This is a genomic window from Streptomyces sp. NPDC006134 (genome assembly GCF_040628835.1).
In the GTDB taxonomy this organism is placed as follows: Bacteria; Actinomycetota; Actinomycetes; order Streptomycetales; family Streptomycetaceae; genus Streptomyces.
Genome location: NZ_JBEXTV010000065.1, coordinates 1 through 43,303, shown reverse-complemented (window position 1 = coordinate 43,303; position 43,303 = coordinate 1). Strand labels below are relative to the sequence as shown.

Below are 43,303 nucleotides of genomic sequence, written 5' to 3'. Positions count from 1 at the left end.
GGTGTGCACCGGCCGCCGCTGCCTGGGGGTCCCGGCCCGGGACTCCGTTACCCCGGCCCGGCGGTTTGGTGAGCGCCGGGCCGGGGGTTCGGTCCCGGGGCCGGACGGGGGGACACGGACCCGGGGCCCCTCAGGGAGGTTCCGGACGGGGGACCGAAGCGTTCCGGCCCCCGGGGGAGAGAGCGGCGGCTCACGGCCGCGGCGGCCGGATCAGCGCACGGGGTGGGCCGCCGGGGTCCGCTTCGGCCCGGCGCCGACGGCCGGGTCCTGCCCGGGGACCGGCCGCGTGCGGGGGCGCGAGGGCCACCACAGGACGGGGGCGAGCAGCTTCAGCGCGGCCGGCAGGATCAGGACGCGGACGATCACGACGTCCAGGATCACCGCGACGCACAGGCCGAACCCGAGCTGCTTCATCTCCAGGAGGTTGGTGAACATGAAGCTGACGAAGACCGAGACCATCACCACCGCGCCGCCGGTGACCACGCTCGCGGACCGGCCGATGCCCTCCAGCAGCGCCTCGGTCGTCGAACGGCCCCGCTCCACCGCCTCCTTGACCCGGCTGATCATGAACACGTTGTAGTCGGTGGAGAGGCCGAAGAGGATCACGAAGAGGAACAGCGGGACGCGGGAGACGATGAACCCGTCGGTGTCGTAGTCGAGCTGGCGCTGCACCCAGTCGGACTGGAAGACCAGGACGAGCAGTCCGAGCGCGCCGCCGGCGGACGCCACGTTCAGGACCGTGGAGACGACGGCGACAGGGACGGAGCGGAAGGCCGCCACCATGACGATCAGGCTGAGCAGGAGCACGGCTCCGACCACCCAGGGCAGCGCGGACATCTGGTGGTCCAGGACGTCGGCGTTGCGGGCCACGTCACCGGAGACCGCGGCCTTTGTGCCGGGCAGCTTCCCGACCGTGTCCGGCACCAGTTCGCCGCGCAGCACCCGCAGCGCGTCCTGGGCCTCGCCGGAGTCGATCCGGTGCGGGGCGTGCAGCAGGACGGTGCCCGTCAGCCCGTCCGGGGACAGGGTGATCCGGGCGGCGTCGAGGCCGTGGCCGTCGGGGACGCGCAGCAGCGGCTGCCGCTCGGCGGACCGCACCAGGTCCCGCATGGCCTGCGGCAGCCGGTCCCGGTGGGCGTCGTCGGTGCGGACGGCCACCAGGTACGCGGACCGCTCGGAGGGGAAGTGCTCGACCATCCGGTCGCGGGCCTGCACCGCGGTCACCTTGGGCAGGGTGCTGACCTCGGTGGAGGACAGCTCGATGCCCATGGCCGGCACGGCGAGGACCCCGATCAGGGCGAGACCGGCCACGAGCGCCGCGACCGGCCGGCGCAGCACCGGGCCGAGCAGGCGCTGCCAGGTGCGGCCGGGGGAGCCGTCGCCGTGGGAGCGGTCGGCGAGCCGGCCGAGCAGCGGGAGCCGGGGGCGGTCCAGGGCACGGCCCAGCTTGACCAGCAGGGCGGGCAGCACGGTCAGGGAGGCGCCGACGACGAGGGCGACGACGCTGATCGAGCTGATCGCCAGGGAGGAGAAGACCACGTCGCCGACGACGAACAGGGCGGCGAGGGACACCATCACCGCGAGGCCGGAGACGACGACGGTGCGCCCGGCCGTGGCGGCGGCGATCCGCACGGCGGCCTCCTGGTCCAGGCGGCCCCCGGACCGGGCCCGTTCCTCGCGCACCCGCTTGGTGAACAGCAGCGAGTAGTCGACACCGACGGCCATGCCCATCAGCAGGATCAGGCTGTTGTTGGCGCCCACGCTCGGGAAGACGTGCGAGAAGAGCTGGGACAGGCCCATCGAGGCGGCGACCGCGGACAGCGCGAGCAGCACCGGGACACCGGCGGCGACGATGGCGCCGAAGACCACCATGAGGATCAGCAGGGTGAGCGGCAGGGTGATGCGTTCGGCGGTCGCGAGGTCCTCACCCATGGATGCGGAGACGCCCTGGCCCATCGAGAAGTGGCCGGTCTGGGCCACCACCACGCCGGGATGCGCCTCCTGGACGGCGGCGGTCCGCTCCAGCAGCGCGGGGATGTCGTCGGAGATGACGGCTTCCTCGCCCTTGGTCTCCAGCGGGACCAGGACGGCCTGCCCGTCGGGTGCCCACACCGGGTCGCCGACCTTCGCGACGGAGGGGGCGCCGGTCATCCGCTGCACCGCGTCGCGTGCCGCGGCGCCGGCCGCGGCGCGGTCCAGCTTCTCGCCCTCCCGGGCGGTGATCAGGACCTTCTCCTCCAACGGGTCGAGGATGCCGCCCCGTTCCGCGATCTCCTCGGCGCGGCCGGCCTCGCCGACCCGGTAGTCGACGCTGTCGGCGGACCGGGTGCCGGCCTGGGCGCCCAGGGCCAGACAGGCGATGACGAGCATCAGCCAGCAGGCCAGCGCGCGCCATGGGTGGCGGGCGCTCCACATGGCCGTCCGGACCGTTAACCGCTGTTCCATCGCAGACTCCCCATTTCCGGGTTCGGGGTTCGGGTGGGTGCTTCCGGTTCGACGCCTCTTCGCGGGGCCGGCTCCTCGGAGCCTCAGATCACCTGCACCGGCGACCATGACAGGCCGCGCTTTAACGTGTAAGTCAAATCTGACAGGTGTTGTGTCGGGCCGTCAACTGTAGGAAGCGAACCGGCCGAAGCTGTCCGGAAGTATGCGCTCCGGCGAGCGGGCGAAGAGAAGGGCCGGGGTGCGTCCACGCACCCCGGCCCTCGTGCCCGAACCGGTGCCTACCAGCATCTCCATCCGCTCGCCCCGGCCCGTACGGCCGGCTCCTCCGGCTTCGGCGCCATCGCGTACGCCTCGGCCAACAGTTCGGAGACGTAGGCGACTTGACCGGGACCGTCCGCCAGATACCCGCCGGCGCCCAGCAACTGGACCTGGGCCCGGTCGGCGTCCGTCAGCCGCCGCTGCAGGTCCTCCAGCACCGGCGGCGGCAGCCGTCCCTCCGCGGCCCCGGTCAGCACCGCACGGACCTCCAGGTGCTCGACCAGCACGTCCGCCACCGCCGCCTTCACCATCTGCTGTTGCAGCAGCGGCACGTCACCGGCCGTACGGCCCCGCAGATGCGCCACCACGCCCTCGCGCAGCGACTCCGACAGCCCCAGGCGCAGCCAGACCAGTCCGAGCGACCAGCCGGCCCGCCGGTCGGGCGGCCCGTACCCCGCGGCTCCGGCCACGTCCTGGCGGACCATCACCACGGCGCCGCCCGGCAGCTCCACCGACCACAGCTCCTCGGGACCGCCCGGCTGCAGCTCGGCCGGCCGCCCCGCGCACCAGGCCCGTTCGGCCTTCAGCAACGTCCGCGGCGTCACCACCGCGTGCCCGTGCGGTCCGCACGGCAGCAGTCCCGGCAGCACCTCCCCGGACAGCGCCTCCAGCGCGGGCGCGAGACCCTCGTCGCGGGCGAGCCGGTGACACCGCTCCCAGAACGTCCCGCCCGCGGCGCCGGCCGCCCCGCTCACCGTGCCGCCCCCACGGGCGCGGCCGGCACGCCCTGAGGCACCACCGCGCACAGGCCCAGGTCGCCGCCGGCCGGGTCGTACTCGGCCAGCACCAGGGGCTGTTCCGGCGTGCCGTCGGCCGGCAGGTGCGCCCACAGCGCCGAGCAGGGGAAACCCTCGGCGGCCCGGCGCACCCGTGCCGGCCCCGCGGGCAGATCGCGCTCCGGCACGATGCCCGCGCCCGCCACCACCGTGACGTCCTCCCCGAAGGGGGCCAGCTCCCGCGCCAGCAGGGACCGGACCTCGCCGGGCGCCACACCGGAGAGCTGCCGCACCCGCGGCCGCGGCCCCGGCGCGCCGTCCGCCGACAGCAGCAGCGCGACTCCCGCGTCGCCGCTAAGCACGGCACCCCGCGTGTCGTACGGCAGCGTCGCCTGGTCCAGCACCAGCACCAGCGCCTGCCGCAGCGCGTGGCGCCGCACGTACCCGGCCGCCACCCGCAGAGCCGTGAACGGCGTGACGCCGCCCTGCTCCGACACGCCGAAGGCGAGCGGTCCGTGCGGCCACGCCTCCGACAGGTACGTGGTGGCGGCGTACCGGCAGTCCAGGTCCGGGGTGGCGTGCGCGACGACCGCCACGTCCACCTCCGCCGCGTCCCGGCCCAGCGACTCCACCAGCGTCCGTGCCATGGCCGCGAAGGTGTTGCCCGCGCCCGAGGGCGCGAGCTCCGGCCGGTAGGGACGGCCGTACTCGCCGGCGATGTCCGCGAAGTGCCGGGCGGAGAAGTCGTCGTCGATCCGGCTCGCACCGGCCGGGAAGACCTGGTGCACGACCCGTTGCAGGCGCAGCGCGGGCACGGGGCCGGACCCGTGCGCCGCGGGCGCCCCCGAGGTGCGGTACACGCTCAGCCGCCCATCTCGGAGAGCAGGAAGTCGGCCAGCGTGCGCGCCGACTCGAAGTGGCTCATCTCCAGGTGGTCGGTGTCCAGCTCGATGCCGAGCGCGTCCTCCAGGCCCATCAGCAGCTCGAACACGCCGCTGGAGTCCAGGCCGACCTGGTCGAACAGGCGGGAGTCCTCGGTCAGTTCCGGCAGGTCGTGGCCGAGGACCTCGGCCAGCGACGCGGATATGGCCCCCACGACCCGCGTGCGGGCGTCGGTGTCCTGCGCGAGGGAGACGGTGTCAGACATGGCGACAGCGGTCCTTTCGGAAGAGGAGAGGGGAAGACGTACGCCGGTCCCGGGGCGGGCCCCGGTCACCCGGTCGCGCCGGTCCGGGCGAGCAGCTCCGGCCCGGGCAGCCGCTGGTTGCGCAGCAGGTCGTCGGGCCGGTCCCGCTCGCGCACCAGGTGCGCCTGCCCGTCCAGGACGAGCACCTCGGCCGGGTGGCCGTGGCTGAGGAAGAGCACGGGCGACGCGCTCGGCCCGTACGCGCCGGAGCAGTCCACGCCGATCAGGTCGCCGGGCCGGACCGCGGGCAGCGGCACCTTCTTGCCCAGCGTGTCGTTCGGGGTGCACAGCGGGCCGGTGACGTTCCACTCGCCGGTCGCCGGCTCGTCCAGCCGGTTGAGCACCCGCATCGGGAAGTTGCGCTTGACGAAGGAGCCGATGCCCACGGCCGCCATGTGGTGGTTGGTGCCCCCGTCCGCCACCGCGAAGTTCTCGCCCATCGACTGCTTCACATAGCGCACGCGGGTGGTGTACGTGCCGAAGGGCGCCGTCAGGTAACGGCCGAGCTCCATCACCATCCGCGTCGTGGGGTGACGGCGCACGAACGCGTCCAGCGCGGGGTTGACCAGCTCCGCGAGGAGGCCGAAGTCCAGGTCCTTCTCGTTCTCGAAGTACGCCACGCCCAGGCCGCCGCCGACGTCCACCAGGTCCAGGGGGAAACCGAGGTGCGCCGACAGGCTCTCCGCCAGGTCCAGGATGCGCCGGGTGTTCTCGGCGACGGCTTCCTCGCTCAGGATGCGCGTGCCCATGTAGACCTGCACGCCGCAGACCCGCACATGGGTCAGGCCGGCCAGCACCCGCCGCGCCGCGGGATCGCGCAGCTGGGCCTCGTCGATGCCGAACTGCCGGGGCTTGCCGCCCATGGTCAGCCCCGAGCCCTTCACCGCGAACTCCGGGTTGACCCGCAGCGCCACCCGGGCCGTCACCGCGCGCTCGCGCGCCAGCCGGTCGACGAGCTCCAGTTCGCCGAAGGACTCGCAGATGACGAAGGCGACGTCCTCGTCCAGACAGGCGGCCAGCTCGGCACGGCTCTTGCCCGGGCCGAGGAAGACGATGTCGTGCGGGGCCACCCCGGCGCGGCGCGCCGTGGCCAGCTCCGTGAGCGACGAGATCTCGGCGCGCGCGCCGTGCGCGTGCAGCAGCGCGCACACGGCGACGTTCGGGTTGGACTTGAGGGAGAAGAACACCTCCAGACGCGGGTGCAGCCGCTCCCGGACGGTGGTGATCCGCTCACGCAGTCCGTCGCCGTCGTAGACGTACAGCGGTGTGCCGAACCGTTCGGCCAGTTCGGTGATCCCGATGCCCTGCACGGTGTGTTCAACGGGCATGGCCCACTCCTCCTGCCAGCAGCCGGGCGGTGACGCCCTCGTCGAGTGCGGTCAGCTCGTCCGCCGACGAGGCCACCGCGATTCCGTAGAGACGCCCGTCGAAGGAGTCGCCGGGGGCCACGGCCTGGCCGCCCGCGTTGACGGTCGCGTAGTTGTTGACCAGCAGCCCCGAGCCGCCGGACTCGGTCAGCAGCAGGTCGCCGAGCAGGTCCCGCAGGGCGCCGAAGCCCAGCGGCCGGGTCAGCCGCACCGGGTAGTGCCGGGCCAGGGCGAGCCTGCCGGGCCCCACGAAGCGCTCCTGCAGGCGCACCTGGTATGTGGACATGTTGTTGCGGGCGTTGATCTCGATCACCGGCCACACCGCGTCGTCCCCGTCCAGCAGGGCGTCCACGCCGACCACGCCCGCGTAGCCGTCGGCGGCCAGCCGCTTGCCCAGCAGCTGCGCGGTCTCGCGCAGCACCGCGTCCTGGGCGGGGGAGAGCCGGGCCGGGAAGCGGTGGCCCTTGTGGACACCGCCCTCGGTGACCGCCCGCTTGACGAAGTCGACGTGCACGGAGCCGTCCCGGCCCACCGTGAACTGGTAGTTCAGGTCGCCCTGGTGGGGAACCCACTCCTCGACCAGGAAGGCGATCCGCGGCTGTCCCGAGCGTTCCACGCGCTGGCGCACCATGCGCAGCACCCGGTCCATCCAGCGTTCGTTCTCCAGCACCACGATGCCCTTGCCGGAGACCCCGAACGCCTCCTTGACGACCGTGCGGCGGCCCTGAGCCAGCAACTCGCGGGCCCGGTCCAGGGCCTCGGCCAGCTCCTCGACGCTCTCGCAGGTCCAGCCGACCGGCTGGCGCACGCCCAGTTCGCCGGCGACCCGGCGGCTGTAGATCTTGCTGTTGACCGCCTTGCACAGCCCGGCCCCGGGGGCGGCGAGCGCCATGCCGGTACGGGCGGACAGCTCCTCCTCCAGCACCGAGACCCCGTGCGGCGCGAGCCGGGCGCCGTCGGCGGCGAGCCCGCGCAGCGTGTCCAGCAGCGCGGGGTCGGCGAGGACGTCCTCGGTGACCTTGCGCTGCGCGTCCTGGCCGGCCACGACGTGGACGGTCGGCAGGCCGAGCCCGAGCCGCTCCAGGTGGGCCAGGTAGGCCGGGTCGGGCGCGGTCTTGAGGACCACGTGGTCGTCCTCGCCCGCGAGCAGCAGCGCGAACTCGTCCATGCGGTTGACCACCGCGCTGCCCGAGTCGGCGGAGAACCGCGGCAGCGTGTGCTCGCCGCGGGCCCACACCTCCTCGACCTCGAAGTTGCCGAGGAACACCAGGGGCGTGTCGTCGGCGCCGGTCACGGCGCGCTTGAGCCGGCGTCCGAAGCCGGCCACCTGTTCGTCCATGTCGTCGTCCTCGCTAGTGCTGGAATACGGCCGCGGCGAAGGACTGGCCCAGCCCCGCCGAGGTCATCAGGTAGTGGTCACCCGGCTTGAGCAGGCCGAGGTCGCGCACGGAGCGGTAGTTGATGAAGGGGTCGGCGCAGAAGCAGTGGGCGGCGGCCGCGATGTTGTCCAGGTACATGGCACCCGCCGGGATGCCCAGGTTCTTGGCGGCCACCGTCCAGGAGACCCGGTTGACGTTGTGCGGCAGGACGAGCGCCAGGTCACCGACACCGATGCCGGCTTCGTCCAGCGCCGCCGTGACGACCTCCTCCAGGGCGTCCTGGTAGAGGCGCACGGCCTCCTTGGCCAGGTCGCCCGCCAGATCGATGAGGCCGTCCTCGCGACCGTGGATGCGGGCCGCGTAACCGGCCAGCCGGTCCCGCCCTCCGCCCGGGCCGACCAGTACGGCCGCCGTCGCCTCGCTCATGATCGACACGTCGGCGACCCACTGCGAGAAGGGCGTGAGCGTCTTGTCGCCGGCGAGGATCAGCGCCAGCGCGTCGGGGTCGCCGTCCGCCTCCAGGAGCGTGCCGGCCACGTCGAGGGCGAGCAGGCCCGTGGCGCAGCCGTGGTCGGCCACCGCGAACGTCCGCGCGTGGCGCAGCCCCAGCGCGTCCCGCACCTCCCGCAGCGGATTGACGGGGTACGGGGCGGTGGTGCGCAGGCCCTTCGCCCGGATCACGTAGCGGACCCGGTCCTCCTGGCCGGCCAGCCCCTCCAGCTTCCCGGCCGCGGCGAGCAGCAGCTCGCTCTCGGGCCGCTCGGGCGCCTTGCAGATCCGCTCCAGCCCGTAGAGCCGGGTGAACCGGCGCACCTGCTGGTCGCCGAGGCCCAGGGATTCCTTCAGCGCATCCACCGGCACGGTCTCCGGCAGATGACTCGACACCGCCACCAATGAGGTCATGCGCCGCACGCTAGGGAGCCGGGCTGACGCACCGCTGACACCGGACTGACCGGCCGTGCCCGCCGGCGCGGGCCCCTCGGCACGGGTCAGCTGGGTGTCAGCGGGCGGTCAGTGCCGCTGCCCAGCATGTGCGGTGTCCGTATCGCCGTGTCAGGGAGCGTGGAGCAAGATGCCGGTGACGCACTCGGGGGCGGGGCCGGTGGCCCGGCCGACGTTCGCCGTAGTTCCAGGAGCTCAGGTCAACGCCGTCCTCACCGGAAGGGAGAAGCAGGTCGTCGGCCTGGTCGAAGCGGCCTACCGGCTGCACGGGGCCGGCGGGACGGTCAACCCGGACTCGTACTTCCTGCGCTTCCCCGACCGTCCGGACGCGCGGATCATCGCGCTGCCCGCCTCGCTGGGCGGCGACGGAGCCGTCGACGGCATCAAGTGGATCTCCAGCTTCCCGGCGAACGTCGCCTCCGGCCTGCCCCGCGCCTCCGCGGTGCTGATCCTCAACGACCCCGTCACCGGCTACCCGTACGCCTGCCTGGAGTCCTCCGTCATCAGCGCCTCCCGCACCGCCGCCTCGGCGGCACTGGCCGCGGACGCGCTGAGCCGGGCCCGCGGCGGTGCGCGGCCACGCCGTGTCGGGTTCATCGGCGCCGGGCTGATCGGGCGCTTCATCCACACCTATCTCGCCGCCACCGGCTGGGAGTTCGACGAGATCGGCGTGCACGACCTGAAGACAGAGCACGCCGAGGCGTTCCGCGGCTACCTCGGGCGCGGCCCGCACGGCGGCACGCCCGTCGTGGTGCACGACAGCGCCGAGAGCCTGGTCCGCTCCTGCGACCTGGTCGTCCTCGCGACCGTCGCCGGCACCCCGTACCTGAGCGACCCCGCCTGGTTCGCGCACGCCCCGCTGGTCCTCAACGTCTCACTGCGCGACCTCGCCCCCGAGGTCGTCCTCGACGCCGTCAACGTGGTGGACGACGTCGAACACTGCCTGAAGGCCGGCACGTCCGTGCACCTGGCCGAAGAGCGCACCGGCAACCGCGACTTCCTCGACGGGACCCTGTGCGACGTCCTGACCGGCGCGGTGCGCCCCGAGGGCGGCCGGCCGCTGGTGTTCTCGCCGTTCGGGCTCGGCGTGCTGGACCTCGCCGTCGGCAGGTTCGTCTACGACGAGGTCGCCCGCAGCGGCGAACTCGCGGTCACGGCCGGGTTCTTCGACGAACTCGACCGCTATGGGAAGAGCTGAGCTGCGGCCTGGTGGCCGCGGGTGGGAGTCGTCCTGTGCCAGTCATATCCGCCCCCGAGGACTTCAACGTCGACGATCTCTACGTCGACCTCCAGTGGATCTCCGGTCGTCCGCTCCACCTCAAGTGCGAGGGATTCAACTTCGCCGGATCGATCAAACTCAAGGCAGCGGCCGAGATGATCGCCAGGGCCGAGCGCAGCGGCGAACTGCGCCCCGGTGACGGGCTCGTGGAGAGCTCGTCGGGCAACATGGGCGTCGCCATCAGCCTGCTCGCCGGCAGCAAGGGCTACCGCTTCACCTGCGTGACGGACAGCCGCTGCACCCTCGGAGCCCGCCGCCTGATGGAAGCCCTGGGCACCGAGGTACACGTCATCACCGAACCGCACCCCGAGGACGGGCTGCTCGGCGCCCGCATCCGGCACGTCAAGCGCCTGGTCGCCGAGCGTCCCGGCCACGTCTGGCTCAACCAGTACCTCAACCCCGGCAACTGGCTCGCCCACTTCCAGACCACCGGACCCGAGGTGCTCAAGAGCTTCCCCGAACTCGACGTGGTCTTCGTGGGCGCCGGCACGACCGGCACCCTCATGGGCACGGCCCGCTACCTGCGCCACACCAAGCCGTCCGTGCGGATCGTGGCGGTCGACTCGGTCGGCTCGGTCACCTTCGGCACGCCTCCGGGCCCGCGCTCCATCCCGGGCCTGGGCACCGGCGTCCGCCCGCAGATCCTCGACGAGTCCTACGTCGACGACGTCGTGCACGTCGCCGAGCCGGACACGCTGCGGACCTGCCGCGCCCTCGCCGACCGGGGCTTCCTGTTCGGCGGCTCCACGGGGACCGTCGTCAGCGGAGCCGTCAGCTGGCTGGAACGCCACGGCCGTACCGACGGCATGACCGCCGTGGCCATCGCCCCCGACCTCGGGGACCGCTACCTGGACACGATCTACAACGACCAGTGGGTCGAGGAGATCTACGGCGCCGGCGTCCTGGACCACACAGCACGGGACACCGGCGTCCCGAGCCTACCGAGCAGGGGAACCCCATGACCGACACTCCCGTCCGCACCGAGGTCCCGCAGGAGCTGCCGCTGACCGCCGGGCAGGCGGACATCTGGTTCGACGAGCAGCTCTCCGGCGCGGGTCTCGCGTACAACACGGCCGGCTACCTCGACATCCGCGGCCCGCTGGACGCCGCCCTGTTCCGCAGGGCCGCCGCCCGGCTCGCCGACGAGGCACACTGCATGCGCTCCCGGTTCGTCGGCGACGGGCGGCCCGCGCAGCGGATCGAACCGCTGCGGCGGCTGCCGTACGAGGAGCTGGACCTCGGCGCCGAGGACGACCCCGTCGCCGCCGCACGCGCGTGGATGGCGCGCGACCTCGACGAGCCGTTCACGCTCGGCGACTTCCCCCTGTTCCGGCTCGCCCTGATCCACGTCGGCGACGAGCGCGCGCTGTTCTACATGTGCATCCACCACTTCCTGTGCGACGGCTACAGCCAGGTCGTCTTCTGGCGGCGCCTGGCGGAGATCTACCAGGCGCTGCTCGCCGGCGAGGACCCCGCGCCCGGCGCGCTGCCCCCGCTGAGTGCCCTGGTGGAGGCCGAGCGGGCCTACGACGGCTCCGCGCCGGCCGCGCGCGACGCCGCCTACTGGGACGCCCGCTTCCCCGTCGCACCCGAACCGCTGACCCTCTCGGACGGGACCCGCGAACCGCTGCCCGGCTTCGTACGGGACGGCTTCACCCTGCCGCCGGACATCACGGGCGCCCTGCGCGGCCTGGCCCGGCGGTCCTCCGTGACCTGGCCGACCGTCGTCATGGCCGCCGTCGCCGCCTACGCCCAGCGCCGCACCGGGCGGCGCGACGTCCTGCTCACCGTGCCCGTCACCACGCGCGTCGGCGCCCTCATGCGTGCCGTGCCGGGCATGGTCGCCAACACCCTGCCGCTCGCCGTGCGCGTGGACCCGTGGACCACCCGCGACGGCCTGCTGGCCCGGACGTCCCGCGAGTTCACCCGGGTGCTGAAGCACCAGCGGCACCGGGTCAGCCGCATCCGGCGCGCCATGGGGCTGCACAGCGACGACCGGCGGCCCTTCGGCCCGCTCGTCAACATCCTGCCCCAGCAGACCACGATGGCGCTCGGCCCGTGTGAGGTCACGGTCGACAACCTGTCCACCGGCCTCATCGACGACCTCGAACTCACCGTCGTGGACTCCGCCGACGGCGGCTGCACCGTCCACCTGAGCGGCAACCGCGGTCTGTACACGGCCGACGAGATCGGCGAGCACGCCCGCGAACTGCGCCGGTTCACCGAGGCGTTCGTCACCGCCGACGCGGACACACCGCTCGGACGCATCGGCACCCTGCGCGCCGACGAGCTGTGCGCCCTGCTCGCCGCCGGCGCCGGCCCCGTCGACACCACCCCCTTCGAAGGCGTCGTGGCCCGCGTCCGCCGCACCGCGGACATGTACCCCGACGGCGTCGCGGTGCTCGACGACGAGGGACCGCTCACCTACCGGGCCCTCATCGGCCGGGCCGGCGCCCTCGGCCGCCGCCTGGACAGCGGGGCCACCGCCGTCCTGGCCGCCCCCGGCGCCGGTTTCGTCACCGCGGTCCTCGCGGCGCTCGGCGCGGGCGGCTCCTACGTGCCGCTGGACGTCCAGGCCCCCGAGGCGCGGCTCGCGGACCTGCTGCACGACTGCGCGGCCACCACCCTCGTGACCGACGGCACCCACCGCGAGCTGGCCGCCCGCGTGGCCCACAGCGCCGGCACCGGGGCGCGGATCGTCGTCCTGGACGGCGCCGAGGAGGCCCGCGACACCCTTCCCGAGCCCCTGGGCCACGACCTCGACCTCGCCTACACGATCTTCACCTCGGGCTCCACGGGCCGGCCCAAAGGCGCCATGGTGCACCGCGCCGGCATGGCCAACCACCTCCTCGCCAAGATCGAGGACCTGGACCTGACCGAGGCCGACACCCTCGTCCAGAACGCGCCCGTCTCCTTCGACATCTCCGTCTGGCAGATGCTCGCCCCGCTCCTGGTCGGCGGCCGGGTCCGCGTCGTCGGCCGGGCCACCGCCGCCGACCCCGAGCCGCTGTTCGCGCTCGCCGAGGAGGAGGGCGTCACCGTCCTCGAAGTCGTGCCGTCCCTGCTGCGGGCCGCCCTCGACGCGTGGGACGAGACCGGCACCACGCCACGGCTCGGCGCGCTGCGCCGCCTGATGGTCACCGGCGAGGCGCTCCCCGCCGACCTGTGCGCCCGCTGGGCCGCCCGGTTCCCGCACATCCCGCTGATCAACGCCTATGGGCCCACCGAGTGCTCCGACGACGTCACCCACGCCGTCCTCGGCCCCGGCGACGTACCCGCCGGCCGCGCCGGCGCCCCCATCGGCCGTACCGTGCGCAACACCCGCCTCGTCGTCCTCGACGACGAACTGCGCCCCGTCCCCCAGGGCACCCCCGGCGAGCTGTACGTCGCCGGGGCGGGCGTCGGCCGCGGCTACCTCGGCGACCCGGTCCGCACCGCCACCGTCTTCGTCGCCGACCCGTTCGGCCCGCCCGGCACCCGTATGTACCGCACCGGAGACCGGGTCGTCCTGCACCCCGACGGCCGGTTCGAGTTCCTCGAACGCCTCGACCACCAGGTCAAGGTGCGCGGCCACCGCATCGAACTCGGCGAGATCGAGGCCGCCCTGCGCGCCCTGCCCCCGGTGCAGGACACCGCGGTCGCCGTCCACACCGATCCCCACGGCCGCAAGAGCCTCACGGCGTACGTCGTCGCCCGCGGCGCCGGCGCCGATCCGGCAAGGCTGCGCGAGGACCTGTCGCAGCGGTTGCCCGCGTACATGGTGCCCGCCCGGTTCCTGCACCTGCCGGCGCTGCCGCTCACCCCGCACGGCAAGGTCGACCGCAAGGCGCTGCCCGCACCGGACTTCCAGGCCCCGGCGGCGGTCGCCACCCCGCGCGGTCACGCCGAGGAGATCCTCGTCGCCGCCATGGCCGAGGTGCTGGGCGTGCCCGCGGTCGGCCCCGACGACAACTTCTTCTCCGCCGGCGGCGACAGCATCAGCGCCATCCAGGTCGTGGCCCGCGCCCGGCGCGCGGGACTCACCCTCACCGCCCGCCACGTCTTCGAGCACCGTACGGCGGCGGCCATCGCCGCGGCCGTGCCCCCGCCGGACGCCGCCCGCCCGGCCGCACCCGAGGACGACGGCACCGGCGAGACGGAACTGCTGCCCGTCGCCCACCAGCTGCGCGAGGACCTCGCGGCCGGCGACGCGGCCGAGGACACCACCGGCCTCACCGCCCCGGCCCGCGAGTACAGCCAGTACGTCGCCGTCCGGGTGCCCGCCGGCGCCACCACCGGCCGGCTCACCGCCGCCCTCCAGGCCGTGCTCGACCGGCACGACGCCCTGCGCCTGCGCCTGACCGTGCCCGTACCCGGCCTGTGGACCCTGGAGGTCCGCCCGGCCGGTGAGGTGCGCGCCGACGCCCTGCTCACGCACGCGACCGCGGACGGCACGCCGCTCGCCGAGCAGTGCGCCGCCCGGGCGGCCGAGGCCAGGGCCCTCCTCGCCCCCCAGGACGGCACCGTCCTGCGCGCCGTCCACCTCGACCGCGGGCCCGGACTGCCCGGCCGGCTCCTCCTGGTCGTCCACCACCTCGCCGTGGACGGGGTGTCCTGGCGCATCCTCCTTCCCGACCTCGAGGCGGCCTTCGACGCCCTGGCCGCCGGACGCGAACCCGGCCTGGACCCCGTGCCGACCTCGCTGCGCCGCTGGTCCCGGGAACTGTCCGGACACGCCCGCAGCACCCGCCGGGTCGGTGAACTGCCGCTGTGGCGCTCGCAGCTGTCCGGACCCGACCCGGCGCTGGGCGGCCGGCCGCTCGACCCGGCCCGCGACCGGCACGCCACCGCACGCCGGCTGCGCGCCGAGCTGCCCGCCGGCCCGACCGCCGCGGTGCTCACCGGCGCCCCCGCCGCACTGCACGCCGACGCCAACGACGTCCTGCTCACCGGCCTGGCCCTGGCCTTCGCCGAGTGGCGCGGCCGTCGCGGGGCCGACGCCCCGGGGCTGGTCGTCGAGATCGAAGGGCACGGCCGGGAGGAGTTCGCCGAGGGACAGGACCTGTCGCGCACCGTCGGCTGGTTCACCAGCAGCTTCCCCGTCCGCCTGGAACCCGTCGCCGGCACCGGCACCGGCCTGCCGGACGTCGGCGCCACCCTGAAGCGGGTCAAGGAGCGGCTGCGGGAGCTGCCCGACCACGGCCTCGGCTTCGGACTGCTGCGCCACCTCAACCCGCAGACCCAGGGCGTCCTCGCCCGCTTCCCCGTGCCGCAGGTCGGCTTCAACTACCTCGGCCGCTTCGGTGCCCCGGACGCGGAGGGAGGCGGCGACTGGACGCTCGACGGAGCGGACGCCGTCGTCGGCCTCGGCGCCCACCCCGACACGCCGCTGCGGCACGTGGTGGAACTCTCCTGCCTCGTCGAGGAACGCCCCCTCGGCCCGGTCCTCGTCGCCGAGTGGACCTACGCCGGCGAACTGCTCGGCGAGGACGACGCCGACGCGCTGGCCCGCGGCTGGTTCCGCGCCCTGGAGGCCATCGCCGCCCACGCGGACACCGGCGCCGCGCACGGGCGCACCCCGTCCGACTTCCCGCTGGTCGCCCTCGGCCAGCAGGAGATCGAGGAGTTCGAGCGCGCCCTCGGCCCGATCACCGACGTCCTGCCCGCCTCCCCGCTCCAGCAGGGCCTGCTGTTCTCCGCCGAGTACGACACCGACGACGTCGACCCCTACACCCTGCAGATCGGCGTGGACACCGAGGGCCCGCTCGACCCCGCCGCCCTGCGCCGGGCCGCCGACGCGCTGCTGCGCCGCCACCCCAACCTGCGCGCCTGCTTCCCCGACCGCCCCGGCGGCGGGGACCGCGTGCAGGTCGTGCCCGAGGAGGCCACCGTCGGCTGGCGGGAAATGGACCTGAGCGGTCTGCCCGCCGACCGACTCGCCGCGGAACTGGACCGCGTCACCGACGCCGAACTCACCCGGCGCTTCGACGTCCGCAGCGCCCCGCTCGTCCGCTTCACGGTCGTGCGCACCGGAAAGACCGGCCACCGGCTGCTGTGGTCCGTGCACCACGCCCTGGTCGACGGCTGGTCCATGGCGGTCTTCGCGCAGGAGCTGTTCACCCTGTACGCGCGCTACGCCGAGGGCGCGGACGACGCGTCCGCCGCCGCCGCGCTGCCCGAGGCCGCCCCGTACCGCACGTACGCGGCATGGCTGGCCGAACGCGACGAGGGCGAGGCGCGGGCGGCGTGGAAGACCGTGCTCGACGGGGTCGAGGACGCCACCCGGCTCGTCCAGTCCGCCGCGCCGGCCCGCGCGCGCGGCCACGCCGTGCCCGGCGAACTGCGCACCGGGGCGGACGCGGAACTCACCGCCCGCCTCACCACCTGGGCCCGTGGGCACGGACTGACCCTCAACACCGTCGTCCAGGGCGCCTGGGCGGTGCTCCTCGGGCGCCTCACCGGCCGCCGCGACGTGGTGTTCGGCGCCGTCAACTCCGGCCGCCCCGCCGACCTGCCCGGGGTGGAGTCGATGGTCGGCTCCTTCCTGAACACCCTGCCCGTGCGGGTCGTCCTGGACCCGGCGCGCACCCTGCCCGACCTCCTCACCGCCCTGCAGGAGCAGCAGTTCGCGCTGGCGGCGCACCAGCACCTGGGCCTCGCCGAGGTGCAGCACCTGGCCGGGGCCGGCGAGCTGTTCGACACCGTCGTCACCTACAACAACTACCCGATGGCCGACGTCGGCGCCCTCGACGGCCTCGTCCCCGGGCTCGCCTTCCGCGGCAGCCACGCCAAGGTCGTCGCCGAATACCCGTTCGCGCTCTCCGTCCACCCCGGTGACGGGCTGGACCTCCGGATCCAGTACGCCCCCGACGTGGTGGGCCGCGGCCGGGCCGAGGAGATCGGCGAACGCTTCGTACGGCTGCTGCGCACCGTCGTGGAGCACCCCGACGAGCCGGTCGGCCGCCTCGACGTGCTCACCGACGACGAGCGGCACACCCTCCTCGGCGACTGGGCCGGCCGCGTCACCCGCGCCCCGCGCACCACGGCCACCGCCCTGTTCGAGGAGTGGGCGGCCCGCACCCCGGACGCACCGGCCGTGCTCTTCGACGGCGAGGAGATCACCTACGCGGAGGTCAACGCCCGCGCCAACCGGCTGGCCCGGCTGCTCGCGGCCCGCGGCGTCGGCCCCGAGCACCTGGTGGCGCTCGCCCTGCCGCGCACCCCGGACATGGTGGTCGGCGCCCTGGCGACGCTCAAGGCGGGCGCGGCCTACCTGCCGATCGACGCGGCCTACCCCGCCGACCGCATCGCCCACATGCTGGCCGACGCCCGGCCGGCGGTCCTGGTCACGGTGGCCGAGCTGGTCCTGGACCTGCCCGCCACCGGCACGGACGTCGTCGTCCTCGACGGCGCGGGCACGGCCGGGGCCCTCGGCCGGCTGCCCGCCGCCGACCTCACCGACGCCGACCGCACCGCGGTCCTCGGCCCGGACAACGCCGCCTACACCATCTACACGTCCGGCTCCACCGGCCGCCCCAAGGGCGTCGTGGTGGACCACGCCGGGTTCACCGCCATGGTGGCCGCGCTGACCGAGCGGTTCGGGCTCGGCCGGCACACCAGGGTGCTGCAGTTCGCGTCGTTCAGCTTCGACGCCTCCGCGTGGGAGCTGGGACTCGCCCTCTTCAACGGCGGTGCCCTGGTCCTCGCCGACGACGAGTGCCGCGATCCCGGACAGCCGCTGGTGGACCTCATCAACGACTGCGGGGTGACCCTCGCCGGACTGCCCCCGGTCGTCGCGGGCGCCCTGCCCGAAGGGGCCGAGCTGCCGGCCGGGCTGACCCTGGCGGTGGCGGGCGAGGCATGCCCGCCCGAGGTGGCGGCCCGCTGGTCGTCGCGGGTGCGCATGTTCAACGGGTACGGGCCGACCGAGGCCGTCGTCGCCTCCACCGTCGACGGCCCGCTGACCGGCGGCGAGCGCCCGCCCATCGGCCGTCCGACCGCCGCCCACCGGGTGTACGTGCTCGACCGCGACCTGCGGCCGGCGCCCGTCGGCGTCCTCGGCGAGCTGTACGTCGCGGGCGGCCTCGCCCGCGGCTACCTGGGCCGGCCCGGCCTGACCGCCGCCCGCTTCGTCGCCGACCCGTACGGCCCGCCCGGCAGCCGCATGTACCGCACCGGCGACCTGGTGCGGTGGCTGCCGGACGGCCGGCTCGACTACGCCGGCCGCGGCGACGACCAGATCCAGCTCCGCGGCTACCGCGTCGAACTCGGCGAGATCGAGGCGGCCCTGGCGTCCCACCCGGACGTCACCGCGGCGGTCGTCACCGTCCACGAACCCGGCCCGCAGGACAAGCGCCTGGTGGCCCACCTGGTCGCCGGGGACGCGCGGCCCGGCCTGGTGGACGCGGTCCGCGAGCACGTCGCCGCGACGCTCCCGCAGCACATGGTGCCGTCCGCGTTCGCCGTGCTGGACGCGCTGCCGCTCACCGCGCAGGGCAAGGTCGACCGCAAGGCACTGCCGGTGCCGGAGAGCGCCGGGCGGTCCGCGGGCGGGCGGGCACCCCGCACACCCGCCGAGGAGATCATCGCCGGTCTGTTCGCGGAGATCCTGGGTGTCGAGCACGTCGGCGTCGACGAGGACTTCTTCGCGGCGGGCGGTCACTCCCTGCTCGCCACCCGGGTGGCCGGCCGGGCCCGCGCCCTGCTCGGGATCGACCTGCCGATCCGGGCGCTGTTCGAGGCCCGGACCGTCGCCGGCCTCGCCGAGCGGGCCGCCGAAGCGGCGGCCGGCACACGGGGCACGCCCCGGCTCGCACCGCGCCGGCCCGCCGGGCAGGAGGCCCCGCTCTCCCACGCCCAGCAGCGGCTCTGGTTCGCCAACCGCCTGGAGCAGGGCGACGGCGGCCGCGGCACCTACAACGTGCCGTTCGCGCTCCGCCTCACCGGCGGTCTGGACGCCGGCGCCCTCCAGGCCGCGCTCGACGACCTGGCCGACCGGCACGAAGTGCTCCGGTCCGTCTTCCCCGCCCCGGACGACCTGCCCCGCCAGCACGTCCTGACCGCCCCGGCGGGCAACCCCGTCCTCACGGTGCGCCGGGCGACGGCACGGGAGCTGCCCGGCGCACTCGCCGACGAGGCCGAGCGCGGCTTCGACCTCACCCGCGAGACGCCGCTGCGCGCCCGGTTGTTCACCGACCCGCGGGAGGAGGGGACGTACGTCCTGCTCCTGGTCTTCCACCACATCGCGTTCGACGGCTGGTCGATCGGGCCGCTGCTGCGCGACCTGACCACCGCCTACCGGGCGCGCACCGCCGGGCGGGAGCCCGCCTGGCAGCCGCTGCCCGTGCAGTACGCCGACTACGCCGTCTGGCACCGGGCCCTGCTCGGCTCCGCCGACGACCCCGGCTCGCCGCTGGCCGGCCAGCTCGAACACTGGACCCGCACGCTGGCCGGGCTGCCGGAGGAGCTGGCACTGCCCCGCGACTACGCCCGCCCGCCAATCGCCAGCCACAGCGGCGACGGCGTCGAGTTCCACCTGGAACCGGCCCTGCACGCAGCCCTCACCGGCCTGGCCCGGGAGAACGGCGCCACCCTGTTCATGGTGCTCCAGGCCGCCTTCGCCACCCTGCTCACCCGGCTGGGCGCGGGCACCGACATCCCCCTCGGCAGCCCCGTCGCGGGCCGGACCGACGAGGACCTCACCGAGCTGATCGGCACCTTCGTCAACACCCTCGTGCTGCGCACCGACACCTCGGGCGACCCCACCTTCCGGGAGCTCGTCGACCGCGTGCGCGAAACGAACCTGGCCGCGTACGCGCACCAGGACGTGCCCTTCGAGCAGATCGTGGACGCCCTGCGGCCGGCCCGCTCACTGGCCCGGCACCCGCTCTTCCAGGTGATGCTGGTGCTCCAGAACACGGACTCGGGCCCGCTGCCCGAACTGCCCGGCCTGGAACTGACCGCCGAACCGGTACCGCAGCGCATGACCAAGTTCGACCTGCGGCTCCAGTTCGACGAGCCCGGCACGGACCGCTCCGGCGACACCGGGACCGGGCGGCTGCGCGGCGTCCTGGAGTACGCCACCGACCTGTTCGAGCGGTCCACGGCCGAGGGCCTGGCCGACCGCCTGCTGCGCGTGCTCCGGGCCGTCGCCGACGACCCCGGCGTACGGCTCTCGGCCATCGACCTCATCGACGGAAAGGAACGGCAGCGCGTGCTGACCGACTGGAACCCCACGGACACCGACACGGTGACGGACACTCTGCCGGAGCTTTTCGAGGCCGCCGTACGGCGTTCCCCCGACGCCCCGGCCCTGCTGAGCGCCGGCACCACCCTCAGCTACCGGGACCTGGCCGAGCAGGCCGGCCGGCTGGCCCACCGGCTGCGCGCCCTCGGCGCCGGCCCCGAGCGGATCGTGGCGCTCGCGCTGCCCCGCGGACCCGAACTCGTCGTCGCGCTCCTCGCCGCCCTCGGCTCGGGCGCCGCGTACACCCTCCTCGACCCGGCGCTCCCGGCCGGCCGCATCGAAGCGCTCGCCGCGCAGTCCCGCCCCGTCGCCGTCGTCACCACGGCGGCGGCCGCCGGGAAGCTGCCGCCGGGCACCCCCCGGCTGCTGCTCGGCACCCCGGCCGGCGACGAGGAGCCCGGGGCGCGGCCCGACGCCGCCGCGCCCCTGCCCGCCCACCAGGCCGCCGTCGTCTACACCACGGACGACGACGGGCGGCTCCTCGGCACCGTCGTCGAGCACCGCGCGCTCGCCGGCCACGTGCTGCGCGCCGCCGCCCTCCCCGCGGACGCCGGCGCCCCCGCCGTACTGCCGGCGCCGCTGGACTTCACCGGGCTCGTCACCGGCCTGTTCGCCCCCCTGGTGGCCGGCCGTCCGGTCCGGCTGGATGCGCCGTCCGACGCGCGGCCCGCGCCGGGCGGACGGCACCTGGCCCTCGTGGAGGGCGCGCCCACCGTCGTCGCCGACGACCGCGTCCCGGCCGGTGTCCTCGACGGCGGCCGACCTGCCGGACCGACGCGGGCCCACCTCCTCGACGAGCGGCTGGAGCCGGTGCCGGCCGACGGGATCGGCGAGCTGTACCTCGCCGGTCCGCTGGTGGCCCGCGGCTATCTCGGCCGTCCCGGGCAGACCGCCGCGCACTTCGTGGCCGCGCCCTCCGGCCCGCCCGGCGCCCGGATGTTCCGTACCGGCGAGCGGATGCGCAGGCGCCAGGACGGCACCCTCGTGCCCGCCGAGCCGGCCGGGACGCGGCCGCAGGCGCCGGCCGCACAGACGGCCGCCGAGCCGCAGGACGCGCCGCAGGACGGCACCGTCACCGCGCCCCGCACCCGGCGTGAGGAGGCGCTGTCCCGCGTCGTCGCCGAGGTGCTGCGCCGCCCCGCGTTCGGGGTGGAGGACAACTTCTTCGAGAACGGCATGGACTCCATCCGTTCCATGCAGTTCGTCAGCCGGGCCCGCAAGGCCGGCGCGGACATCAGCATCGCCGACGTCTTCACCCACCAGACGGTCGCCGCCCTCGCGGCCGAAGTCGACCGGCGGGAGGCCCCGGCACGGCAGGACCCGCCGCGGGGCTCGGTCATCGACGAGGTGTTCGCCCAGCTCACCGGCGCCGGCTCAGGGGACGGGAACGACCCGTTCGCGACCGTGGTGACCCTCAAGCCCACCGGCACCCGGCCGCCCCTGATCTGCCTGCACAGCGGCGTCGGCTTCGCCCTGCCGTACGTCGGGCTCGCCCGGCACATCGGCGACGACTACCCCATCTACGGCATCCAGGCGCCCAGCATCACCGAACTGGCCCCGCTGCACACCGGCGTGGAGGAGATGGCCGCCGCCTACGTGAAGATCATCAAGGAGCTGCGCCCGCAGGGGCCGTACCACCTGCTGGGCTGGTCCTTCGGCGGCTCCCTCGTCCACGAGGTCGCCGTGCAGCTGGAGGCGGGCGGCGACGAGGTGGGTCTCGTCGCGGACCTCGACTCCTACCCCCGCACTCCGCAGGAGGAGGTCGGCGACGACCAGACGCTTCTCGGCTGGGTGGTGGAACTGGTCGGCCACGACAAGAACGAGTTCGCCGGCCGTGAGCTGACCGCCGCCGACGTCGTGGACGTCCTCCGGCGCGGCAACAGCCCCATGGCGGCGCTCGGCGAGGAGCGCGTCCTGGCGATGCTGGAGACCATGCGCGCCAACGGCAAGGCGCTGAGCGACTGGCAGCCGCGCACCTTCCACGGCCGGCTGCAGCTGTTCGTCGCCTCGGCGGGCCTGACCGAGGAGGAGATCGCCGCGCGCGGCGCCCTGTGGCAGCCGCACGTCGCCGGTGGCATCGACGTCCACCGGGTGCCCTGCGCACACGACTACATGATGCACCCGGACGCCCTCGCCCTGATCGGCGCCGCGGTCGCCGCCGAGCTCCAGCGGCTCCACCTGACCGGTACCGGCTCCGCACCCGCCGGAGGCACGGCATGACCACCGCCACGGCCGTCACCGTGCCCGCCGGGAACGGCTCCACCGGCCTGGCCGCCGCGCTCCAGGAGACCGCGGCGGTGGCCGGGCGGCGCCTGCGCCATCTGCGCGCGGCGCCGGGCCGCTTCCTCGGCATCACCCTCAACCCCCTGCTGACCATGCTGGTCCTGGGCTTCCTGCTGGAACGCTCGCTGTCCGTACCGGGCGGCGGCGACTACCGGGAGTACCTGTTCGCGGGCGTGGCCGTGCAGGCCGGGCTGGCCGGGATCGGGCCGACCGCCATCGCCGTCGCCGGGGACATGCGCGGCGGCGTCATCGACCGGTTCCGCTCCATGCCGGTGTCCCGGGGCGCGGTCCTCTTCGGGCACACCGCCGCGGACTGGCTGGTCGGCCTCGCCGGACTGGTCCCGGTCGTCCTGTTCGGCCTGCTGCTGGGCTGGCGCCCGCACGCCGGGGCGGCCCAGATCGCCGCCGGCTTCGCCCTGCTCGCCGCGTTCTCCTACGTCATGCTGTGGGTGGGCGTGCTGCTCGGGATGGCCTCCCGCAGCCTGGAGAGCATCAGTTCGCTCACCCCCCTGGTCGTGACCGTCCTGCCGTTCCTGTCCAGCGCCTTCGTGGCACCCGGGAACCTCCCCGCGGGGCTGCGCGCGATCGCCGAGTGGAATCCGGTCAGCGCCCTCGCGCAGTCCTGCCGGGAGCTGTGGGGCAACCCCGTGGCGACCGGCGGCGGGTTCGCCGCCGAGCACCCCGTGGCCGTGGTCGCGCTGACCACCGGCGCGGTGTTCCTGCTCGCCTGCTCCCTGTCCCTGCGCCGCTACCGCACCGCGGGCTTCTGACCCGCCGCCGACGTCCTCGCACAGCCCTCGCCCGGCACCCCGACCAGGAGCCCGGCCGCCACCCCCTCCGGCGGCCGGGCTCCGCCCCGTTCCGCCCCGTTCCCTCTCGTTCCGCCCCGGCCGGACTCGAGCGGTCCATCAGGCTGCGGTCAGCCGCGGGTCAGCACCCCGGTACAGCATCGATACGTACCGCCGTGACACCCCTGCGGGCGCGTCCCGCCCCACCGACACACCCCCGAAACGGAGCGTGCGCCATGAGCAACCCCTTCGACGACCAGGACGGCTTCTTCATGGTCCTGGTGAACACCGAGGGCCAGCACAGCATCTGGCCCGCCTTCGCCACCGTCCCCGACGGGTGGACGGTCGCCATGGAGGCCGGTACCCGCGACGCCGCCGTGGCGTTCGTGGAGAGCAACTGGACCGACCTGCGCCCACTCAGCCTGCGTGAGCGGAGCACCGCCGGCCCGAGCCGCTGACGCCCATGAGCAGCGAACTGGCGATCGAGGCGACGGGGCTGCGCAAACAGCACAAGGGCAGGACGACGCTCGACGGCCTCGACCTGGCCGTGCCCGCCGGCACCGTACTCGGCCTCCTCGGGCCGAACGGCGCCGGCAAGACCACCACCGTCCGGGTGCTGTCCACCCTGCTGCCCCCGGACGGGGGCAGCGCGCGGGTGGCCGGGCACGACGTGGTGCGCGACCCGCGGGGCGTACGTGCCCGCATCGCGCTGGCCGGCCAGTACGCGGCCGTGGACGAACTCCTGACCGGGCGGCAGAACCTGGTGCTCATCGGCAGGATGCTGCACCTCGGCCGGGCGGCCGCCCGGCGCCGCGCCGACGAGCTGCTGACGGAGTACGCCCTCCAGGACGCCGCGGACCGGCCGGTGCGCACGTACTCGGGCGGCATGCGGCGCCGCCTGGACCTGGCGAGCTGCCTGGTCGTACGGCCGGCCGTGCTGTTCCTCGACGAACCCACCACCGGCCTGGACCCGGCCAGCCGCATCCTGCTGTGGAAGGCCGTGCGCGGCCTGGTCGCCGAAGGCGTCACCGTCCTGCTGACCACCCAGTACCTGGAGGAGGCCGACCAGCTCGCCGACCGGATCGTGCTGATCGCCGCCGGCGCGGTCATCGCGGAGGGAACCGCCGACCAGCTCAAGGGCAAGGTGGGGCAGGCGCGGCTGGAGTTCACGCTGGCCGACCGCACCCGGCTGCCGGACGCCGTCGCCGCTCTGGCGCCGGTCACGGCCGGTGAACCCCGTGTCGACGAGGAGCGGGGCGCCGTCACCGTCCGGGTCGTGGACGGGCTGGACGAGGTCGCCGGTGCCGCCGCCGCGCTGCGCGCCGCCGGACTCGAGGTCGGTGAGTTCGGGTTGCGCCGGCCGACGCTCGACGACGTCTTCCTCCACCTCACCGGGGACACGGCCGGCACTTAGGGGGCTTCTGACGGATCTCCGCGGCGTCGCGACGCCCGGCACGCCCTCTCGCCGCACGGGGCGGAGAGCCAGGTGGCTCCGCCACACGACCCTCCGCCCCGCACACCGAGAGCACGCACCGAACGCCGCTCCTTCTTCCACGGAGATCCGTCAGAAGCCCCCTGGCCTCTCGCCCGGATCAGGCCGGGCTCGCGGGGCCAGGCCCCGCTCTCTGATCCGGCCTGATCCGGACGGAAGGCCCTGGGGGCGCCGTCCGGACCGTGCCGCGGTCGGCCGCGGGGCACCGCCGCCCGGATCAGGCCCGTTCCGTACGACACCCCCCGCACCCCGGCCGGAGGGGCGTACGGGCCGCCGGGCGGTCCGGTGCCGCGGCAGCGGGAGGCACCGAGCGGTCGCCGCCGCGGGCGCCCGCACCACCGGCCCGTCCGGTGATCCGGCGCCGCGGGCACCGGAGCCGGTGGCGCCCGGCCGTCGGCGGTCCCGCCCAGGGGCGCGGACACGGCGGGCCGGGAGCCGTCACCGGGCGAACACGACGGCCGCCCCCAGGGGGGCGGCCCGTCCGGTCCCGGACCTCAACCACCAGCGGGGGACATGCCATGATCCGAATCCACCTCACCACGTCCGACCTGGCCCGCACCCACCTGCGGAGCACTCTGGGCCCCGTCGCCGAGGGCATCCTCGCGCTGGGCGTGCTGTCCCGTTCGGGCCACGCCGACTACGCGCGCTGGCGCAGCGAGGTCCTGGGACGGCTGCACGGCCGCGCCGCGTCCGGAACGCTCCGGACGCGGCAGCTGCGGTCGGCCGGGGCACCGGACGGCCTGCTGTACCTGCTGGAGAGAACGACCGACGCCGAGCGGGCGGCCGGTGCCCCCGCGCTGCCCAGCCCCGACGCCGGCCGTCTCGCCCTGGAGGTGTGGCGGACCGGCGTCGCCCCGTACTGGGACCGCATCGCGGAGCGCCTGCGGGCCGAGTGCGAGGCACGCGGCCGCATCTCGATGACCGGGGGAGTGGAGCGGCTGCTGGCGACCCTCCACCCACGGATCACCTGGCGGGCACCCGTCCTCGAAGTCCACGACGCCCAGGGCCCGGACCGCACGGTACGGCTCGACGGACGCGGGCTGCTGCTGTGCCCCACCGTGTTCCTGCCCGGCCGCGCCGGTCTCGTCGTGCGGTCGGAGCGGGAGACCGGTATGGCCGCCCTGGTGTTCCCCGCGCCGGCGGCCACCACCCGGCCCGCGCAGTTGTGGGGCGGCCCCGACACGAGCGTCCAGGCGCTGAGCGCGCTGGTCGGCCAGACCCGGGCGGCCGTCCTGCGGGAGCTGACCGACGCCTGCTCCACCGGCCAGCTCGCCGACCGGCTGGGCATCTCCTCCGCCGGAGCCAGCCAGCACACGGCGGTGCTGCGGGAGTCCGGCCTGATCACCACCCGCCGGATGCGGAACCGGGTCGTGCACACGGTGACCCCGCTCGGCATGGCGCTGCTCACCGGCCGGCTGGCGGTCACCGAGGGCCTCGCGGCCGAGCTCGCGGCGGAGCTCCCGATGGAGTCCGCCGCGAGCTGACGCGGCGTCACCGGCCGGTGGCGCCGTCGCCCTCCGGGGGCGGCCAGGAGTGGAACCGCCGCAGTCCGTACAGCAGCGGTTCCCGCTCGGCCCTGCCGGTCACCCGGCGGACCTCGCCGTACACCGTCACGTGGTCGCCCATCCGCTGGGTGAGGACGACCTCGCAGTCGGCCACGGTGTGCGCGTCCGCCACCAGGTGCGGTCCGGCCGCCAGGGAGTCGCACTCCCACGGCACCAGTTTGAACCGGTGGGGGTTGCCCGAGGCGAACAGCTGCGCGCACTCGCGTGCCCCGGCGTGCAGCAGGTTCACCGCGAAGGAGCCCGAGCGCAACACGGTGTCGAGGGTGGGGCTCTCGTCCCGCAGGCAGACCAGCAGCACCGGCGGCTCCACCGACACGCTGCACACCGACGAGCAGGTCATCCCCCGCGGCACCCCCTGTGGGCCGGTCGCCGAGACGACGGAGACACCGGTGGGGAAGCCGCTCATCAGAGAACGGAACTCGTCCGGGGCCACGGCCGCCGGCGTTCGGATGGCCGATTCGCTCATCGCACTCCGCTTTCTGTAGGAATTTCCGTGGGAATTTCCGTGGGAAGGGGCACGGTCGCCGCCGGCGTCGCGGTGCCCGCGCGGGCGGGGGCCGCGGCAGGCGTGGCCGTACGGTCGAGAAGGCGTACCAGAGGACCGGTCGCCGCGGTGCTGACCAGCGTCATCACGATCAGGGCGAGCACCAGCGGCGGGGTGAGCAGTCCGGCGCTGAAGCCGGCCTGGATGATGACGAGTTCGGTCAGGCCCCTGGTGTTGAGGAGGACCGCGACCCGGGCCGACTCCCCGCGGTCCCCGCCGGCCATCCGGGTGCCGGCGTAGCCGCCGGCGACCTTGCCGAGCGTGCCGAGGACCAGCACGAGCCCGATCAGCGTCCAGGAGACCGCCATCGACGCGTCGGTCAGTACCGTCACGCCGGCCACCACGAAGAACACCGGCACGAAGAGCCGGCCGGTCCGCGCGATCCGGGTGACGGCCGGTGCCCAGGGGGCGGAGCGGTCGCCGGGGACCGCGAAGCCGACCAGCGCGGCGCCCAGGATCGCCGTCATCCCGAGCTCCTCCATGGTGAAGGCGATCACCAGGGCGGACGCCGCGAGCAGGCAGGTGGCGACCGCGGGGGCCCGCCGCAGCAGCAGCGCCGCCATGTGGGTGCGCAGCCCCTGCCTGAGGCACAGGGCACCCGCCACCCCGAGGGCGAGCGCGGCGCCCGCGTGCAGCACGCCGGTGGCGCTGCCCGAGCCGAGCGCCACGGCGGCGGTCAGCAGCAGCCAGCACACCACGTCGATCACCAGCGCGGCGGCGAGCGCCAGCCGCCCGGCCCTGGTGTCCTCCATGCCGAGGTCGGTGAGGATGCGGGCGAGGACGGGTACGGCCGTGACGGACAGGGCCACGGCCAGCATCAGGGTCAGGGCCGCCACCGGCGCGTCGCCGCGCACCGCGTCGTCCTCGTACGCCACCACCCACCCGGTCAGCAGGGCCCCGGCGAGCAGCGTCGGTACGAGCCCGCCGGCGGTGACCCAGCCGGCCGCCCGCCGGGTCACCCCCGTGCCGCCCGCCGGGCGGGCGGACGGCGCGGAGCCGGCGCCCGCCGCCCGCCCGGCTCCGCCCAGTTCGTGCGCCAGTCCCACGAGGAACAGGACCAGCGCCGCCTTCGCCACGTGCTCCAGGGTGTCCAGCACCCGGCCGGGCAGGACGGCGTCGAAGCCGTCCCGCCCGAGCAGGGCCAGCACGGCGGGGCCGGCGAGCAGCCCCGCCACGACCTCGCCGACGACCTCCGGCTGCCGCAGCAGCCGGGCGACCGCCCGGCCCAGAAGGGCCAGGACCAGGACCGCGGCCAGCGCCGCGGCCATCTGCGCCGCGTACACCGTCAGGCCAGCGAGCTGAAGTAGTCGTACGCCTTCGGGAGCGTCTCGGTGAGACTGCGGGCCTTGTCCCGGATGGCGGCGAACTCGCGCTGGGCGGCCGTGCTGTCGGACAGCCGCAGGGCCGGCGACGGCTTCACCTCGATGCCGCCCATCCCCAGCAGGACGCACATGTACGAGTACGGCGGCAGCCCGTGGTAGTACGGGTAGATGCTCTCGCTGTCCGGCAGCTGGGTCCGCCACGACTCGAGGCGCTCGGCGAGCCCGTCGGGCAGCTTCCTGGTCTTGGCGTCCCGCCAGTACTGCGTGTCGTTCCGCTTGGCCGCCGCGTAGTGCAGCGCGAGGAATTCCCGCACGCCGTCCATGACGTGGGAGACAGCGCTGTTGTACCGGTCCCGGTGGGTGCTCTCCCACGCCTCGGACGGGAAGTTCTTGACCAGCTGCTCGATGGCGTGGTGGATGAAGAAGATGCCGGTGGACTCCAGCGGCTCCACGAATCCGCTGGAAAGGCCGATCGCGACGCAGTTGTTCACCCACGAGTTGCGGCTGCGGCCGATCCGCATCCGGATGTGGTTGGCCTCGACGTCCGCGGCGGCCGGGCCGACGAACGCGCGCAGGGTGCGCTCGGCCTCCTCCGGGGAGAGGTAGTCCTTCGCGTAGACGTACCCGGTGCCCACGCGGCCGAGCAGCGGGATCGTCCAGATCCAGCCGGCGTCCTGCGCGGTGGCCGTGGTGCACGGCAGGATGCCCCGCTTCTCCATGTCCATCGGCACCTGGAGGGCGACCGCGCTGTCGTTGGGCAGCGTGTCCTGGTAGGAGATGAACGGCTCCTCGAGCGCCTTGTTCAGCAGCAGCCCGCGGAAGCCGGTGCAGTCGACGAACAGGTCACCGGTGAGCTCGCCGTGCTCGGCGGTGGTGACGCCGGTGATCCAGCCGCGCTCGTCGAGCGAGACGTGCTGGACGTCGTCGGTCACGTGCTTGACGCCCCGCTCGACGGAGTACCTGGTCAGGTACTTGGCCAGCAGCGCCGCCTCGAACTGGTAGGCGTAGGGGAACTGGGTCTTGCCCTGGTGCTCCGACATGGTCAGGCCCTGCATCTCGTCCGCGCCCTCGTCGAAGGGCTGGTCGATCAGCCGGCCGTCCATGGTGCGGGGGCTGAGGCCCGCGTCGATGACGGAGCTCATCACGAAGCAGTCCTTGTCGAACCGGTCCGTGGGGCCTTCCTGGAGCCACCAGTCGGTCAGCGGGAACCCGTTGACCGACCGCATCTGCTCGAAGGGGTGGTAGAAGTAGTGGCCCTTCTCCCGCCAGTTCTCGAAACGCACCGCCAGCTTGTACGTGGCGTTGCAGGCCGGCATCCAGTCCTTCTCCTTGAGTCCGAGGAACTCGAAGAAGTGCCGGATGTCGCTGAACGTCGCCTCTCCCACGCCGACGCTGCCGACATTGCCGGATTCCACCAGCGTGACGTCTATGCGGTCGCCGAACGCGGCTTTGACGTACGAGGCCGTCATCCAGCCTGCCGTGCCGCCGCCGACGATGACGATTCGGTTGAGCATGTTCGCCCCCTGTCAGGGTTATCAGAAGAACTCCGACAAGGATTGAGACTAGGCAGGGGGGAGGGGAGCGGGTATGCCATTAAGTGTGGAATGAAAATCGCACGTGAAATTCCGCGGGATTTCCGGAGTGCGGTGTTCCGCCCCCTCGCGGAAACCTCTTGCGGAAACCCCTCGCGGAAACCTCTTCGCGAAACCCCTCGCGGAAAGCGGAGAGCCGCCGTGCCGGGACCCGTGGAGGGGTCCGGGCACGGCGGCTCGGATCGACGCCGGCCGTCCCGCGGGGGAATGTGAGGACGGCCGGCGCGCCGGGGCGGATCGCCTGATGACCCGCCCCGGGCCGCGGCGCGGGCCGGGGGCCGGCGCCGCGGCGGCTCAGGCGACGGCCAGTACCTCGGCCGGGCGGTCGCGCAGGGCGAAGCGAGTGGGCAGCAGGGTGGCGGCCAGCGTCAGGAGGACCGCGAAGCCGATGACGGACAGGTAGATCCAGACCGGGCCGCGAGGCATCCAGGAGCCGTCGAGCCCGATCCCGAAGGGCGCCAGCGTGGCGATGGCGACGAAGGTGCCGAGCAGGGTGCCCAGCAGGGCGACGAGCACCGACTCGACCGTCATCATCCGCATGATCTGTCCCTCGGAGGCCCCCACCAGCCGCTGCAGCGCGAACTCGCGGCGCCGCTCGGCCGCGGCCACGATCAGGGTGTTGACCAGCGAGATCACGGCGTAGCCGATGATGGTGCCGGCCAGCAGGTAGTTGATCCAGGTGCTGGTGGCGTTGTCGTCGGCGGAGTCCTCCAGCGTGGCCCGGCCGGCGACCACGAGACCGGGCGGCCCGTCTTCGGCCAGGCCGCGCAGGGCGGCGAGCAACTCGCCGGTGCCGGTGCCCTTTTCGCCGGAGACCAGGATCTGCGGGACGAGACCGGTGTCGGTGTGCGCGACGGCCAGCTCCGAGGGCAGGAAGGCGATCTCGAAGCCGGGCTGTGCCTCGTAGGAGCCCACGACCTTCACGGGCAGCCGGGTGCCGTCGCCGAGCACCATCTTCACGGTGTCCCCGACGTGCTGTCCGGCGTCCCCGGTCAGCGACGTGGGCAGGACGACGGTGTCGCCGCGCAGCTGCTCGAAGGAGCCTTCGGTGAGCCGCGGCGTGAGCGTGCCGGCCGCACCCTCGGCGGAGACGCCGCGGACCGTCAGCTCGACCGTGTCGGGTTCCTCGTCCGGGTCCTCGTCGGCCGGGAGCGGCTGGACGATGAAGGCCTCGCCCGACGCGTACGCCGAGGCCGCGGAGACTTCGGGCAGCGCCGAGATCCGGTCCACGAGCGCCGGGTCGAGCCCGTCCACCGACGAGGCCACGACCGCGTCGGCACCGATCAGGGCGGCCTCCGCGTCCTTGGACGCCTCGGCCTGCCCGGTCTGCATGTAGAGGAGCGCGGTGGCGAGGCCGGTGGCCAGCATCACGGGGGTGACCGCGCCGGCCAGCCGGATGCGCCGGGCCTTGGCGTTGTCCATGGCGAGCCGGCCGGGGAAGCCGGACAGCGCGCGCAGCGGCCACTGGAGCAGGGCGGTGAGGACCCGCGTGATGCCGGGGCCCAGCAGGGCGATGCCACCGGCCCACAGCATGGCCGCGGGGCCGGAGGTGGCCGCGGCCAGCGGGCCGTCCATGACCAGGGCGGTGACGAGGGCGAGCGCGGTGCCGCCGGCCAGGCACAGCAGCGCGAACAGCAGCCGGGGCCCGGACAGCCACCGGCTCTGCACGGCGGACTCGGCCAGCGCGTCGGAGGGCCGGGCCAGCGCGGCGCGCCGGGAGGCGATGAACGCGGCGGCGCTCGCGGCCGCCGCGGAGGCCCCGGCGGCGACGACCATGGGCACCCATCCGGCGCGGTAGGCGATCTCGGGGGCGACCACGCCGCCGTCCGCGAGCAGGCCGAGCATCCAGCGGCCCGCGTACCAGCCGGGGACCAGGGCCGGCAGGGTCGCGCCGGCGGCGATGACCAGGGTCTCCCCGACGACCATGCGGCGGATCTGCCCCGGCAGCGAGCCGATGGCCCGCAGCATCGCCATCTCGCGCAGCCGCTGCTGGACGAGGAGTGCGAGGGTGGAGCCGACCACGAACACGGAGACCATCACGGCGATGCCGCCGAACACCGCGGACATCGAGATGAGCCGGGTGGAGGCGGCGAGCGCGTCGGGGAACTCGGCCTCGCCGCGGGCGTCGCCGGTCAGGGTGCGCGCCGGAGTGCCGGCCAGGGCCTTGCCGACGGCGTCGGCGAGTTCGGCGGTGGAGACGCCCTCGGCGGGCAGCACGGCGATCGCGTCGGCCTGCCCCCGCACCCCGCCGAGCCGGGCCGCCTCGGCGTCGGTGACGTAGAACGCGGCGTCGGTGCCGGTGGCCGGGCGCAGCACGCCGGTGACGCGCAGCTGCTCGCTGCCGCCGCCGACGGCGAGGGTCAGCCGGTCGCCGGTGCCGACGCCGAGCCGGTCCGCGAGCCGCCGGTCCAGGGCCGTCTCGCCCTGGGCGCGGGGCGCGGCCCCGTCGGCGAGCGGTGCGCCGGAGAGTTCGGCGGAGGACCAGCCGTGCCCGGTCAGATCGCGCTCCGGCGCGTCCCCGCCGGTCAGGGCGGACGCCGGGAACGACACGTCGGTCAGTGCCCGGCCGGCCTCGGGGAGCGCGGCCAGTCGCTGGGCCAGGCCGGCGTCGACCCGGGACCGCTCGGGCAGCGCGTCCCCGTCGAAGGTCTGCTCACCGGTGACCACGACGGGGGCGGCGGCCAGCCGCTGCGGCGGTACGGCGCTGTGCACGCCGGTCTCCAGGAGGGAGCCGCAGGCCACCAGGATGGTGGCGCCGAAGAACAGCGCCACGAAGGAGGCGAGGAATCCGCCCTTGCGGAATTTCAGGGTCTGGAGGGCGAGCCCGAACATCACACGGCGCCTTCCGCGTAGGACCGGCCCGCCGGGTCGCCCCAGGCGCCCAGGTGGGTCATGCGCTCGGCGATCCGGTCCGCGGACGCGCCGTGCAGTTCGTCCACGATCCGCCCGTCGGCGAGGAAGACGACGCGGTCGGCGTGCGAGGCGGCGACGGGGTCGTGGGTGACGACGATGGCGGTCTGGCCGCCCTGGTGCACGGACTCGCGCAGCAGCCGCAGCACCTCCAGGGCGGTGCGGGTGTCGAGGGCACCGGTGGGCTCGTCGCCGAAGATGACCGCGGGCCGGGTGATCAGCGCGCGGGCGATGGCGACCCGCTGCTGCTGACCGCCGGACAGCTCGCCGGGACGGTGCTTCTTGCGGTCGCCGAGGCCGACGCGCTCCAGCACCCGGTCCACGCTGCCCGGCTCGGGCTTGCGGCCGGCCAGGCGCAGCGGCAGCGCCACGTTGTCGGCGACGGTGAGGGCGGGCAGCAGGTTGAACGCCTGGAAGACGAAGCCGATCCGCTCCCGCCGCAGCCGGGTGAGCTGCTTCTCGTCGAGCCCGGTGAGTTCCTGCCCGTCCAGGACCACCGAACCGCCGGACGGCCGGTCGAGCCCCGCGGCGCACTGGAGCAGCGTGGTCTTGCCGGAACCCGAGGGGCCCATCACGGCGGTGAAGGTACCGCGCGCGAAACCGATCGACACCTGGTCGAGCGCCGTGACGCGGTTGCGTTCGCCGCCGTAGGTCCGGCTGACGCCGGTCAGCCGGACCACGTCGTCGCCGGGTGCCGGGTGCGCCGCGGGCGCGGAAGCGGTGTTCATGTGGTCATCCCCCTGAGTGACTGGAAAGACGGGAAGAGGTCCGGGGCTCGGCGGCCGGCGCCTCGGCGGCACCGGAGAGCGGACCGGGTTCGGCCAGCAGCCGCTTGGCGGCGGCCAGCGGATCGGTCCGTGGTCCGAGCAGCTTGTGGGCGATGGCGGCGTGCAGCCGGGCCGCGCCGACCGCCGCGCAGACGGTGAGCAGGGCGCACCCACAGGCGACCACCGTCACCAGGAGCGCGAGCGGGAGGTTGTCGACGCGCAGCAGGCCCAGGGCACTGCCGTCGGGGACGGTCCAGTACCACGCGGGGAAGAGCACGAGGGCGAGGGTGGTGAGCCACAGGAGCAGGGCCACCACGTCGAGCAGGAGCAGCGGGACGAAGAGGGCGACGAGGTAGAGCAGGTCGCGCAGGGTGGCCGGGTCGCTCCAGCGCGCCTTGACGGCGGCGAGCACGCCGGCCGGTTCGACGGGGCGGTAGTCGGCCGGCACCGGGGGGCCGACCAGGGCGGTACGCAGCCGCTCCACGTGCGCGGCGCCGCGCAGTACGGCGGCGGCACCGATGAGGAGGGGGAGCCCCAGGAGAGTGATGTTGAGGGCGGCCGAGACGAGGAGGGCGGCCAGGCAGAAGGCGAACAGGACGGGTCCGAGTACGACGTAACCCGCGAGGTAGGCGGTCGCGCGCCACGGCTCCGGCGAGCGGAGCAGGGGTAACGGGCGAAGACCGGCTAACGGGCGGGGCACGTCCGGTCGTGCGGTCGGGGTCGTGGTCATGGCGGCATCACTCGTCGACGGTGCGCAGCAGGGCCTCGACGGAGGCGACCCGGACGGACAGGTCCTTCAGCTCGGCGTGCAGCGCGGCCTGGTTGGCCACCGCCTCCTCGGCCAGCTTGCGGTAGCCGGCCATGGCCACGGCGTCGGCGCGGTGGCGTTGCAGCGTGAAGTAGGCGACCGTGCTCAGGCTGATTCCGCCGACGGTGATCAGAGTGATGACGATGGCGATGAGGCCGCCGTTCATATGGGTGTTCCCTTCTTCCCGGCCTCGCGGTCCGCTCGTGCGGATTGCAGCGTGTCCTCCCGGAGCGCGGTGAGGACGGTGTCCAGCGTGACGTGTATGTCGAAGGGCGTGAGCTCGAAGAACTTCATCGCCTTGCCCGTGTCGGACAACTCCAGGGAGCCGGCGACCAGTCCGGCCTTCTCCAGCCGCTCCAGGTGCATGTACAGAAGCGGCCGGGACAGGCCGAGCCGGCGGGCCAGTTCGCTCACGTGCACGCGTCCGTCGGCCAGTTCGCCGATGATGCGCAGCCGTTGCGCATGGCCGACGGCCGCGAGTTGCGCCAGCAGCTCTTCACTCGTCAGGACACTCACCCCCTTCCTCCACCTGTAAAAAGAATCTGACAGGTGTTATCGGGGATGTCAACCGGTATCGCTGCCCAACCCGCCGCGCCTACACCGGAGATGACCGCTCGTACACGTCGACGGGAGCCCCCCGCGTGTGCCGCCCCAGCGCCGCCACCGCCAGCGTCACACCCGGACGCACGAACGGCGCCGCCACCGTCAGCCCCGGCTCCGCACCCGGCGGGAACAGCCGCACCGCCCCGGCCGCGGCGGCCCGCACCGGCCACCGGGCCGGCAGCGGCGCCGGCCGTGACAGCCCGCCCCGGCCGAGCCCGGTCCCGTACGCCTTGCCCATCGCCTCCTTGTGCGTCCACAACCAGAAGAAGGCGCCGGCGCGTTCGCCCTCCGGTCTGTCCCGCACCCAGGCGGCCTCCCCGTCCGTGAACCAGCGCTTCGCCATCCGCAGCGCCGGCACCGGCCGCTCCACCTCCACGTCGACCCCCAGCGGGCCCAGGGCCGTCAGCGCCAGCGCCGCGACCCCCCGCCCGTGACTCAGACTCACGTGAACGCCGCCGCCCAGCCCGAACACGTGCGGGCGGCCGTTCACCTCATGCCCCAGCCGCAGCCGCCGCACACCGACCACGCCGGCCGCCGCCGTCAGGACCCGCTCCCGGGACGCGGCGTCGCCCAGCCCGTCGGTCGCGGTGACGACCACGGTGATCCGGTGGGGTGCGAAAGGCGCGCTCATCCCGCCTACCCGGTCAGCTCTCCGAGGCGCTCCCGGGTGGCCCGCACGTCGCACTTGCCGTTCGCGTTCACGACGAGCCGGCTCACCACGTGCACCTCGTTGGGGACCAGCACCGACGGCAGCACCGCGGACAGCGCCGTCACGACGCGCCGCGCGAACTCCCCGGGCTCCGGCCGCGGTCCGGCCGGCACCACGAACGCCTCCAGCGTGTCCACCGGCCCGCGCACCACCTCGAACGCCGCGTCCGCGACCCCGGGCACCGCCAGCACGTGGTGCCGCAGCTCCCCCAGCTCCACCCGGTGCCCGCTCACCTTCAGCTGGTCGTCCCGCCGCCCCAGGTACAGCAGCGTGCCGTCCGGCCGCAGCTCCACCACGTCACCGGTGCGGTATGCGCGCCCACCGCCGCCCGCGCCCAGCTCGTCCTCGTCGAGGAACCGCCCGGCGCCCGCGCCGCCCAGATAGCCGGCCGCGACCGCCCGCCCGGCCACCACCAGCTCGCCCGGCACGCCCGGGCCGGCCGGCCGGAGGGACTCGTCCACCACGTAGGCCCGGGTGTTCCAGGCCGGGGTGCCGATCGGCACCGTCGGGGTGTCCGGCACCGAACCGCGGTCGAAGACGTACGCGCAGCATCCAATCGTCGTCTCGGTCGGCCCGTAGTGGTTGACCAGCCGCACGCCCGCCAGGCGCGGCGCCAGGGAACGCACCAGCGCCGGGTCCAGCCCCTCCCCGCCGAACATCAGGGTCCGCGTCACCCGCCCGTACTGCGGCGGCTCGGCCAGCACGTCGAAGAACCGGGCGTGCGAGGGCGTCTGCTTCACGAACGTGTACCGCTGCCCGCGCGGGCCGAAGAGCGTCTCCTGGTCCCACAGCCCCGCCACCGTCACCACCCGGTGGCCCTGCGCCAGCGGCACCCACAGCGACGTCATCGCCAGGTCGAAGCCCAGGCTGCCGAAGAGCGGACTGCCGCCGGCCGACCGGCCCACCAGCGTGTCGCACCAGCCGGTGTAGTTGACCAGGGACGCGTGCTCCACCAGCACGCCCTTGGGCACCCCGGTCGACCCCGAGGTGAACACGGCGTAGGCGATGTCGTCCGGACGGGGCAGCGGCGGCTCGGGCGGCGCGGCGCCCGCCCCCGCCGTCCGCGGCAGCGCGGCGACGTCCACCACCGCGGCCGCCGGGGCCCCCGCCGCCGCGTCCCCGAACCCCTGCCCGTCGTGGACCAGCGCCACCGGAGCGGCACCCGCCACGACCGCGGCCGTCCGCTCCGCCGGATGGGCCGGATCCACCGGGACGTACACCGCGCGCACCGCCATCACCGCGAGCGCGGCGGCGATCACCCCGGCGGTGCGGTCCGCCCGGACGACGACGCGGTCACCCGGCCCGGCCCCGGCCTCCGTCAGCGCGGCGGCCACCACCCGGACCCGTTCCCACAGACCGGCGTACGTCATCCGCGCGCCGCCGCTCTCCACCGCGACCGCATCCGGTCTGCGCAGGGCGTGCCCGCGCACCAGATGAACCACCGAGTCGGCCGCGACCGCGCGTACGTCGCCGCGCACCAGGCTCGGATGCTGCACCGAGGTCGACATCGTCCGTCACTCCCTGCCCTGCTGGTCCACTGCTGGTCCACTCCGTCCGGACAGCGCCCGGCCGCCGGTCAGGCGGCCGTCGCCGAAGTCCCGCCCAGCTCGCGGCGGGTCACCATGTCGCCCATCGCGACCATGATCTTGCGCTCGCCCCCGAACGGGTCACGGCCGTGCGAGACGAGCATGTTGTCGATCACCACCACGTCGCCGCGCCGCCAGGTGAACCGGCGCGCCAGGTCGTCGTAGAGACCGCGCAGCAGCTCCACCGCCGAGTCCGGGATCGGTGTGCCGTCGCCGAAGAAGGCGCTGCGCGGATACGCCGTCCGGTCGTCCCCGAACAGCGACACCATCAGCTCCCGCACCTCCTCCTCCAGGCAGGCCGTGTGGTGCAGGAACAGCTGGTTGAAGAAGACCGGCTCGTCCGTCAGCGGGTGCCGGATCACCGCGGGCGCCCACTGCGTGGTGCGCAGCGTCCCGTCGGGCAGCCACTCGCAGGACACCTGCTGGGCGGCGCAGCGGCGCTCCACCTCGGCCCGGTCGTCCGTGCCGAACATCCGCTGCCAGCCCACGTCGAGGCCCTTGATGAAGTTGCGCACGTAGCGGATGCCCAGCGTCTCGAAGCGGGCCCGCAGGTCCTCGGGCAGCGCCACGTACACCTCGCGGCCGTCGACGATCGGCGTCGCACCGCCCTGGGCGGAGGGCGTCACGCAGCAGAAGAACTGCCGGCTCGGCCACTGCGGCATGTGCGAGCTCTCGTGGTGGAAGAGGATCGACTGCTCCGCCGGGTAGGGCGTCGACTTGTACACCCGGTCCGCGTCCTTCTCGTGCGGCAGGTCGCCGTAGTCGCCGTACAGCGAGTCCACCAGCGAGCCCGCCAGCTGCTCGAAGGCGTCCGGACCGGTCACGCCGAACCCGCGCAGCAGCACCGCGCCGTGCTCGCGCAGCACCGCGTCGAGCGCGTCGCGGTGCCCGGCCGCCCAGGTGGCGGCGTCGAGGTCCGCCCGCTCGCACAGCACGGTGGGCGGGAACTCACCGGCCACGAAACGCACACCGTCTCCGCAATCCATCGCAACTCCCTTTCCGAGGTCCACGGCAGCGGCACCGACCCTAGGTTCCGGGACCACGGCGCCTCCAGGTCCTTCAGCGAGCGGTGAATGACGCAGGTGACGGGCGATTGGTCCGCCGAAGCGGGGGCCGATCGGTCTGGCCCGCCGGGCGGGTGCGCTGTTGCGCTGGAGCGGACATTCCACCGACACGCCCCAGGGAGGCGCTCATGCCGGGCAACAGTCCGATCGCGGTGCGGGTCAGCACGGCCCCGCTGCCCCCGCACGACCCGCTGGAGCTGTACGCCCGGTTGCGCGCCGGGCGCACCGCGGACGACGTGTACCTCTTCGAGAACCTGGGCGAGCACGAGGAGGACCGTGACGGCGCGGTCGTCGGCTACGGCCGGCTGTGCGAACTGCGCGTGTACGCCGGGCACGTGGAGATCGACGGCGCTCCCGCCCTGGTCGCCGCGCTCACCGAGCGGGCCCGCGGGGCCGGGATGTCCGACGCGCTGGAGTTCACGGCCCCGGGGCAGGTGTGGGCGCTGCTCTCGGCGGCGCAGCGCCTCTTCGCCCTGGAGACCGGCGTGCCCGCGTCCGGCTTCGCCTTCGGCTTCCTGACCGCCTTCGGGTACGAGTCGGTGTGGCACATGGAGGAGCTGCCCACGCGCACCAAGGCCGTCCGCGGCCCCGACATCGCGCTCACCCTCTTCCGGGACACGGTCCGGTACGACCGCCGCACCGGCACGGCGACGCTGCTGACCGCGGACAGCCCCGCCTTCCCGCCCCGGCGGGGACCGGACGCCGCCGCCCTGGCCGCGGGGGCGTCCCCGGCCGGCCCGGTCCCCGACGCCCCGCCGCCCGCCGGCGTCCGCTCCACGCTGACCCGGGAGGACTTCCTCGCCTGGGCGGAACGCTGCCTCGCGCACATCGGCGTCGGCGACATCTACCAGATCCAGATCGGCCACCGGATCGACGTGGAGACCGCGCTCACCCCGCTGGACGTCTACCGGCGGTTGCGGGCCCGCAACCCGTCCCCGCACATGTACCTGCTGCCCCGCGCGGGCGGCGGGCCGGAGGCGGCCCTCGCCGGGGCCAGCCCGGAGCTGTTCTTCCGCGTCGACGGCGACCGGATCGTGATGCGGCCCATCGCCGGCACGGCGCCGCGCGGCGCGGACGAGGAGGAGAACCGCCGGCGCGTCAAGGAACTGGCCGCCTGCACCAAGGAGCAGGCCGAGCACATCATGCTCGTCGACCTCTGCCGCAACGACATCGGCCGGATCGGCACGGACAGCACCATGCCGGTGGACCGCCTGATGGCCGTGGAGACGTTCTCGCACGTCTTCCACCTGGTGTCCACCGTCAGCGGCACGCTCGCCCCCGGCACCGACGTCTGGCAGGCGGTCCGCGCCACCTTCCCCGCGGGCACGATGACCGGTGCTCCCAAGGTCCGCGCGATGGAGATCATCGACGGCCTGGAGCGCGAGGCGCGCGGCGCCTATGCCGGTGCCGTGGGCCTGGTCGACGTACGGGGCTGGAGCGAACTGGCCCTGTGCATCCGCACGGTGGAGTACGACGGCCGGCGCTACTCGACCCAGAGCTCGGCGGGCGTGGTCGCCCAGTCGGACCCCGAGTCGGAGTGGCGGGAGACCCTGGCCAAGATGGGCGCCGCCCACTGGGCGCTGACCGGTGAGGAGTTGCTGAAGTGAAGGTCCTGCTCATCGACGCGTACGACAGTTTCGTGCACATCATCGACCAGTACCTGCGCACGCTCGGTGCCGACACCCGCGTGGTCCGGTCCCGCACCGCGACCCCCGGCGAGCTGGCGGGACTGCGCCCGGACGCGGTGGTGCTGGGGCCGGGGCCCGGCCATCCGGCGGACTCGGGCCACGTGGAGCTGGTCGGGGAGTTCGCCGGGCGTGTCCCGCTGTTGGGGGTGTGTCTGGGCCATCAGGCCATCGCGCTGGCGTACGGCGGGCGCGTCGAGGTCGCCGGCCGGCTGATGCACGGCCGCACGAGCACCGTCCGGCACGACGGCGCCGGCCTCTTCCAGGGCCTGGGCAACACGCTGGAGGCCACCCGCTACCACTCGCTGATCGTGTCCGAGCCCCTCCCCGGGCAGCTGGTCACCACGGCTGTCTCCACCGACCACGGCTACGTGATGGGCCTGCGCCACCGCACCCTGCCGGTGGAGGGGGTGCAGTTCCACCCGGAGTCGGTGATGACGACGGGCGGCCTGCAGATGATGGCCAACTTCCTGGGCATGGCCGACGCCGCGCCCGTGCCGTCGACGGCGTGAACCTCCGGGGTCCCTCCTCCCGCCCCGGAGACCACCCACCCGGGCGGGAGCGGGGACGGGCCCCGGGCCTGCGGGGCGAGCCTCTGAGACCAGCCTGTCCACCACGCCAGGGAAGGACGGCCCCGGGCCTGCGGGGCGAGCGCGCGGGGCGTGCGCGGCCTCGGCCCCCGGGCACGTGCGGAGGGACGCTCCGGGGGCGGAAGGGACGGCCGGGACGGGTGGCGGGACCGGCCGCGGCAGGAGGGGGGAGACAGGGCTTCGGGAGGCCGGGTCAGCCGCGAGGGACCCGCCTGGCCACCCTCGCCGCCGCCCCCAGGACCCGTACCGCCTCGGCGACCCCGTCCCGCGGCAGGTGGGCGTGGCCCACGACCACCGCGGGCGCCTCCGGCCGCCCGGTGCCGAAGCGGTACGCCGACCCGCCCCGCACCAGCACGGAGCTCCGGAGGGCCTCGGCCACCAGCCTCTCCTCCGACACGTACCGGCTCAGCCGGACGTACGCGTGCAGCCCGGTCGCCGGCCCCAGGACCCGGGCCCCGGGCAGATGCCGCCGCACCGCCTCGTCCAGCGCCGCCCGCCGCTCCCGCGCCCGCTCCCGCAGCCGCCGGAGATGACGGTCGAACAACCCGCTGCCCAGCAGTTCCGCGAGGGCCAGCTGGCTGAACGCGTCCGACCCCAGGTCCTGCCGCTCCCGCGCCCGCAGCAGGGGCCCGAACAGCCGCTCCGGCGCGGCGAGCCACCCCAGGCGCAGCGCGGGGGAGAGGGTCTTGCTGACCGTCCCGGCGTACAGCACCCGCTCCGGCAGGAGCCGTTGCAGCGCGGGCGGTGCCGTTCCCCGGTCGTACCACAGGCCCGAGCCGTAGTCGTCCTCGATCACCCAGCCGTCGCGCTCCCGCGCCCAGCGGGCCAGCGCGTCCCGCCGCCGCGCCGACAGCACCGCCCCGGTCGGGAACTGGTGCCCGGGGGTGACCAGCACGGCCCGCACCCCGCTCGCCGCGAGCGCGTCGACGTCCAGGCCCTCCTCGTCCACCGGCACCGGCACGGCCCGCACCCCCGCCTCCTCGACGAACCGCCGTTGCCCCGGATGCCCGGGGTCCTCCAGGGCCAGTTCCCGCACGCCCTCCGTCCGCGCCAGGGCGGTGCACAGCAGCGCCAGCGCCTGCGCGAAGCCGGACACCACCAGCACGCGCTCCGCACGGGTCCGCACGCCCCGCACCCGCCCCAGGTACCCGGCCAGTTCGGCGCGCAGCACGGCCTCCCCGGCCGGCGGCGGATAGCCGTTCCACGCGCGGGCGCGCGCACCCCCGGGCCCCAGCACACGCTGGTAGCACAGCAGCCACTCGCGGCGCGGGAAGTCCGGCACGTTGTCGCCGCCCGTCCGCAGGTCCCACTGCACCGGCGCCGTCGCCCGGCGCCCGCCGGGGCCCTCGTCGAGCAGCGCCGGCCCGGCGGCCCGCCGGTGTCCCGGACGGCCGACGACCCGGGTGCCGGAGCCCGTGGCGGCCTCCAGGTACCCCTCGGCGACCAGTTGCTCGTACGCCTCGACCACGACGCTGCGCGAGACGTCCAGGTCGTCGGCGAGCCGACGGCTCGAGGGCAGCCGGGTGCCCGGGTGCAGCACTCCGTCGGCTATCTCCCGCTTGATGAACCGCTGTATCTGCGACGTCAGGGACTCCCCGGCGTTCCGCGCGACGTCGACGGTCATGTGTAGGGACATGGCCGCAGGCAACCGTGGGCCGCTGGAGCCGTGCTGACCGCTCCCTGACCCGGCGCTGACACCGGGGCCCCGCGGGGCGATTGGACCGCCTTTCCGCCTCCCGATCGGTCTGGAGGCCCCTCGCCGGCCGCTCCCAGAATCGTTGCGGACCGCCAATGGAGGGAGAACCCCGTGCCGGCACGAATCACCGCGACAGCGCCCCGGACCGGAACCGCCGCCCCGGCTCCGGTCACCGGCCTCCCGCCCGTCCCCGCCCCCGCGGCACCCGCCGCGCCGGCGACCGCCGCCCCCGCGGAGCGCGGGCCCGGACGCCGTTCCTGGCCCGAGCTGCTGGAGACGGTCCTGGACGGCCGGGACCTGACGAGCAGCCAGACGGCCTGGGCCATGGACCGGGTGATGACCGGCGACGCGGGCCCCGCCCGGCTGGCCGGCCTGCTGGTGGCCCTGCGCGCCAAGGGCGAGACGGCCGAGGAGATCGAGGGCCTGGTGCGGGCCATGTACTGGCACGCCGAGCCCCTCGACGTGCCCGGCCCCACCCTGGACCTGTGCGGCACCGGCGGCGACGGCTCGCACAGCGTGAACATCTCCACCATGGCCGCGGTGGTGGCCGCCGCCGCCGGCGCCCGGGTGGTCAAGCACGGCAACCGCTCCGCCTCCTCGCAGTGCGGTTCCGCGGACGTGCTCGAGGAGCTGGGGGTCGCCCTGGACACCCGGCCGCGCGACCTCCCGGCCGTGGCGGACGAGGCGGGCATCACCTTCTGCTTCGCCCCGGCCTTCCACCCGGCGATGCGGCACGCCGCCGCCCCGCGCCGCGAACTGGGCATCCGCACCGTCTTCAACGCCCTGGGCCCGCTCACCAACCCCGCCCGTCCGACGGCCCAGGCGGTCGGTGTCGCCGACGCGCGCCTCGCCCCGCGGATCGCGGAGGTCCTGGCCCGGCGCGGGGTGTCCGCGCTGGTGTTCCGGGGGGACGACGGCATGGACGAGCTGACGGTGAGCACGACGTCGACCGTGTGGTCGGTGACCGGCGGCGAGGTGCGCCGCGAGACGTTCGACCCGCTGGACGTCGGCGTCCGCCGCAGTCCGGCGACCGCCCTGCGCGGCGGTGACCGCGCCCACAACGCCCATGTCGCGCGCTGGGTGTTCGCGGCGGAACGGGGACCCGTACGGGACGCGGTCCTGCTGTCGGCGGCGGCCGGCCTGGCCGCGCTGGAGCCTTCGGCGCGCCCGGTCACCGAGCGGATCGGGACGGCCCTGGAGCGCGCGGCCCGGGCCGTCGACTCGGGTGCCGCCGCGGCGGTCCTGGACCGCTGGCGGAGCGCCACCACCAGCCGCTCCAGCGGCACGAGGAGCCCCGCCGGCCACTGAGAGTCCCGAACAGAAGGGGCGCCCGGCTCGCGGCGTCCGGCACGCACGCTCGCCGCGTTGCCGAAACGCCCACGTGGCTCCGCCACGAGGGCGCTCCGGCGCCTTGCGGTCGCACGCACCGGACGCCGCGAGCC

Annotated in this window: 29 protein-coding genes; 10 read left to right on the top strand and 19 right to left on the bottom strand. The window is 74.7% G+C overall.

Annotation, left to right across the window (positions count from 1 at the left end; all coding sequences use genetic code 11):
* Positions 1-210 precede the first annotated feature (210 nt).
* The 7 genes from ABZ340_RS31190 to ABZ340_RS31160 all read right to left on the bottom strand — a co-directional run bounded on the left by ABZ340_RS31190 (position 211) and on the right by ABZ340_RS31160 (position 8,314).
* Positions 211-2,445, bottom strand: a complete 2,235-nt coding sequence (locus ABZ340_RS31190; RefSeq protein ID WP_358785218.1) for an MMPL family transporter — start codon at positions 2,443-2,445, stop codon at positions 211-213.
* A 278-nt stretch (positions 2,446-2,723) separates the two neighbouring features.
* The gene (locus ABZ340_RS31185; RefSeq protein ID WP_358785217.1) at positions 2,724-3,458 is read right to left on the bottom strand and encodes a hypothetical protein; all 735 of its coding nucleotides are present in this window, start codon (positions 3,456-3,458) and stop codon (positions 2,724-2,726) included.
* Positions 3,455-4,339 carry a hypothetical protein gene (locus ABZ340_RS31180; RefSeq protein WP_358785216.1) on the bottom strand — a complete coding sequence of 295 codons (885 nt, stop codon included), beginning with the start codon at positions 4,337-4,339 and terminating at the stop codon, positions 3,455-3,457. The genes ABZ340_RS31185 and ABZ340_RS31180 overlap by 4 nt, the downstream gene beginning before the upstream one ends.
* Positions 4,340-4,341: 2 nt before the next feature.
* On the bottom strand, positions 4,342-4,626 hold the full coding sequence (locus tag ABZ340_RS31175) for an acyl carrier protein (RefSeq protein ID WP_358785215.1): 285 nt from the start codon (positions 4,624-4,626) through the stop codon (positions 4,342-4,344).
* 65 nt (positions 4,627-4,691) lie between these two features.
* The gene (locus ABZ340_RS31170) at positions 4,692-5,993 is read right to left on the bottom strand and encodes a type III PLP-dependent enzyme (protein WP_358785214.1); all 1,302 of its coding nucleotides are present in this window, start codon (positions 5,991-5,993) and stop codon (positions 4,692-4,694) included.
* A complete protein-coding gene (locus ABZ340_RS31165; protein ID WP_358785213.1) occupies positions 5,983-7,371 on the bottom strand; it encodes an ATP-grasp domain-containing protein in 1,389 nt (462 codons plus the stop codon). The genes ABZ340_RS31170 and ABZ340_RS31165 overlap by 11 nt, the downstream gene beginning before the upstream one ends.
* A gap of 13 nt (positions 7,372-7,384) precedes the next feature.
* Entirely contained in the window at positions 7,385-8,314 is a 930-nt protein-coding gene (locus ABZ340_RS31160; RefSeq protein WP_358785212.1) for a 3-oxoacyl-[acyl-carrier-protein] synthase III C-terminal domain-containing protein, read from the bottom strand.
* A 169-nt stretch (positions 8,315-8,483) separates the two neighbouring features.
* Between ABZ340_RS31160 and sbnB the strand changes: the two genes are divergently transcribed.
* The 7 genes from sbnB to ABZ340_RS31125 all read left to right on the top strand — a co-directional run bounded on the left by sbnB (position 8,484) and on the right by ABZ340_RS31125 (position 25,904).
* Positions 8,484-9,551 (top strand): 2,3-diaminopropionate biosynthesis protein SbnB, encoded by a 1,068-nt coding sequence (gene sbnB, locus ABZ340_RS31155; protein WP_358785211.1) that lies wholly within the window; start codon positions 8,484-8,486, stop codon positions 9,549-9,551.
* 35 nt (positions 9,552-9,586) lie between these two features.
* The gene (gene sbnA / locus ABZ340_RS31150; protein WP_358785210.1) at positions 9,587-10,594 is read left to right on the top strand and encodes a 2,3-diaminopropionate biosynthesis protein SbnA; all 1,008 of its coding nucleotides are present in this window, start codon (positions 9,587-9,589) and stop codon (positions 10,592-10,594) included.
* Complete coding sequence (locus ABZ340_RS31145; protein ID WP_358785209.1) at positions 10,591-22,077, top strand: amino acid adenylation domain-containing protein; 11,487 nt, start codon at positions 10,591-10,593, stop codon at positions 22,075-22,077. Before sbnA ends, ABZ340_RS31145 begins: the two co-directional genes overlap by 4 nt.
* Entirely contained in the window at positions 22,074-22,910 is an 837-nt protein-coding gene (locus ABZ340_RS31140; protein WP_358785208.1) for an ABC transporter permease, read from the top strand. Before ABZ340_RS31145 ends, ABZ340_RS31140 begins: the two co-directional genes overlap by 4 nt.
* A gap of 254 nt (positions 22,911-23,164) precedes the next feature.
* Complete coding sequence (locus ABZ340_RS31135; RefSeq protein ID WP_358785207.1) at positions 23,165-23,386, top strand: MbtH family protein; 222 nt, start codon at positions 23,165-23,167, stop codon at positions 23,384-23,386.
* A 5-nt stretch (positions 23,387-23,391) separates the two neighbouring features.
* Positions 23,392-24,342 (top strand): ATP-binding cassette domain-containing protein, encoded by a 951-nt coding sequence (locus ABZ340_RS31130; protein ID WP_358785206.1) that lies wholly within the window; start codon positions 23,392-23,394, stop codon positions 24,340-24,342.
* A gap of 596 nt (positions 24,343-24,938) precedes the next feature.
* Positions 24,939-25,904, top strand: coding sequence for a winged helix-turn-helix domain-containing protein (locus ABZ340_RS31125; RefSeq protein WP_358785205.1), 966 nt, complete (start codon positions 24,939-24,941; stop codon positions 25,902-25,904).
* Between the two features lie 7 nt (positions 25,905-25,911).
* Here the strand turns inward: ABZ340_RS31125 and ABZ340_RS31120 are convergent, their stop codons facing one another.
* From ABZ340_RS31120 to ABZ340_RS31070, 11 genes are all read right to left on the bottom strand, one after another.
* A complete protein-coding gene (locus ABZ340_RS31120) occupies positions 25,912-26,391 on the bottom strand; it encodes a flavin reductase family protein (RefSeq protein ID WP_358785204.1) in 480 nt (159 codons plus the stop codon).
* 56 nt (positions 26,392-26,447) lie between these two features.
* On the bottom strand, positions 26,448-27,797 hold the full coding sequence (locus tag ABZ340_RS31115) for a cation:proton antiporter (protein WP_358785203.1): 1,350 nt from the start codon (positions 27,795-27,797) through the stop codon (positions 26,448-26,450).
* Between the two features lie 17 nt (positions 27,798-27,814).
* A complete protein-coding gene (locus tag ABZ340_RS31110) occupies positions 27,815-29,365 on the bottom strand; it encodes a tryptophan halogenase family protein (protein WP_358785202.1) in 1,551 nt (516 codons plus the stop codon).
* 372 nt (positions 29,366-29,737) lie between these two features.
* Positions 29,738-32,275 carry an FtsX-like permease family protein gene (locus ABZ340_RS31105; protein WP_358785201.1) on the bottom strand — a complete coding sequence of 846 codons (2,538 nt, stop codon included), beginning with the start codon at positions 32,273-32,275 and terminating at the stop codon, positions 29,738-29,740.
* Entirely contained in the window at positions 32,275-33,081 is an 807-nt protein-coding gene (locus ABZ340_RS31100; RefSeq protein WP_358785200.1) for an ABC transporter ATP-binding protein, read from the bottom strand. The genes ABZ340_RS31105 and ABZ340_RS31100 overlap by 1 nt, the downstream gene beginning before the upstream one ends.
* Before the next feature lie 4 nt (positions 33,082-33,085).
* Complete coding sequence (locus ABZ340_RS31095) at positions 33,086-33,850, bottom strand: sensor domain-containing protein (RefSeq protein WP_358785199.1); 765 nt, start codon at positions 33,848-33,850, stop codon at positions 33,086-33,088.
* Between the two features lie 7 nt (positions 33,851-33,857).
* Positions 33,858-34,094: a hypothetical protein gene (locus ABZ340_RS31090; RefSeq protein WP_358785198.1), complete on the bottom strand. Its 237-nt coding sequence runs from the start codon at positions 34,092-34,094 to the stop codon at positions 33,858-33,860.
* Positions 34,091-34,435 carry a winged helix-turn-helix domain-containing protein gene (locus ABZ340_RS31085; protein WP_358785220.1) on the bottom strand — a complete coding sequence of 115 codons (345 nt, stop codon included), beginning with the start codon at positions 34,433-34,435 and terminating at the stop codon, positions 34,091-34,093. Before ABZ340_RS31085 ends, ABZ340_RS31090 begins: the two co-directional genes overlap by 4 nt.
* An 88-nt stretch (positions 34,436-34,523) precedes the next feature.
* Positions 34,524-35,162 (bottom strand): 4'-phosphopantetheinyl transferase superfamily protein, encoded by a 639-nt coding sequence (locus tag ABZ340_RS31080; protein ID WP_358785197.1) that lies wholly within the window; start codon positions 35,160-35,162, stop codon positions 34,524-34,526.
* Between the two features lie 5 nt (positions 35,163-35,167).
* The gene (locus tag ABZ340_RS31075) at positions 35,168-36,748 is read right to left on the bottom strand and encodes an amino acid adenylation domain-containing protein (RefSeq protein WP_358785196.1); all 1,581 of its coding nucleotides are present in this window, start codon (positions 36,746-36,748) and stop codon (positions 35,168-35,170) included.
* 68 nt (positions 36,749-36,816) lie between these two features.
* Positions 36,817-37,785 (bottom strand): TauD/TfdA family dioxygenase, encoded by a 969-nt coding sequence (locus tag ABZ340_RS31070; RefSeq protein WP_358785195.1) that lies wholly within the window; start codon positions 37,783-37,785, stop codon positions 36,817-36,819.
* 233 nt (positions 37,786-38,018) lie between these two features.
* Here ABZ340_RS31070 and ABZ340_RS31065 point away from each other — a divergent pair, with 233 nt between their 5' ends.
* Positions 38,019-39,497: an anthranilate synthase component I family protein gene (locus ABZ340_RS31065; protein ID WP_358785194.1), complete on the top strand. Its 1,479-nt coding sequence runs from the start codon at positions 38,019-38,021 to the stop codon at positions 39,495-39,497.
* Positions 39,494-40,087 carry an aminodeoxychorismate/anthranilate synthase component II gene (locus ABZ340_RS31060; RefSeq protein WP_358785193.1) on the top strand — a complete coding sequence of 198 codons (594 nt, stop codon included), beginning with the start codon at positions 39,494-39,496 and terminating at the stop codon, positions 40,085-40,087. The genes ABZ340_RS31065 and ABZ340_RS31060 overlap by 4 nt, the downstream gene beginning before the upstream one ends.
* A gap of 271 nt (positions 40,088-40,358) precedes the next feature.
* On the opposite strand, the gene ABZ340_RS31055 is transcribed toward ABZ340_RS31060, so the two are convergent.
* Positions 40,359-41,801: a PLP-dependent aminotransferase family protein gene (locus ABZ340_RS31055; RefSeq protein ID WP_358785192.1), complete on the bottom strand. Its 1,443-nt coding sequence runs from the start codon at positions 41,799-41,801 to the stop codon at positions 40,359-40,361.
* 327 nt (positions 41,802-42,128) lie between these two features.
* On the opposite strand from ABZ340_RS31055, the gene trpD reads away from it, so the two are divergent.
* Positions 42,129-43,169 carry an anthranilate phosphoribosyltransferase gene (gene trpD, locus ABZ340_RS31050; protein ID WP_358785219.1) on the top strand — a complete coding sequence of 347 codons (1,041 nt, stop codon included), beginning with the start codon at positions 42,129-42,131 and terminating at the stop codon, positions 43,167-43,169.
* Positions 43,170-43,303 lie beyond the last annotated feature (134 nt).

Bases quoted from the DNA above. Each gene is read 5' to 3' on its own strand.
- ABZ340_RS31190 (WP_358785218.1), bottom strand. From the start codon at position 2,445: ATGGAACAGCGGTTAACGGTCCGGACGGCCATGTGGAGCGCCCGCCAC.
- ABZ340_RS31175 (WP_358785215.1), bottom strand. From the start codon at position 4,626: ATGTCTGACACCGTCTCCCTCGCGCAGGACACCGACGCCCGCACGCGG.
- ABZ340_RS31170 (WP_358785214.1), bottom strand. From the start codon at position 5,993: ATGCCCGTTGAACACACCGTGCAGGGCATCGGGATCACCGAACTGGCC.
- ABZ340_RS31165 (WP_358785213.1), bottom strand. From the start codon at position 7,371: ATGGACGAACAGGTGGCCGGCTTCGGACGCCGGCTCAAGCGCGCCGTG.
- ABZ340_RS31160 (WP_358785212.1), bottom strand. From the start codon at position 8,314: ATGACCTCATTGGTGGCGGTGTCGAGTCATCTGCCGGAGACCGTGCCG.
- sbnB (WP_358785211.1), top strand. From the start codon at position 8,484: ATGCCGGTGACGCACTCGGGGGCGGGGCCGGTGGCCCGGCCGACGTTC.
- ABZ340_RS31145 (WP_358785209.1), top strand. From the start codon at position 10,591: ATGACCGACACTCCCGTCCGCACCGAGGTCCCGCAGGAGCTGCCGCTG.
- ABZ340_RS31140 (WP_358785208.1), top strand. From the start codon at position 22,074: ATGACCACCGCCACGGCCGTCACCGTGCCCGCCGGGAACGGCTCCACC.
- ABZ340_RS31135 (WP_358785207.1), top strand. From the start codon at position 23,165: ATGAGCAACCCCTTCGACGACCAGGACGGCTTCTTCATGGTCCTGGTG.
- ABZ340_RS31130 (WP_358785206.1), top strand. From the start codon at position 23,392: ATGAGCAGCGAACTGGCGATCGAGGCGACGGGGCTGCGCAAACAGCAC.
- ABZ340_RS31125 (WP_358785205.1), top strand. From the start codon at position 24,939: ATGATCCGAATCCACCTCACCACGTCCGACCTGGCCCGCACCCACCTG.
- ABZ340_RS31120 (WP_358785204.1), bottom strand. From the start codon at position 26,391: ATGAGCGGCTTCCCCACCGGTGTCTCCGTCGTCTCGGCGACCGGCCCA.
- ABZ340_RS31115 (WP_358785203.1), bottom strand. From the start codon at position 27,797: ATGGCCGCGGCGCTGGCCGCGGTCCTGGTCCTGGCCCTTCTGGGCCGG.
- ABZ340_RS31110 (WP_358785202.1), bottom strand. From the start codon at position 29,365: ATGCTCAACCGAATCGTCATCGTCGGCGGCGGCACGGCAGGCTGGATG.
- ABZ340_RS31105 (WP_358785201.1), bottom strand. From the start codon at position 32,275: ATGTTCGGGCTCGCCCTCCAGACCCTGAAATTCCGCAAGGGCGGATTC.
- ABZ340_RS31100 (WP_358785200.1), bottom strand. From the start codon at position 33,081: ATGAACACCGCTTCCGCGCCCGCGGCGCACCCGGCACCCGGCGACGAC.
- ABZ340_RS31095 (WP_358785199.1), bottom strand. From the start codon at position 33,850: ATGACCACGACCCCGACCGCACGACCGGACGTGCCCCGCCCGTTAGCC.
- ABZ340_RS31090 (WP_358785198.1), bottom strand. From the start codon at position 34,094: ATGAACGGCGGCCTCATCGCCATCGTCATCACTCTGATCACCGTCGGC.
- ABZ340_RS31080 (WP_358785197.1), bottom strand. From the start codon at position 35,162: ATGAGCGCGCCTTTCGCACCCCACCGGATCACCGTGGTCGTCACCGCG.
- ABZ340_RS31075 (WP_358785196.1), bottom strand. From the start codon at position 36,748: ATGTCGACCTCGGTGCAGCATCCGAGCCTGGTGCGCGGCGACGTACGC.
- ABZ340_RS31065 (WP_358785194.1), top strand. From the start codon at position 38,019: ATGCCGGGCAACAGTCCGATCGCGGTGCGGGTCAGCACGGCCCCGCTG.
- ABZ340_RS31055 (WP_358785192.1), bottom strand. From the start codon at position 41,801: ATGTCCCTACACATGACCGTCGACGTCGCGCGGAACGCCGGGGAGTCC.